The sequence below is a fragment of the Melghiribacillus thermohalophilus genome (assembly GCF_004342905.1).
GTDB classification, from domain to species: domain Bacteria; phylum Bacillota; class Bacilli; order Bacillales; family Alkalibacillaceae; genus Melghiribacillus; species Melghiribacillus thermohalophilus.
The window spans coordinates 27,437-85,107 of the sequence record NZ_SMAN01000001.1 but is presented as its reverse complement, the minus strand read 5'-3'; the positions used below and the strand labels follow the sequence as shown (position 1 = coordinate 85,107).

55 protein-coding genes (1 of these 55 cut by a window edge) are annotated in these 57,671 nt (G+C 42.6%); all 55 read left to right on the top strand.

From position 1 onward, the window contains the following. Nucleotides 1–176, top strand: partial view of a PolC-type DNA polymerase III gene (locus EDD68_RS00415; RefSeq protein WP_132370026.1) — the end only. Its footprint begins 4,120 nt before the window's first position; only the last 176 of its 4,296 coding nucleotides appear in the window; its start codon lies off the left edge, out of view; it ends in the stop codon at nucleotides 174–176. A gap of 397 nt (nucleotides 177–573) precedes the next feature. Further along, the gene (gene rimP, locus EDD68_RS00410) at nucleotides 574–1,047 is read left to right on the top strand and encodes a ribosome maturation factor RimP (protein ID WP_132370024.1); all 474 of its coding nucleotides are present in this window, start codon (nucleotides 574–576) and stop codon (nucleotides 1,045–1,047) included. Between the two features lie 16 nt (nucleotides 1,048–1,063). Beyond that, the gene (gene nusA, locus EDD68_RS00405; RefSeq protein ID WP_132370022.1) at nucleotides 1,064–2,164 is read left to right on the top strand and encodes a transcription termination factor NusA; all 1,101 of its coding nucleotides are present in this window, start codon (nucleotides 1,064–1,066) and stop codon (nucleotides 2,162–2,164) included. A gap of 19 nt (nucleotides 2,165–2,183) precedes the next feature. Beyond that, nucleotides 2,184–2,462, top strand: a complete 279-nt coding sequence (rnpM, locus tag EDD68_RS00400) for an RNase P modulator RnpM (RefSeq protein ID WP_132370020.1) — start codon at nucleotides 2,184–2,186, stop codon at nucleotides 2,460–2,462. After that, the gene (locus EDD68_RS00395; protein ID WP_132370018.1) at nucleotides 2,455–2,769 is read left to right on the top strand and encodes a YlxQ family RNA-binding protein; all 315 of its coding nucleotides are present in this window, start codon (nucleotides 2,455–2,457) and stop codon (nucleotides 2,767–2,769) included. Before rnpM ends, EDD68_RS00395 begins: the two co-directional genes overlap by 8 nt. Before the next feature lie 4 nt (nucleotides 2,770–2,773). Then, on the top strand, nucleotides 2,774–5,002 hold the full coding sequence (infB, locus tag EDD68_RS00390) for a translation initiation factor IF-2 (RefSeq protein WP_132370016.1): 2,229 nt from the start codon (nucleotides 2,774–2,776) through the stop codon (nucleotides 5,000–5,002). After that, nucleotides 4,999–5,100 (top strand): DUF503 family protein, encoded by a 102-nt coding sequence (locus EDD68_RS15685; RefSeq protein ID WP_424399137.1) that lies wholly within the window; start codon nucleotides 4,999–5,001, stop codon nucleotides 5,098–5,100. Before infB ends, EDD68_RS15685 begins: the two co-directional genes overlap by 4 nt. After that, nucleotides 5,078–5,278, top strand: coding sequence for a DUF503 domain-containing protein (locus EDD68_RS00385; protein WP_424399136.1), 201 nt, complete (start codon nucleotides 5,078–5,080; stop codon nucleotides 5,276–5,278). The genes EDD68_RS15685 and EDD68_RS00385 overlap by 23 nt, the downstream gene beginning before the upstream one ends. A 26-nt stretch (nucleotides 5,279–5,304) precedes the next feature. Then, complete coding sequence (rbfA, locus tag EDD68_RS00380) at nucleotides 5,305–5,658, top strand: 30S ribosome-binding factor RbfA (RefSeq protein WP_132370014.1); 354 nt, start codon at nucleotides 5,305–5,307, stop codon at nucleotides 5,656–5,658. Nucleotides 5,659–5,746: 88 nt separating this feature from the next. Beyond that, nucleotides 5,747–6,655, top strand: a complete 909-nt coding sequence (gene truB / locus EDD68_RS00375) for a tRNA pseudouridine(55) synthase TruB (RefSeq protein ID WP_132370012.1) — start codon at nucleotides 5,747–5,749, stop codon at nucleotides 6,653–6,655. A 24-nt stretch (nucleotides 6,656–6,679) separates the two neighbouring features. Next, a complete protein-coding gene (ribF, locus tag EDD68_RS00370; protein WP_132370010.1) occupies nucleotides 6,680–7,627 on the top strand; it encodes a riboflavin biosynthesis protein RibF in 948 nt (315 codons plus the stop codon). 121 nt (nucleotides 7,628–7,748) lie between these two features. Further along, nucleotides 7,749–8,018 carry a 30S ribosomal protein S15 gene (gene rpsO / locus EDD68_RS00365; RefSeq protein ID WP_132370008.1) on the top strand — a complete coding sequence of 90 codons (270 nt, stop codon included), beginning with the start codon at nucleotides 7,749–7,751 and terminating at the stop codon, nucleotides 8,016–8,018. A gap of 117 nt (nucleotides 8,019–8,135) precedes the next feature. Further along, nucleotides 8,136–10,277, top strand: coding sequence for a polyribonucleotide nucleotidyltransferase (gene pnp, locus EDD68_RS00360; RefSeq protein ID WP_132370006.1), 2,142 nt, complete (start codon nucleotides 8,136–8,138; stop codon nucleotides 10,275–10,277). Nucleotides 10,278–10,454: 177 nt separating this feature from the next. Next, nucleotides 10,455–11,408, top strand: coding sequence for a polysaccharide deacetylase family protein (locus tag EDD68_RS00355; RefSeq protein ID WP_132370004.1), 954 nt, complete (start codon nucleotides 10,455–10,457; stop codon nucleotides 11,406–11,408). Between the two features lie 30 nt (nucleotides 11,409–11,438). Further along, nucleotides 11,439–12,656 (top strand): M16 family metallopeptidase, encoded by a 1,218-nt coding sequence (locus EDD68_RS00350; protein WP_132370002.1) that lies wholly within the window; start codon nucleotides 11,439–11,441, stop codon nucleotides 12,654–12,656. A 62-nt stretch (nucleotides 12,657–12,718) separates the two neighbouring features. Beyond that, on the top strand, nucleotides 12,719–12,964 hold the full coding sequence (locus tag EDD68_RS00345; protein ID WP_132370000.1) for a YlmC/YmxH family sporulation protein: 246 nt from the start codon (nucleotides 12,719–12,721) through the stop codon (nucleotides 12,962–12,964). Nucleotides 12,965–13,264: 300 nt separating this feature from the next. Beyond that, entirely contained in the window at nucleotides 13,265–14,158 is an 894-nt protein-coding gene (gene dpaA, locus EDD68_RS00340; protein WP_132369998.1) for a dipicolinic acid synthetase subunit A, read from the top strand. A gap of 1 nt (nucleotide 14,159) precedes the next feature. Beyond that, entirely contained in the window at nucleotides 14,160–14,747 is a 588-nt protein-coding gene (locus tag EDD68_RS00335; RefSeq protein ID WP_132369996.1) for a dipicolinate synthase subunit B, read from the top strand. Nucleotides 14,748–14,856: 109 nt separating this feature from the next. Further along, on the top strand, nucleotides 14,857–15,918 hold the full coding sequence (gene asd / locus EDD68_RS00330; protein WP_132369994.1) for an aspartate-semialdehyde dehydrogenase: 1,062 nt from the start codon (nucleotides 14,857–14,859) through the stop codon (nucleotides 15,916–15,918). A gap of 9 nt (nucleotides 15,919–15,927) precedes the next feature. Beyond that, complete coding sequence (gene dapG, locus EDD68_RS00325; RefSeq protein WP_132369992.1) at nucleotides 15,928–17,151, top strand: aspartate kinase; 1,224 nt, start codon at nucleotides 15,928–15,930, stop codon at nucleotides 17,149–17,151. A 21-nt stretch (nucleotides 17,152–17,172) separates the two neighbouring features. After that, nucleotides 17,173–18,042, top strand: a complete 870-nt coding sequence (dapA, locus tag EDD68_RS00320) for a 4-hydroxy-tetrahydrodipicolinate synthase (RefSeq protein ID WP_132369990.1) — start codon at nucleotides 17,173–17,175, stop codon at nucleotides 18,040–18,042. Nucleotides 18,043–18,302: 260 nt separating this feature from the next. Continuing rightward, nucleotides 18,303–19,043, top strand: a complete 741-nt coding sequence (locus EDD68_RS00315; protein ID WP_132369988.1) for a ClpP family protease — start codon at nucleotides 18,303–18,305, stop codon at nucleotides 19,041–19,043. After that, the gene (locus EDD68_RS00310) at nucleotides 19,040–19,282 is read left to right on the top strand and encodes a YlzJ-like family protein (RefSeq protein WP_132369986.1); all 243 of its coding nucleotides are present in this window, start codon (nucleotides 19,040–19,042) and stop codon (nucleotides 19,280–19,282) included. The genes EDD68_RS00315 and EDD68_RS00310 overlap by 4 nt, the downstream gene beginning before the upstream one ends. A gap of 277 nt (nucleotides 19,283–19,559) precedes the next feature. Further along, nucleotides 19,560–21,896, top strand: a complete 2,337-nt coding sequence (locus tag EDD68_RS00305; RefSeq protein WP_132369984.1) for an FtsK/SpoIIIE family DNA translocase — start codon at nucleotides 19,560–19,562, stop codon at nucleotides 21,894–21,896. A 177-nt stretch (nucleotides 21,897–22,073) separates the two neighbouring features. Continuing rightward, entirely contained in the window at nucleotides 22,074–22,796 is a 723-nt protein-coding gene (locus EDD68_RS00300) for a GntR family transcriptional regulator (protein ID WP_132369982.1), read from the top strand. A gap of 113 nt (nucleotides 22,797–22,909) precedes the next feature. Continuing rightward, nucleotides 22,910–24,022 (top strand): BMP family lipoprotein, encoded by a 1,113-nt coding sequence (locus tag EDD68_RS00295; RefSeq protein WP_132369980.1) that lies wholly within the window; start codon nucleotides 22,910–22,912, stop codon nucleotides 24,020–24,022. A gap of 378 nt (nucleotides 24,023–24,400) precedes the next feature. After that, the gene (locus EDD68_RS00290) at nucleotides 24,401–25,930 is read left to right on the top strand and encodes an ABC transporter ATP-binding protein (RefSeq protein ID WP_132369978.1); all 1,530 of its coding nucleotides are present in this window, start codon (nucleotides 24,401–24,403) and stop codon (nucleotides 25,928–25,930) included. Beyond that, the gene (locus EDD68_RS00285) at nucleotides 25,930–26,976 is read left to right on the top strand and encodes an ABC transporter permease (RefSeq protein ID WP_132369976.1); all 1,047 of its coding nucleotides are present in this window, start codon (nucleotides 25,930–25,932) and stop codon (nucleotides 26,974–26,976) included. Before EDD68_RS00290 ends, EDD68_RS00285 begins: the two co-directional genes overlap by 1 nt. Beyond that, nucleotides 26,973–27,935: an ABC transporter permease gene (locus tag EDD68_RS00280; RefSeq protein ID WP_132369974.1), complete on the top strand. Its 963-nt coding sequence runs from the start codon at nucleotides 26,973–26,975 to the stop codon at nucleotides 27,933–27,935. The genes EDD68_RS00285 and EDD68_RS00280 overlap by 4 nt, the downstream gene beginning before the upstream one ends. 363 nt (nucleotides 27,936–28,298) lie before the next feature. Then, complete coding sequence (gene yfmF, locus EDD68_RS00275; protein WP_132369973.1) at nucleotides 28,299–29,588, top strand: EF-P 5-aminopentanol modification-associated protein YfmF; 1,290 nt, start codon at nucleotides 28,299–28,301, stop codon at nucleotides 29,586–29,588. Continuing rightward, a complete protein-coding gene (gene yfmH / locus EDD68_RS00270; RefSeq protein WP_132369972.1) occupies nucleotides 29,581–30,873 on the top strand; it encodes an EF-P 5-aminopentanol modification-associated protein YfmH in 1,293 nt (430 codons plus the stop codon). The genes yfmF and yfmH overlap by 8 nt, the downstream gene beginning before the upstream one ends. A 9-nt stretch (nucleotides 30,874–30,882) precedes the next feature. Then, a complete protein-coding gene (gene ymfI, locus EDD68_RS00265) occupies nucleotides 30,883–31,605 on the top strand; it encodes an elongation factor P 5-aminopentanone reductase (protein WP_132369971.1) in 723 nt (240 codons plus the stop codon). A gap of 70 nt (nucleotides 31,606–31,675) precedes the next feature. Further along, nucleotides 31,676–31,933, top strand: coding sequence for a DUF3243 domain-containing protein (locus tag EDD68_RS00260; RefSeq protein ID WP_132369970.1), 258 nt, complete (start codon nucleotides 31,676–31,678; stop codon nucleotides 31,931–31,933). 185 nt (nucleotides 31,934–32,118) lie between these two features. Further along, complete coding sequence (locus EDD68_RS00255; RefSeq protein WP_132369969.1) at nucleotides 32,119–32,913, top strand: YmfK family protein; 795 nt, start codon at nucleotides 32,119–32,121, stop codon at nucleotides 32,911–32,913. A 37-nt stretch (nucleotides 32,914–32,950) separates the two neighbouring features. Beyond that, the gene (locus EDD68_RS00250; RefSeq protein ID WP_165902009.1) at nucleotides 32,951–33,865 is read left to right on the top strand and encodes a RodZ domain-containing protein; all 915 of its coding nucleotides are present in this window, start codon (nucleotides 32,951–32,953) and stop codon (nucleotides 33,863–33,865) included. A 77-nt stretch (nucleotides 33,866–33,942) separates the two neighbouring features. Continuing rightward, nucleotides 33,943–34,524 (top strand): CDP-diacylglycerol--glycerol-3-phosphate 3-phosphatidyltransferase, encoded by a 582-nt coding sequence (gene pgsA / locus EDD68_RS00245; protein WP_132369967.1) that lies wholly within the window; start codon nucleotides 33,943–33,945, stop codon nucleotides 34,522–34,524. Beyond that, nucleotides 34,521–35,768: a competence/damage-inducible protein A gene (locus EDD68_RS00240; protein WP_279388223.1), complete on the top strand. Its 1,248-nt coding sequence runs from the start codon at nucleotides 34,521–34,523 to the stop codon at nucleotides 35,766–35,768. The genes pgsA and EDD68_RS00240 overlap by 4 nt, the downstream gene beginning before the upstream one ends. A 165-nt stretch (nucleotides 35,769–35,933) precedes the next feature. Beyond that, on the top strand, nucleotides 35,934–36,971 hold the full coding sequence (gene recA / locus EDD68_RS00235) for a recombinase RecA (protein WP_132369966.1): 1,038 nt from the start codon (nucleotides 35,934–35,936) through the stop codon (nucleotides 36,969–36,971). 356 nt (nucleotides 36,972–37,327) lie between these two features. Continuing rightward, nucleotides 37,328–38,893, top strand: coding sequence for a ribonuclease Y (rny, locus tag EDD68_RS00230; RefSeq protein WP_132369965.1), 1,566 nt, complete (start codon nucleotides 37,328–37,330; stop codon nucleotides 38,891–38,893). Nucleotides 38,894–39,026: 133 nt separating this feature from the next. Beyond that, on the top strand, nucleotides 39,027–39,824 hold the full coding sequence (locus EDD68_RS00225) for a TIGR00282 family metallophosphoesterase (RefSeq protein WP_132369964.1): 798 nt from the start codon (nucleotides 39,027–39,029) through the stop codon (nucleotides 39,822–39,824). Nucleotides 39,825–39,932: 108 nt separating this feature from the next. Then, the gene (spoVS, locus tag EDD68_RS00220; protein ID WP_044157499.1) at nucleotides 39,933–40,193 is read left to right on the top strand and encodes a stage V sporulation protein SpoVS; all 261 of its coding nucleotides are present in this window, start codon (nucleotides 39,933–39,935) and stop codon (nucleotides 40,191–40,193) included. A 520-nt stretch (nucleotides 40,194–40,713) separates the two neighbouring features. Further along, complete coding sequence (locus EDD68_RS00215; RefSeq protein ID WP_132369962.1) at nucleotides 40,714–42,459, top strand: 2-oxoacid:acceptor oxidoreductase subunit alpha; 1,746 nt, start codon at nucleotides 40,714–40,716, stop codon at nucleotides 42,457–42,459. Continuing rightward, nucleotides 42,460–43,329, top strand: a complete 870-nt coding sequence (locus EDD68_RS00210; RefSeq protein WP_132369960.1) for a 2-oxoacid:ferredoxin oxidoreductase subunit beta — start codon at nucleotides 42,460–42,462, stop codon at nucleotides 43,327–43,329. A 95-nt stretch (nucleotides 43,330–43,424) separates the two neighbouring features. Continuing rightward, entirely contained in the window at nucleotides 43,425–43,856 is a 432-nt protein-coding gene (locus EDD68_RS00205; RefSeq protein WP_132369958.1) for a thiol-disulfide oxidoreductase DCC family protein, read from the top strand. A gap of 88 nt (nucleotides 43,857–43,944) precedes the next feature. Further along, a complete protein-coding gene (gene miaB, locus EDD68_RS00200) occupies nucleotides 43,945–45,522 on the top strand; it encodes a tRNA (N6-isopentenyl adenosine(37)-C2)-methylthiotransferase MiaB (RefSeq protein ID WP_132369956.1) in 1,578 nt (525 codons plus the stop codon). 1 nt (nucleotide 45,523) lies between these two features. Next, nucleotides 45,524–45,949, top strand: coding sequence for a YlbF/YmcA family competence regulator (locus tag EDD68_RS00195; RefSeq protein ID WP_132369954.1), 426 nt, complete (start codon nucleotides 45,524–45,526; stop codon nucleotides 45,947–45,949). Between the two features lie 446 nt (nucleotides 45,950–46,395). Further along, nucleotides 46,396–46,950: an outer spore coat protein CotE gene (cotE, locus tag EDD68_RS00190; protein ID WP_132369952.1), complete on the top strand. Its 555-nt coding sequence runs from the start codon at nucleotides 46,396–46,398 to the stop codon at nucleotides 46,948–46,950. A gap of 156 nt (nucleotides 46,951–47,106) precedes the next feature. Further along, nucleotides 47,107–49,680, top strand: coding sequence for a DNA mismatch repair protein MutS (gene mutS / locus EDD68_RS00185; protein WP_132369950.1), 2,574 nt, complete (start codon nucleotides 47,107–47,109; stop codon nucleotides 49,678–49,680). Between the two features lie 14 nt (nucleotides 49,681–49,694). Beyond that, nucleotides 49,695–51,569, top strand: coding sequence for a DNA mismatch repair endonuclease MutL (mutL, locus tag EDD68_RS00180; protein WP_132369948.1), 1,875 nt, complete (start codon nucleotides 49,695–49,697; stop codon nucleotides 51,567–51,569). 187 nt (nucleotides 51,570–51,756) lie between these two features. After that, the gene (gene miaA, locus EDD68_RS00175; RefSeq protein WP_132369946.1) at nucleotides 51,757–52,698 is read left to right on the top strand and encodes a tRNA (adenosine(37)-N6)-dimethylallyltransferase MiaA; all 942 of its coding nucleotides are present in this window, start codon (nucleotides 51,757–51,759) and stop codon (nucleotides 52,696–52,698) included. A 32-nt stretch (nucleotides 52,699–52,730) separates the two neighbouring features. Further along, the gene (gene hfq / locus EDD68_RS00170; RefSeq protein ID WP_132369944.1) at nucleotides 52,731–52,955 is read left to right on the top strand and encodes an RNA chaperone Hfq; all 225 of its coding nucleotides are present in this window, start codon (nucleotides 52,731–52,733) and stop codon (nucleotides 52,953–52,955) included. Nucleotides 52,956–53,040: 85 nt separating this feature from the next. After that, nucleotides 53,041–53,529 carry a hypothetical protein gene (locus EDD68_RS00165; RefSeq protein ID WP_132369942.1) on the top strand — a complete coding sequence of 163 codons (489 nt, stop codon included), beginning with the start codon at nucleotides 53,041–53,043 and terminating at the stop codon, nucleotides 53,527–53,529. A gap of 232 nt (nucleotides 53,530–53,761) precedes the next feature. Then, on the top strand, nucleotides 53,762–54,703 hold the full coding sequence (locus tag EDD68_RS00160; RefSeq protein ID WP_424399135.1) for an AAA family ATPase: 942 nt from the start codon (nucleotides 53,762–53,764) through the stop codon (nucleotides 54,701–54,703). A gap of 45 nt (nucleotides 54,704–54,748) precedes the next feature. Further along, entirely contained in the window at nucleotides 54,749–55,987 is a 1,239-nt protein-coding gene (gene hflX, locus EDD68_RS00155; protein ID WP_132369938.1) for a GTPase HflX, read from the top strand. Between the two features lie 6 nt (nucleotides 55,988–55,993). Further along, nucleotides 55,994–57,271 carry a methionine gamma-lyase family protein gene (locus EDD68_RS00150; RefSeq protein WP_132369936.1) on the top strand — a complete coding sequence of 426 codons (1,278 nt, stop codon included), beginning with the start codon at nucleotides 55,994–55,996 and terminating at the stop codon, nucleotides 57,269–57,271. Nucleotides 57,272–57,671 lie beyond the last annotated feature (400 nt).

Here is a 57,671-nt window from a genome sequence, read left to right as displayed (position 1 = left end):
ACGGGCTTGGTACAAACGCCGCGTTAAATATCGTAAAAGCCCGAGAAGAGGGAGAATTCTTATCAAAAGAAGATCTTCGGGAAAGAAGCCGTATTTCCAAAACCGTTCTGGAGTATCTGGATCAGCATGGATGTCTGGAAGGATTGCCGGAAGCGAACCAGCTGTCATTGTTTTAAAACAATAGGTTATTTAAACTATAGGTATGATTCTGTTCTGATTGATCATGGAATGGGAAAAACCTTTATGAACAAGATGTTTTTGGTTCAGTGGGGTGAAATATCGGTATATAAGCCGACAATTTGGGTAAAGGAAAAAGTAATATGGCACTGATGACGCAGACATACGCGGATAACAGAAAACCACCACAGTACAATCCATTCAATTTTAAAAGTAAAGATTTGCAAATCATGGCTTGCTATGATATATTGAAAATGGCACACAGATGATACGTATTCTGAAAGAGTGGGGTTTCCCCACTCTTTCGTCGTAATGTACGCCTTATTTTGCCAGAATTCCCTGCTCAACAAGCAGGGAATTTTAACGTCATACATATGAAGCAAAGGAGGGGTTGTATTGGGTAAAAACGTCACAGCCATCACTAAAGAACTCGCTGAACCGATCCTGGAAAACATGAATGTTGAATTAGTGGACATTGAATTTGTGAAAGAAGGGAAGAACTGGTATCTCCGGCTGTTTGTTGATAAAGACGGGGGAATAACTATTGAAGAATGCGAAGAAATCAGTGAGGCTTTGAGTGTCAAACTGGACGAAGCAGATCCGATTTCTACACCGTATTTTTTAGAAGTGTCCTCACCTGGTGTAGAACGGCCGCTGAAGAAAAAAACCGATTTTGAAAAGTATGTCGGTCATCGGGTGTACGTGAAATTATACCGGCATATGAATGGAGAAAAAGAATTTGAAGGAAAACTTCTTTCCTTTGCCGATGAAATGGCAACCATCGAATTCAATGACCGTGGCCGCATGAAAACAGTTGATATCCCATACGACCAGATTGCAAAAGCACGTCTAGCTGTATCTTTTAATTAAAGAAGGAGGATTTAAGTTGAATAGCGATCTTTTCGAAGCGCTTCATTATCTTGAAAAGGAAAAAGGGATCGATAAAGAAATACTGATTGAAGCCCTTGAAGCAGCTTTAATATCAGCTTATAAAAAGAATTTTAAATCGAAAACAAATGTACGTGTGGATTTAAATGAAGAACAGGGAACAATGCATGTATATGCCCGTAAAACCGTTGTGGAAGAAGTAACCGATCCCCATCAGCAAATTTCTCTGGATGAAGCGAAAGACATTGATCCGAATTATGAACCCGGGGATGTTATTGAGATTGAAGTCACACCAAAAAATTTCGGTCGAATCGCTGCCCAGGCAGCAAAACAGGTGGTCACCCAGCGGGTTCGGGAAGCTGAACGGGGTGTGATCTATGGTGAATATATCGATAGAGTGGAAGATGTAATGAATGGCATTATCCAGAGACGTGACAATCGGTTTATTTATGTTAATCTGGGAAAAGCAGAGGGACGCCTCCCTTTGACTGAAACCATGCCAAATGAGAGCTATGAATTTCATGATCGCATTAAAGTTTTTCTGACCAGAGTAGAGAAAACAAGCAAAGGACCACAAATTTTTGTATCTCGCACCCACCCCGGGCTGTTGAAACGGTTATTCGAGATGGAGGTACCCGAAATTTATGAAGGTACAGTTGAAATTAAGTCTGTTGCCAGGGAGGCAGGAGACCGTTCGAAAATAGCCGTTTACGCCGATAATCCTGATGTTGATCCGGTCGGGTCATGTGTCGGCCAGCGGGGGCAGAGGGTTCAGGCCATTGTTAATGAATTAAATGGTGAGAAAATTGACATTGTGGAGTGGTCAGAGGATCCTGTTGAATATATTTCGAATGCCCTTAGTCCTTCCAAGGTCATCGATGTTCTAGTCAATGAAGAGGACAAAGCCACAACAGTCATTGTACCGGATTATCAGCTATCCCTTGCTATCGGCAAGCGGGGTCAGAACGCCCGTCTTGCGGCTAAATTAACGGGATGGAAAATCGACATTAAAAGTGAAACAGAAGCAAAAGAAGAAGGACTCCTCGAAGAACAAAATGAGGATGACGACACTTATTCAGATCTTGATGAGACGATTTGAATAAGGAGGCCAGGTTAAGATGGGGAAAAACAAAAAAATACCATTAAGGAAATGTATCGTTACTCAGGAAATGAAGCCTAAACAGGAGCTCATTCGAATTGTCCGCAATAAAGAAGGAGAAGTTTTTATTGATGAAACGGGAAAGAAAAATGGCAGAGGAGCCTATCTTTCCAGAGATAAGGATATCATCGAAAAAGCAAGAAAGAGCAATGTGTTAAAACACCATCTGAAAGCCGAGATTGACCCTGCCCTTTATGATGAATTAAAGAATCTGGCAGAGGGAGCCAAACATGAATAAAAATTATTTAAATATGCTCGGGCTCGCTTTTCGTGCCGGAAAATGCACGATAGGCGAAGAAGCAATTGTTAAAAACATTCAGCAAAATAAAATCAAGTTATTATTAATTGCCAATGACGCATCAGCCAATACCTTAAAAAAATTAACGGATAAATGCAAATTCTATCATGTTCCGTATGTTGTGGTTGATGATCGCGCAACTTTATCCCATGCGATCGGGAAAGTAGGCAGGGTCGCTGTAGGAATACATGATCAAGGTTTTGCGGATAAGATTGCTTCATTGCTCGATGAATCTTACCGGGGGTGAATGTATGAGTAAAATACGAGTATATGAATACGCCAAACAAAATAATTTAACCAGCAAAGAAGTTGTAGCCAAGTTGAAGGAATTAAATATAGACGTGTCCAACCATATGTCAACGATTAATGATGATGCCAAAAACAAACTGGATCAGGCCTTTGGCAAACAGACCAGGAAACAGGATGCCGGGAGAAAAAATCCAGACAACAGAAAGCATCAACAGGACCAAAAACAGGCCAAAGGGTCAGAGAAGAAAAAGACGGACAGCAATCAGGCAAAAACAAAAGGTCAAAAACAGGAAAGACCGAACAGACCGGACCAGTCACATCCAACTAAAAAGCATGATCACAAGAAAGGTCCGAACAATCAAAAGAAACAAAATCATCACCAGCAATCCCATAAGCCAAAAAATAAGAAAAAAGGCAAAAACCGGAAAAATAATAGCCAGAACCAGCAGCAAACCAAAACAGCCACTAAAGCAGAAACGCCAAAAAAAATTACCTACTCTGGCAATATTACTGTAGGTGAACTGGCAGAAAAACTGAATAAAGAACCTTCTGAAATCATTAAAAAGTTAATGTTCCTCGGTGTCATGGCAACGATCAATCAAGATTTAGATAAGGATGCCATTGAATTAATCTGTGAAGAATATGGTGTAGAAGTTGAGGAAGAAGTGGAGTATGATGAAACAGCAATTGAAAACTTTATCGAAGAGGATCGTCCCGAAGACTTAAAAGAACGTCCGGCAGTAGTGACCATTATGGGGCACGTTGACCATGGAAAAACAACTCTCCTCGATTCAATTCGGAATACGAAGGTAACAGAAGGAGAGGCAGGAGGTATTACCCAGCATATCGGTGCCTATCAGGTGGACGTAAATGACAAAAAAATAACGTTTCTGGATACTCCAGGGCATGCTGCCTTTACAAGTATGCGCTCCCGGGGTGCACAGATAACCGATATAGCTGTCCTGGTCGTTGCTGCAGATGATGGCGTCATGCCGCAGACAGTTGAAGCAATCAACCACGCAAAAGCGGCAGAAGTGCCAATCATCGTAGCTGTGAACAAAATGGATAAAGAAGGAGCAAACCCTGATCGGGTCATGCAGGAACTGATGGAACATGAGCTTGTCCCGGAAGACTGGGGAGGAGACACGATCTTCGTAAAACTTTCTGCCCTCAAAGGGGAAGGAATCGACGAACTTCTGGAAATGATTTTGCTTGTTGCTGAAATGGAAGAACTGAAAGCAAATCCAGATCGTCTTGCGACAGGAACGGTAATCGAAGCGAAACTGGAAAAAGGCCGCGGATCCGTTGCTACACTCCTGGTTCAAAACGGCACATTAAAAGTGGGCGACCCGATTGTGGTTGGCAATACCTTTGGCCGTGTGCGGGCGATGGTAAATGATCTCGGTAAGAGAGTGAAAGAAGCACCGCCTTCCATGCCGGTGGAAATTACCGGGCTGAATGACGTTCCTCAGGCAGGCGACCCTTTTGTCGTATTTGAAGATGAGAAGAAAGCCCGTCAAATCGGTGAAGCACGTCAACAAAAACAGCTCGAAGAACAGCGAAGTGATAAGGCAAAACTAAATCTGGATGATTTGTTCGAACAAATTAAACAGGGCGAAATGAAGGAAGTCAATATTATTATCAAAGCAGATGTACAGGGTTCAGTTGAGGCTCTATCCTCAGCACTTCAGAAAATTGAAGTTGAAGGGGTAAAAGTGAAAATTATTCACACCGGTGTAGGAGCCATAACGGAATCTGATATTATTCTCGCCGCAGCATCCAACGCAATTGTTATAGGCTTTAACGTACGTCCTGATGCAAACGCAAAGAAAGCAGCTGAAACCGAAAAAGTTGATATTCGTCTGCACCGGGTTATTTATAAAGCCATTGAAGAAATTGAAGCGGCAATGAAAGGGATGCTGGATCCGGATTATGAAGAAAAAGTCATCGGTCAGCTTGAAGTCCGTGAAACCTTCAAAGTTTCCAAGATTGGCACCATTGCCGGCTGTTATGTAACCGAAGGAAAAGTGACAAGGGATTCCGGAGTACGATTAGTTCGTGATGGTGTTGTGCAATATGAAGGCGAAATCGATTCTCTGAAACGTTTCAAAGACGACGTAAAAGAAGTTGCTCAGGGATATGAGTGCGGATTAACCATTAAAAACTTTAATGACATTAAAGAAGGAGACATCATCGAAGCCTTTGTCATGGAGGAAGTCGAACGTTCATGATCGGCTATGTGGAAATAGAATGTATGATATACCATACTCAGTCGCTAAAAGAGAAACGGTCCGTATTAAAAAAAAGTGAAAAACAAAATCCGCAGTGATTTGAATGTAGCCATAAGTGAAATGGACTACCATGATTTATGGCAGCGGACCTGTCTGGGTATTGTAACAGTATCACGGGATAAAATACATTCTGAGAAAGTTTTACAGAAGTCGATTCGGCTGCTGGAATCCTTTCCTGAACTCGAGGCAACAGCAACCCGTTTTGAGTGGTTGTAAATCCTCCTGTGAATGAGGTGAATAGAATGAGTGATTTACGAGCAAACCGAATTGCCGAACAAATGAAAAAAGAACTTGGAGATATTATAGGAAGAAAAATCAAAGATCCGCGCATTGGCTTCGTAACCGTTACAGATGTAGAACTTACAGGCGATCTTCAGCAGGCTAAAGTTTACATTTCGGTTTTAGGAAACGATGACGAAAAGAAAGAAACACTTATTGGACTGGGAAAGGCCAAAGGGTTTATACGTTCTGAAATAGGTAAACGGATTCGTCTGCGTAAAACACCAGAAATTACATTTGAATTTGACGAAGCCATTGAATACGGTAATCGAATTGAAAAAATCCTCAAAGATTTAAACGAAGGAACATATGACTAATAAGGATGAGGTGCCTGGCATGTACGGTGTGTCAGGCACTTATCCATGTCTGTGCATTTAGCTGCACGGGGAATTGGAGGGTTGAACAATGAATGGTGTATTGCCTTTATGGAAGCCGTCAGGAATGACATCTCATGACTGTGTCAACCGTCTTCGCACCATTTTAAATACAAAAAAAATCGGTCATACCGGTACACTGGATCCTCAGGCAGAAGGTGTATTGCCCCTTTGTATCGGTCAGGCGACAAAAATTTCTTCCCTGCTAACCAGCGAGAAGAAAACATATCAGGCCGAAGTGTCACTGGGAAAATCTACTGATACTGAGGATCAGGAAGGAAAAACGCTAGAACAAAAAAAAGTTCCAGATGATCTTTCGGTGAATCAGATCGACCAGGTGTTATCCCGTTTTACCGGTGAGATTACGCAGATCCCACCTATGTATTCTGCTGTAAAAGTCAAAGGGAAAAAGCTCTATGAATACGCCAGGGAAGGAAAAACCGTTGAACGGCCAGCCAGACTGGTGACCATCTATTCCATAAATCGGGTTACATCCCTGAAAAGGCTGGATTATTTTGATGTGCGCTTTTCTATTCAGGTTGAATGTTCAAAAGGAACCTATATTCGTACCCTGTGTGCAGACATTGGACAAGCACTTGGGCTTCCGGCACATATGTCCCGCCTGGTACGGATTCAGGCCGGCTCCTTTTCCAAAAATGATGCCATTTCATTTGAAACAATCGAACAGGCAAAAAAAGAGGGTCACGTTGAATCCCTGCTCGTTTCCATGGATCGAGCCCTTCAGTCACTCGATTATATGACAGTACCGCAATCGAAACAGAAGGCGTTTCTTCACGGACAGGTGCTGCCGATGGAGGGTGTTCACCCTGATACGGATCCTTTTCGGATAAAGTCTGAGGACAATCAACTGTTAGCCCTGTACCAAAAACATCCTTCAAAACCTGGAAAGATGAAACCCTATCGAGTATTTACAAACTAGTCCGAACAAAAGTAGGTGAGAGGTTTGGAAGTCATACAGTTATCCTACCCCCATGAGTTGAAAAGAGAAGAACAGCCACCGTCCAGCTGTGCAATCGGTTTTTTTGACGGCATTCACAGAGGACATCAGCGGGTGATTTTAAGTGGAAAAAAAATCGCTGAAGAAAAACAAATCACAAGTGCAGTGATGACGTTTCATCCTCATCCATCGGTTATTTTAAATAAAAAGAAAAAACAGATTCACTATATCACGCCCCTGGATCAAAAATTAGAGATACTGAAAGACCTGGGGATCGATCGTGTCTATGTTGTCACGTTTAATAAACAGCTAGCTATCTTGACGCCACAGCAATTTGTGGATCATTTTATCATTGGATTAAACATCAAACATCTTGTTTCAGGATTTGATTTTACATATGGCAAAATGGGACAGGGTTCAGCAGCGACCATTGAAGAACATGCCCGGGGCGCTTTCCGATACACCGTGATTGATAAGGTGACAGATAGAAATCAGAAAATCAGTTCGACCGATATACGTGAACAATTAAAACTGGGCCATATGCGGGTTGTTCACCAATTATTGGGCCGTCCTTTTCGGATTAAAGGAAGAGTTGTCCAGGGGGATCAACGGGGACGGACCATAGGATTTCCAACAGCAAATATCCGTTTCAGCCCGGATTACCTGATTCCCAAAATCGGGGTTTATGCCGTAAAAGTTTATGTCCGTGACCAGGTATATCAGGGGATGGCCAATATTGGGTATAAACCGACTTTCAACAACAACCAGAAGGAACCGACCCTCGAAGTGAATATGTTTGAATTTAATGGCAATATTTATCATGAAACCATCATTGTAGATTTTTATGAATATATTCGAAGTGAAAAAAAATTTGCCGGAATTGAGGAGTTAAAAAAACAGCTGACCGAAGACCAGAGAAAGATTAAGCAATTTTTCTTAACTTCATCCCGATAAACACTTGCATTTTTATATAAAAAGATGTACTCTTATATCCGTACAGAAACCATCGCTCGGCAAAGCGACTCACCACCGCTTGCTGGGGGATCGGGGATATAAAAATTAGGAGGTGAAAAGGATGGCCATTACTCAGGAACGTAAAAACGAAATTATTGAAGCGTTTAAAACTCATGACAGCGACACTGGTTCTCCGGAAGTTCAAGTAGCTATCCTTACTGAACAGATTAAGAATCTCAACGATCATTTACGCGTGCACAAAAAAGATCATCATTCACGCCGTGGTCTGTTAAAGATGGTAGGTAAACGCCGCAGACTGCTGAACTACCTGCGTAACAAGGATGTTTCGCGTTATCGTGAGTTGATTCAAAAGCTCGGTCTGCGCCGATAAGGCTTCAAAAAGCGGGAGAATTCCCGCTTTTTGTGTACATACATCATTCGTGAAAATGCCATGATAAATGTTGCAAAGCCTATAAACTAATTTCTGTTGAGAGGAGTTCAATTGTATATGGAAGAAGAAAAGAAAATATTCTCCACGGACGTGGCAGGCAGGGAAATGATCATCGAAATTGGTGAACTGGCTAAACAGGCCAACGGTTCCTGCATGGTCAGATATGGAGATACTTCAGTTCTGGCTACGGCCACGGCATCAAAAGAACCAAAGGATTTGAATTTTTTTCCGCTGACGGTGAATTATGAAGAGCGGTTGTATGCGGTAGGGAAAATCCCCGGTGGATTCATCAAGCGGGAAGGACGTCCTAGTGAGAAAGCGATTCTGGCAAGCCGCTTAATTGACCGACCCATTCGTCCGCTGTTTCCTGATGGATTCCGTAATGAAGTCCAGGTGATCAGTACGGTGATGAGTGTGGATCAGGACTGTTCTTCCGAAATAGCAGCGATGATTGGTTCATCCATTGCCCTCGGTATTTCCGATATTCCATTTAATGGCCCTATTGCTGGAGTGATTGTCGGTAGAGTAGATGGAGAGCTGATCATCAACCCGACAGTAGATCAGCAGGAAAAAAGCGACCTGCATCTTATCGTTGCCGGTACAAAAGATGCAGTCAACATGGTAGAAGCAGGTGCTGAAGAAGTTCCCGAAGAAGTCATGCTAGAAGCAATCATGCTTGGCCATGAGGAAATTAAGCGCCTTGTTGCTTTTCAGGAAGAGATTATGAAAGCAGTAGGAAAAGAAAAAATGGATGTTCCGTTGTTTGAAATGGACGAGCAACTGTTGGCTAAACTGGAAGAAGAGGCTAAAGAGGATTTGCTGAAAGCGATTCAGGTTCCTGATAAGCTCGCCCGGGATGAGGCGATCGCAACCGTAAAAAATGAAATTATTGAGCGGTATGAGGAACAGGAAGCTGATGAAGATACGCTCCTTCAGGTACAAACGATTCTTGATCAAATTGTCAAGGATGAGGTTCGCCGATTGATCACGAAGGAAAAAATCCGCCCGGACGGCAGAAAAATTGATGAAATTAGACCTTTGTCCTCAAGGGCAGGTGTACTTCCCCGTGCTCACGGTTCTGCATTATTTACCAGGGGACAGACTCAGGCGCTGAGTGTATGTACACTGGGAGCTCTTGGAGATGTGCAGATTTTGGATGGTTTAGATTTAGAGGAATCCAAGCGCTTTATGCATCATTATAATTTTCCGCATTTTAGTGTCGGAGAAACAGGTCCAATTCGCGGCCCAGGGCGGAGAGAAATCGGACATGGAGCATTAGGAGAACGGGCTCTTGAACCGGTTATTCCGTCTGAAAAAGACTTTCCATATACCATTCGTCTCGTATCAGAAGTGCTTGAATCAAATGGTTCCACATCTCAGGCCAGTATTTGTGCAAGCACGATGGCCATGATGGATGCTGGTGTACCGATTAAGGCACCAGTCGCCGGAATTGCGATGGGACTTGTGAAATCCGGTGAAGACTATACAGTTTTAACGGATATTCAGGGGATGGAAGATTTTCTTGGCGATATGGACTTTAAAGTCGCTGGCACAAGAGACGGGGTTACTGCACTGCAAATGGATATAAAAATTGAGGGGCTGTCCAAAGACATTCTGAAAGAGGCCCTGGAGCAGGCAAAACGAGGCCGCATGGAAATTCTGGATCACATGATGCAGACGATTTCAGAACCCCGTGAAGAATTATCACCATACGCACCGAAGATTCTAACCATGGAAATCAATCCGGATAAAATTCGTGACGTGATCGGTCCGAGCGGAAAACAGATAAATAAAATCATCGAAGAGACCGGCGTAAAAATTGATATTGAGCAGGATGGCGTCATTTATATATCATCCGTCAACAGTGAAATGAACAAAAAGGCCAGAACAATCATTGAAGATATTGTCAGGGAAGTTGAAGTGGGACAAGTTTATTTAGGAAAGGTCAAACGTATTGAAAAGTTCGGGGCCTTTGTTGAACTGTTCAGTGGCAAAGAAGGTCTTGTTCATATCTCTGAACTGGATGAGCGTCATATTCGCCGGGTATCAGATGTCGTATCTGTCGGAGATGAAATTCTCGTGAAAGTCAAAGACATTGATCAATATGGGCGAATTAATCTCTCCAGAAAAGAAGCGGTAAAGGAACAGAATGGATCTGATGCATCAGATAAAAAGCCCCGCTTTAAAAATCACCAGTAGGGGTAAAAGGTAAAGAAGCTGGCATGCCAGTTTCTTTTTACTTTTTCTGCATACATAGATGAATTCCAAATTAACCATAAAATAACTCCATGACTTCATACGAGACATCTTGCCCGAAATTCGAGGTTCTATGTGGTACAACCCCCTCATAGGCTGTAGTCGAGGGGGAATTTGTATATGGCAAAAAAATATGTATTACAGACGTTTATTTTTCTAATCCTTGTGGGAATCTCGTATACTACGATGAGCAATCCCTATACCGATCATTACGTGTCCGTCATGAAGAATCTATCCGTCACAGCGGTTGATAAAAACGATCCCCTGTACCAGGAAATTACAGATCGAGCAAGTGATTATGAAAAAAAACCGCAAAATGCTAGAATGGATCATGTATGGAAAAAGATCCCCGGGCTTGAGGGGAGAAAAGTAGATATTGAAAAATCCTATGCGAGAATGAAAAAAAAGGGTAATTTTGATGAGAACTTAATTGTTTTTGAACATATCAAACCCCGGGTATCCCTGGAAGATCTCCCTCCAGGTCCTATTTACCGCGGAAATCCTGAAAAAAGGATGGTTTCATTTTTGATCAATGTATCCTGGGGAAACGAGTATATTCCCTCTATGCTGGAAACGTTAAAGGATCATCATGTCAAGGCAACGTTTTTCCTTGAAGGAAAATGGGCCAGGGACCATGTGGATCTGGTAAAAATGATTGCTGAAGAAGGTCATGAGATCGGTAATCATGCCTATAATCATCCGGATATGAAAAATCTGAACCGTACACAGATTCAACAGCAAATCAGCAGGACAAATGAAATTATAGAAGCCATTACCGGGGAAAAACCAAAGTTTTTTGCTCCACCATCAGGCGCTTTTAACGAAACTGTGGTGCAGGTAGCCCATGAGTTAAATATGGAAACGATATTATGGACTGTTGATACTATAGACTGGAGAAATCCGGAAAAGTCCGTCTTGATCAACAGGGTTTTGAGTAAAGTGTCACCTGGATCCATGATCCTCATGCACCCGACAGAAGTGACCAGTGAATCTCTCGATCAATTAGTTTTGAAAATCAAAGAAAAAGAATATAAAATTGGAACTGTTACAAAATTGTTAAGTGAAAAACGATAAAAGATGAACAGGATATTAGGAGGATGTACTTTGATCAAGAAATATACTTGCCAGAATGGACTGCGTATCGTCCTGGAACACATTCCAACAGTACGGTCAGTCTCCATTGGAATCTGGGTATTAGCGGGATCTAGAAATGAAACAAAAGCAAATAATGGAATTTCCCATTTTATCGAACATATGTTTTTTAAAGGAACCGAAAATAGGTCAGCCCGGGATATTGCTGAGGCTTTCGATGCAGTCGGAGGCCAGGTAAATGCTTTCACATCAAAAGAATATACTTGCTATTACGCAAAAGTGCTGGATAGTCATGCATCCTATGCCCTTGAATTGCTTGCAGATATGTTTTTCCATTCCACATTTGACAGGGAAGAGATGGAACGGGAAAAGAAAGTGGTCATAGAAGAAATACGGATGTACGAAGACACGCCGGATGATATTGTACATGATTTATTATCACAGGCAAGTTATGGTGATCATCCGCTCGGATATCCCGTTTTAGGTTCAGAAGATACTCTCGAGTCCTTTACTCCAGATGATTTGAGGGAGTATGTTCAAAATAATTACACACCGGAAAGTGTTGTGATTTCGATTGCGGGCAATGTGGATGAAACATTTTTTAAAGAAGTGGAAACCTATTTTGGGAAGTTTGAAAGAAGGGCCAGACAGCGTTCTGCTGTTCAACCGGATTTTCTCAGCCAGCATATTAATCGAACGAAAGATACCGAACAGGCGCACCTGTGCCTGGGATATAGCGGACTTCCTGTAGGTCATGATGATATATATAGTCTGGTTGTCCTAAATAATGTGCTTGGCGGAAGCATGAGCTCAAGATTATTTCAGGAAGTGCGGGAAAACCGGGGACTTGCCTATTCAGTATTTTCTTACCACAGTTCATTTCAGGACCATGGACTGTTAACCATTTATGGCGGTACCGGAAAAGACCAGCTCCCACTTTTGATGGAAACCATCGAGGATACGATTGAAAGCATCAGAAAAAATGGGTTGACCGATAAGGAACTGAGAAACAGCAAAGAACAATTAAAGGGAAATTTAATGCTCGGCTTAGAAAGTACAAATAGTCGAATGACCCGGAATGGCAAAAATGAGTTATTGCTAAACCGTCACCGCACCCTTGATGAAATCATTGCATTAATTGATCGGGTGGATCATAAAGCGGTCGAACAATTAATCGACAAGGTGTTCACCATCCCTTATTCAAGTGCCTTAATCTCTCCAGATAATTAATGGCTTTCAGCATGGATAAATACTGACCTTCCTGCATAAGGTGTGATGAGGAGGGATACGACATGCGCTTTCGGGACTTAAGCGGCAAAGAACTCATTGATATTTCTGAGGGAGAACGGCTGGGCGTTCTCGGACAGACTGATTTAGAAATCGATCCCAGAACAGGGAAAATCAAGTCGATCATTATTCCCGATTATAAATGGTTTGGAGTCAAAAAAGGGGAACAGACGGAAAGAATTAACTGGAACGATATCGAAACCATTGGTGATGATATGATCATTGTCAATCCTGCTAAAAATAAGATATGAACCAATGTTTTTGGTTTTATTAGTCTCTGCTGCATTTTGTGGCAGAGGCTTTTTTGATGTAAAGGAATAAACACGTTTACGTCTGTTGCAAAATCCTCCAGGTGGGGATGTTTATTTGTTCAGGCCCGGCCACCAGTCCCACTGATTTGCTTCGGTATTCCTGCGGCTGGGGCTAAACAGGCGGCTAAAAGCTTTTTATTGCAAAAGGTGTATGAAGGATGCCTGGTATACTATCACACATGATGACGATGCTCATAAAATAAAGAGAAGGTAATGGCCTAAGGAGAAAGAGGTGATTAAATGTTAACGGGTTTAAAAGTAGCCGTTATCGGAGGAGATGCCAGACAGGTAGAATTAATCAAAAAGTTGTGTGAATGGGATGCAACTTTATATTTAGTTAGTCTCGAACACCTGGAAGGGGAGTTTCCAGGGGCTCAAAAAGTGAAGCTGGAAGAGGTTCCTGCAGAAGAATTAGATGCGATTATCCTTCCTGTACCGGGAACGGATGAGGAAGGATACATGGAAACCCATTTTGCCGATGAATCGCCAAGACTGACAAAGGAATGGCTGAAACAGGTGAAATCCAGCTGTAAGATTTTCACTGGTATATCGAAAGATTATTTAACGAGCTTATGCAATGAACTTCAACTGCCATTAATTCCCCTTTTTGACCGAAACGATGTGGCCATTTATAATTCCATTCCTACCGTTGAAGGAACGATTATGATGGCGATTCAAAATACCGATTTCACCATCCATAATTCCAATGTCATCATCGTCGGTTTTGGCAGGACAGGAAAAAGTTTAGCCCGGTCTTTTCATGCCCTTGGGGCAAATGTGAGAGCTTCGGCTAGAAAACAGGAAGATCTGGCACGAATTTTTGAAATGGGTATTGAACCGATTCATACAGATAGCTTGAGTGATAAAGTCAAGGATTGTGACATTTTAATTAATACAGTTCCAGCTCCAGTAATTAACGTAAAAGTTCTGCAAAATTTACCCCAGACAGCTCTGATTATTGATCTGGCATCCAAACCCGGGGGCACGGATTTCAGGTATGCCAAAAAGCGGGGGATCAATGCCATACTTGCCCCGGGTCTTCCAGGAATTGTGGCTCCGGATACAGCTGGTAAAATTCTCGCTTCGGTTATTTCTCAACTATTACTTGAAAAAAGAGGAGAAGGGAGTTCATAAAATGGAATTAGAAGGAAAGCGAATCGGTTTTGGGGTTACCGGTTCCCACTGTACGTATGAAGAAGTGTTTCCCCAGATGGAGAAACTGGTGGCTGAAGGGGCGGAAGTTATTCCTATTGTATCCTATACCGTTCAAAAAACGGATACCAAATTTGGAGAGGCTGCCGAACATTTAAAAACCATCGAAAACATTACCGGCAAACCATTGATTTCGACAATTCCGGACGCGGAACCTCTGGGTCCCAGGGACCCGCTGGACTGCATGGTCATCGCCCCATTAACGGGCAATTCTTTGAGCAAATTCGCCAATGCCCTGACCGATTCACCGGTATTGATGGCGGCGAAGGCCACGCTGAGAAACCGCAATCCGGTCGTTCTTGGCATTTCTACGAATGACGCCTTAGGGTTAAATGGTGTCAATTTAATGCGGTTAATGGCTGCCAAACATATATATTTTATCCCGTATGGTCAGGATCATCCGGAAAAGAAGCCGACTTCCATGGTGGCAGATATGAATCTGCTAGTTGATACGGTCAAATACGCTCTTGATGGAAAACAGATACAGCCCGTTATTATTCAGAGGACGTAAGTCTATTTTTGATCAAATATGATTTTTTTACACGAAGAATATGCTAAAATAGACAAATAGAAATGATAGTGAAACCAGCAATCTTAAGGTCTAGAAGGGAGCTTCATATATGGGTGGTCAAAACGGTTATGTTGTAGCAGTTGTAGGAGCAACAGGAGCAGTAGGACAAAAAATGATTCAGACACTGGAACAACGAAATTTTCCTGCTCATACGCTCATTCCCCTTGCTTCAAAACGGTCAGCTGGAAAAACAGTCAGCTATAAAGGGGAAGAAGTAACGATTCAGGAAGCGAAACCAGAGGCGTTTGAAGGTGTAGATATCGCATTATTTTCTGCGGGGGGTGCTGTTTCCAGACAGCTGGCCCGGGAAGCGGTTAAGCGCGGTGCAGTTGTGATTGATAATACGAGTGCCTTCCGCATGGACCCGGATGTACCCCTGGTCGTGCCTGAAGTGAATGAAGAGGATCTGGCGGATCACAATGGCATGATTGCCAATCCCAACTGTTCCACCATTCAGATGGTAGCAGCCCTGGAACCGATCCGAAAAACGTTTGGACTGAAAAGGGTCATTGTATCTACTTACCAGGCTGTTTCCGGCGCAGGCACACAGGCCGTGGAAGAATTAAAACAGCAAACGAGAGCGTTTCTTGATGGGAAAGAACTGAATCCGGAAATTTTGCCGGTTAAAAGTGATCAAAAACATTATCCAATTGCGTTTAATGCTCTTCCTCAGATCGATGTATTTCAGGAGAATGGGTATACCTTCGAGGAAATGAAGATGATTAATGAGACGAAAAAAATTATGCATATGCCTGACCTGAAAGTGGCTGCAACTTGTGTGAGGCTGCCATTTTTCACATCCCATGCTGAAAGTGTATACATCGAAGTAGAAGACGATACAGCTACAGTCGAAAAGCTGAAAAATCTGCTGGCTGCAGCAGAAGGCATTGTATTAGAAGATGACCCGGATACCCAGACTTATCCGACTCCGTTGAGTGCAGAAGGAAAACGGGATGTCTTTGTAGGACGCATCAGGCAGGATTTAGATGAAAAGAAAGGGTTCCATTTTTGGGTAGTTTCGGATAACTTGCTGAAAGGGGCTGCATGGAACTCTGTACAGATTGCTGAAAGACTCGTGAAAAACAACTGGTTAACCAGATCAGTCGTTTGAGGTGTCAACATGAAAATATTAGTGCAGAAATTTGGCGGAACATCCGTCCGCTATAAAGAAACTCGCAAGAAAGCCATCAATCACGTAAAAAAAGCCCTTTCCCGGGGATACAAAGTCGTTGCTGTGGTATCAGCAATGGGACGGAAAGGGGATCCGTATGCAACGGATACTCTTTTGCAATTAATTGATTACCCGAATAGTCATGTTTCTCCAGGGGAGTTAGATATGCTGTTATCCTGCGGGGAAACGATTTCTTCTGTCGTTTTTTCCAATGAACTAAATGAACAGGGAGTTTCTTCGATTGCTTTTTCAGGTGCGAAAGCAGGGTTTATGACAAACCGTGAATTTACCCGTGCCCGCATTGAAAAAGTCAGGACGGAGAACATACATGAAGCTTTGAAAGAGCACGATGTTGTGGTGGTCGCCGGGTTCCAGGGACAAACGGAAGATGGAGAAGTCACAACGATTGGCCGCGGCGGTTCGGATACAACAGCTGCCGCACTGGGGGCAGCTTTGAAGGCGGAATATGTCGATATTTTTACAGACGTAAACGGGATTATGACAGCCGATCCCCGGATTGTGGAAAAAGCCAGGCCCCTTTCTGTGGTAACCTATAATGAAATCTGCAATCTGGCCTATCAGGGAGCAAAGGTGATCCATCCGAGGGCAGTAGAAATAGCCATGCAGGCCAAAGTTCCGATTCGCGTGCGTTCGACGTATTTAGAAGATGAGGAAGGAACCCTGGTCACCGCATCCAGAGAATCGGAAAATGGAAAAGATATCACGGACCGACTAGTAACAGGGATTGCCCATTTAACGGGAATTGCCCAGATCAAAGTAAAACCAGAGGATCAAATGGAAAACTGGCCGACGGCTATTTTTAAAGCAATGGCAGATGCCAGCATTTCGGTTGATTTTATTAATATATCTCCAGATACCGTCACGTTTACCGTACCAGAGACTGCTGTATTGGAAGTCAGCAGTATTTTGACATCTCTCGGCTGCAACGTGGAGGTTAGAAAAAATTGTGCCAAAATTTCTACGGTTGGAGCTGGAATGACAGGTGTTCCCGGCGTAACAGCCAAAATCGTTCAATCTCTGACTTCAAAGGGAATTGAAATCTTACAATCAGCAGACAGTCATACGACCATCTGGGTTTTAATTAACGAGGATGACGTGCCAGAGGCTGTTAATGCCCTTCATGAAATTTTTCAGCTTGATCAGGGAGATTAACGGAAGAAAGGAGAAGGTTTCGTGAATTTTGGTAAAGTGCTAACCGCAATGGTTACCCCCTTTAATGATGAAAATGAACTTGATTTAAACAGAACCGAAAAGCTTGTGGAACATCTGCTGGAAAACGGATCCGATGGTCTTGTCGTTGCAGGTACCACGGGTGAATCACCTACATTATCCTATGATGAGAAGAAACAGCTGTTTTCAAAAGTGGTGGATGTTGTCAATGGCCGTGTTCCAGTTATTGCTGGTACCGGAAGCAACCATACAAATGGGTCCATCAGTATAACAAAAATGGCAGAAGAAACCGGTGTTGACGGCATCATGCTTGTTTCCCCCTATTATAATAAGCCTGATCAACGGGGGCTTTATGCTCACTTTAAAACGGTTGCTGAGTCAACGAAACTGCCGGTCATGCTGTATAACATTCCCGGTCGTTCTGCCGTAAACATGGATGTGGAAACGATTGTGAAACTGTCCGAAGTACCAAACATCGTTGCCGTGAAAGAAGCAAGCGGAGATCTCGATGCTATGGCGGAAATCATTGAATCTACTCCGGAAGATTTTGATTTATACAGCGGGGATGACGGACTGACCCTTCCTGTGATGGCCATTGGTGGCACAGGGATTGTATCTGTAGCCTCCCATGTGATCGGAAATGAAATGCAGGAAATGCTAAAGCTTTTTGAAAGCGGCAAAATTCAGGAAGCAGCAAAGCTTCATCGCAAATTATTGCCGGTTATGAAAGGCATGTTTATGGCCCCATCTCCATCCCCGGTTAAAGCTGCCTTAAATCTGAAAGGAATTGAGACCGGAGGAGTACGCCTTCCGCTCCTTCCATTAAAGGATGAACAAAAAAATCAGATCAAATCCCTGCTTGAACGGGTATAGCAGGTATATGGCTCCGGCAAGCAAAAGCTTGCCGGAGTTTTTCTCTTTATTGGGTTTGGGTCTGCAAAAACATTTTTATCAATCATCTTGTCTTCATACCATTTTGATGAATTCAATACATTTTTCATTCCTCTGCAATTCTTCTTGAAGGATGACTATTCAACTTTTCATGTCTTCCCCTTTTCTTTTTTAGATGGATGTGCATGTGCAAAACGGCCCCTGCACATACTATGCCTAATGATTGGAAAGGGGCGAATTCCATGACAGACTACCAACAAAACGAAACACAGCCAAATAAAGATCATCAGCAGCAACAGCAAAGTTCCATCGTGCAAAAAATTCAGGAACTCGGCCAGACCAACGTGGCCCAGTCTCCCGACTCAAATATTCATGTATTACCGGTGATCGGTCAGATTGAAGGACATATTCAACTCCCTCCGAAAAACAAAACAACAAAATATGAACATTTAATTCCGCAGATCATTGCCGTCGAACAAAATCCTAAAGTAGAGGGACTCATCGTTCTCTTAAATACGGTTGGGGGAGACGTTGAGGCCGGATTAGCCATTGCTGAAATGATCTCTTCGTTATCGAAGCCGACCGTTTCCATCGTGCTGGGAGGAGGACATTCGATTGGCGTGCCGATTGCAGTTGCTACGGATTACTCATTCATCGCAGAAACCGCAACGATGACCATTCATCCTATTCGTTTAACAGGTCTTGTCATCGGTGTGCCTCAAACGTTTGAATATCTGGATAAAATGCAGGAGAGGGTCATCAGTTTTGTGACGAGACATTCAATAATAAAACCGGAAAAGTTTAAAGAATTAATGTTTGCAACGGGCAACCTGACCAGGGATATCGGAACTAATGTGGTAGGGGAAGACGCGGTAAAGTACGGACTGATTAATGAAATCGGCGGGGTATACCAGGCGATGAAAAAATTAAACGAAATGATTGAAAAACAAAAAGATGAACGGGAAAAGCAGGTGATCCAATGATTCTCTATACACCCCTGTCTGAACACGATATTTTTCCGGTAGATGAAACGGAATATGATCAATGGAAATGGGTGGCGATCGAAGGTAAAATGGTAAAAGTGCAAAGACAAGATGACGGTTCCTATGAAATTGTCCAATTTATCTCCACAAACCCGCAGGATTACTTAAACACCTCTTATATGCCCGGTCGGCGAATATATTTAAATGAAAATGAAGGATCTTCCAAAAGATTCGTCTGACCGCAGGCTGTCGTTTTCCCTCCAGCAGCCTTCGGGGCTATACAGGTCGCTTCCGCCTTTCTTTTTTGTCCAGCTGCAGCGCCCAGCCCCTCGAGCTGCTTCGGTCCTGCTGTGGCGGCGACAGCCTCCTCGCTGGCCCTCCAGCAGCCTTCGGGGCTATACAGGTCGCTTCCGCCTTTCTTTTTACCTATTCCCTTTATTTTCTATTCTATGTTATAATAATACTGGAATGAAAGCAGCCTTTAGGGCTGCTTGTCTTGTTTTGAGGTGACGAAATATGGCAAAAAAAAGAAAACGAAAAAGGAAAAAGCAATCGTTGAAACAGGATGTGAAATTTGAATTATTCGGACTGTTATTTATTTTTCTTGCAATATTATCAAGTGGTGCCAGTGAAATTGCGGGAGGGTTTGTGCCTCGCTGGCTGGAATTGTTGTTTCGTCTGATGTTTGGTATATGGTATATTGTCCCGAGTCTCTTTTTATTTGGCCTGGGGATTTATGTCATGATCAAACGAACCTGGCCGCCATTTTTCCATGTTAAATTTATCGGATTCTACATTATCTTTGCATCAGTCATCCTGTTTACGCACGTCCAGGTATACTCATCGCTGCTGACGGAGCAAATGGAACCTTCCATTTTGAAATCCACCTGGAATCATTTTTCTGAATACGTCAGGGGAAATGTTGATGCAGGTTATCTGGGCGGCGGAATGTCAGGTGCTTCCCTGTTTGCCTTCAGCTATTACTTGTTTTCCCCGACTGGTTCAAACATTATCGCTGTTTTTGGTGTTCTGGTAGGGTTCCTGTTTGTAACCCAGATTTCACTGGGAAAATATTTGCAGAAGTTGTTCCTGAAAATCAAAACAGACGGTCTCCAGACTGTTGAAAATGTCAAACAGAAAATGAGGGATAAACGGGAAATGAAGCGGGAACAGCAGAAGCAAAAAGGGGTAGAAGAACATGAAAAGCAGGAACCATCGCCGGAACAGAGACAGGCTGTTCAAGATGAATGGGAGGACGAACCGATCATCCAGGATTTTACTGAACATGTCTTTCACCGGACAATAGATATTGGAGATGAAGAAGAAGCCGAGAAAAATAACAATCCGAAGACTGATTCGGACCATAAGAGAGAAGAAGCGGAGGAAAGCGGTGAAGAACAGGGACTGCCCCTGACGGAAGTGGAAAATGAGGATTACCAGCTTCCTTCCCTTGATTTGCTGGCAGAACCGGTTCATAACGCACAGCAGCAGGAACGCTCAAAAATTCAGCAAACGGTCAGAAAACTGGAACGCACCTTTGAAAGTTTTGGTGTAAAAGCAAGAGTTGCCAAAGTCCATGTAGGGCCTTCGGTTACAAAATATGAAGTACATCCGGATGTAGGGGTGAAGGTGAGTAAAATTGTAAGCTTACATGATGATCTTGCCCTTGCCCTCGCTGCAAAAGACATACGAATTGAAGCACCAATACCGGGAAAATCCGCCATTGGCATTGAAGTTCCCAATCAGGAAGTCGCCATGGTGTCTCTCAGGGAAGTGCTGGAATCTGGAAATTCCCGATCATCTTCCAGGTTGATGTTTGCCCTGGGGCGGGATATCTCCGGAGAAGCCGTCTTTGGGGAATTAAACAAGATGCCCCATTTGCTGGTTGCCGGTGCGACCGGAAGCGGAAAAAGTGTTTGCATCAATGGAATTATTACTAGCATACTGATGCGGGCCAAACCCCATGAAGTGAAAATGATGATGATTGACCCGAAAAAGGTTGAGCTGAATGTATACAATGGGATTCCTCATCTGTTGTCCCCGGTCGTGACCGATCCTAAAAAGGCAGCCAGGGCTCTAAAAAAGGTAGTCGCTGAAATGGAACGGAGATATGACCTGTTTTCGGAAACCGGAACGAGAAATATTGAAGGTTATAATGAATATATTCGCAGGGTGAATCAGCATGAGGATGAGTCTCAGCCCCAGCTACCTTATATTGTCGTACTCATTGATGAGCTTGCGGATCTCATGATGGTTGCTTCCAGTGATGTAGAAGATGCCATCACCCGTCTGGCCCAGATGGCACGCGCGGCCGGCATTCATTTAATCATTGCCACCCAGAGGCCATCGGTTGATGTCATTACCGGTGTGATCAAGGCCAATATCCCGTCCCGAATTGCTTTCAGTGTATCTTCATCCACGGATTCCCGCACGATTCTCGATATGAATGGCGCCGAAAAATTATTGGGACGCGGGGATATGCTTTTCCTTCCTGTTGGTGCATCAAAACCAACCCGGGTACAGGGAGCTTTTGTATCAGATGAAGAAGTAGAGAAGGTGGTTGATTTCTGCATCGAACAGCAAAAAGCGCAGTACCAGGAGGAAATGATCCCGGAAGAGGAATCAGAAGTAACCAGCGATGTGGAAGATGACTTGTTTGAGGATGCTGTCCAGCTTGTGGCAGAAATGCAAAGTGCCAGTGTATCTATGCTTCAGCGTCGATTTCGAATTGGCTATACGCGGGCAGCCAGATTAATTGATGCCATGGAAGAACGAGGTATTGTTGGACCGTATGAAGGAAGCAAACCCCGCAAAGTTCTTATTTCCAATCATGAAGAAGAAAAATCGTCGTAGTCAACTGAACAGCTGTCTCTAAAAAAGACAGCTGTTTTTAATATTTTTATGTCTAAATACGGATTACTATTTATTTATCCTTTAAAAAGTGTTATATTATTGTCGAATGTTTTGATTGTCAGATGTCAGATGACTAATGATTAAGATTATGTTTGGTTTTCGAGGTGACGTTTACAAATGATTCGTTCCGACACTCGCCATTTATATTTGCAGGTCATTGACCGTATTAAAGAAGATATTGAAAAAGGGATTTATAAAGAAAGGGAAAAGCTCCCTTCTGAATTTGAACTGTCAAAGATGCTGGGAGTGTCCCGGGCAACACTTCGGGAAGCCCTAAGACTGTTAGAAGAGGAAAATGTCGTGACGAGAAGACACGGGGTCGGAACGTTTGTCAATCCAAAACCTGTGTTTTCCAGTGGAATAGAACAGCTGAAAAGTGTAACAAATATGATTGTAGCAGCCGGTATGGAACCGGGGACACAATATTTGTCAGCTGAAAAAGTTTTCGCCACCAAAGAAGATAAAGAAAAGTTTCACCGGGACGATCTCTCACATGTGGCGAAAATCGAAAGGGTCCGCACTGCAGATGGGCAACCTGTCGTCTACTGTATAGACAAGATGCCAGAAGAATACATCCCTCTGGATAAAGTCAGGGAGACAGACTCCTTATTCCGATTAATCGAAGAATATACGCATATTCATATTCAGTACGCTGTAACCCATATTGAGCCCATTGGTTTTCATGAAAAAGTTTCATCAATCTTAAATTGTGAACCCGATCAGGCATTATTGTTGTTGAAGCAGATGCATTATGATGATGAAGATCGGCCCGTTCTATACTCCAGTAATTATTTTCGTGCAGATCAGTTCAGCTTCCATGTTTTAAGGAGACGAGTGTAAGGGTTTACAACTTTTAAGGGGGTGGTCAGTCAAGAAACAGATTCTTGTCCAAACTGTTTTGACGCAGCTTGATTTTCATGTTCGATGAAAAAAATATTTAGGGGGTAATGGTCATGAAAAAACGTTTACTGATGCTGCTCGCCATGCTGTTTTCAGCGGCAATGGTTCTGGCAGCCTGTGGCACTGGCGACGATGAAGGCCAGGATACAGAAGGAACTGACGATACTGATCAAAACGAAGCAGTTGATTTTACCGTCGCAATGGTAACCGATGTGGGTGGAGTGGATGACAAGTCATTCAACCAGTCGGCATGGGAAGGACTATCAGACTTTGGTAAAGAAAATGGCCTTGAAGAAATGAAAGACTATACTTACGCACAGTCTGAAACGGATCAGGACTATAAAACCAATTTAAATCGCCTCGTTCGTCAGGGGTACGATTTAATTTACGGAATTGGATACTTGCTGCAGCCTGCTGTTGATGAAGTGGCTCAGCAAAACCCGGATACAAATTTTGCCATTGTTGACTCAGTTGCAGAACAGCCGAATGTGGCGAGCATTACCTTTAAAGAACATCAGGGTTCATTCCTTGTAGGTGTTGCTGCTGCCATGAAGACAAAAACAAATAAAGTTGGTTTCATTGGCGGAACCGACAGTGATTTGATCAACAAATTTGAAGTAGGTTTCCGTGCCGGTGTGAAATCGGTAAATCCTGATGCTGAAGTAGTGGTTCAATATGCCGGCGGATTTAATATGGCCGACAAAGGTAAAGTGATTGCATCAAGCATGTACAACCAGGGTGTAGATGTAATTTATCATGCCTCTGGTGCTACAGGAAACGGAGCCTTTACAGAAGCTAAAGATCGCAAAAAGAACAATCCTGATGAGGATATCTGGGTGATTGGTGTTGACCGTGACCAGTATGAAGAAGGTGCAGTTACGGTAGATGGCCAGGAATACAACGTTACCCTGACATCAATGGTTAAGCGTGTAGATGTTGCTGTAAAAGACCTGTCCACAAGAGCACTGGAAGGTGACTTCCCGGGCGGAGAAATTCTGGAATATGGTCTTGAAGATAACGGTATTAGTGTTGCAACAACAAATGAAGAAGCCCTTACAGAAGACATTCTTCATGAAATCAGTAAGTGGGAAGAACAAATTGTCAACGGCGATATTGAGGTTCCAAAAAATCATGATGAACTGGAAGAATATTTGAATTCACTGTAAGAACAATAAAAAGGCTAGACTTGTTCTAGCCTTTTTATTGGGTGAAGAAAGTGTCATATTAGGGACTACAGCCCGGGGCTGGCGACCGGTCCTTAAGCTGCTTTGGTCCTGCTGAGGCGCAGAGCTGCCTCCATCACAGGCCTTCCAGCAGTATTCGGGGCTAGCTGGGCGACTCAACCTTTCGTTGTTGTCCGGCTCCGGCGGCTGTCCCATTCTCTTCAGCTCAAACAGTCTCCCGGCAGGCCCGCCTGAGCGACCGGGTAATCGGGCGTTTTAGTTTATTGACAATATTCGGAAAAAATCACCAAATGAAAAGCATGATCCCTTCCGGCCCTTTTCATTTGATGATTTTTTCAAGCTTATAAGGAGTGAAAATCATTGGAATATGTCATCGAAATGCTGAATATACGAAAAGAATTTCCCGGGATTGTGGCAAACGATAATATTACATTACAGGTCAAAGAAGGAGAGATTCACGCCCTTCTCGGTGAAAATGGCGCGGGAAAATCTACGCTGATGAACGTCCTGTTTGGTTTGTATCAGCCGGAAAAAGGAGAGATTCGGGTTCGGGGTAAAAAAGTAAAAATTACTGATCCGAATGTGGCTAATGACTTAGGCATCGGTATGGTTCACCAGCATTTTATGCTTGTGGACACCCTAACAGTGACGGAAAACATTATTCTTGGCAGTGAACCTAAAAAATACAGGTTATCCATTGACATGAAAAAGGCCGAAGAAGATGTCAGAAAAATTTCTGAACAATATGGGCTGAAAGTGGATCCTGCCGCAAAAATATCTGATATTTCCGTCGGAATGCAGCAGCGGGTGGAAATTTTAAAAACGTTGTATCGCGGAGCAGATATTTTAATATTTGATGAGCCCACAGCGGTCCTTACCCCACAGGAAATACAGGAATTGATTGAAATCATGCACAACCTTGTTCGGGAAGGCAAATCTATTATTCTGATTACCCATAAATTAAAAGAAATTATGGAAGTAGCTGACCGTTGTACAGTGATACGAAGAGGGAGAGGTATAAAGACGTTAAATATTGCGGAGACAAACCCAAATGAACTTGCTTCTTTAATGGTCGGAAGAGAAGTTAGCTTTAAAACTGAGAAGGAGCCGGCGAAACCTCAGGATACGATTTTGTCTATTAAGGACTTAGTTGTTAAAGATGCGAGGAAAGTTGATATGGTACGGGGGCTCAACCTTGACGTGAAAGCAGGGGAGATCGTCGGCATTGCAGGAGTTGACGGAAATGGGCAGACAGAATTGATCGAAGCGATAGCCGGGTTAAGACCGGTTGAGTCTGGGACAATTTTATTGAATGGAAAAGATATTACCGATTTGCCGCCAAGAAAAGTGACAGAGGCCGGTGTAGGCCATATTCCTCAGGATAGACAAAAATTTGGTCTGGTACTGGATTATCCTATTGGAGAAAACATGGTTTTGCAGACATACTATAAACAGCCGTTTTCGAAAAGAGGAGTTTTGAATTTTAAAAACATCTATGATAAGGCCAAATCTCTGATCAAGGAATATGACGTTCGCACGCCGAGTGAGTTTACCAGAGCTCGCTCCTTATCAGGGGGGAACCAGCAAAAGGCCATTATTGGCCGGGAAGTGGACAGGTCCCCGGATTTGTTGATTGCTGCTCAACCTACAAGGGGATTGGATGTTGGCGCCATTGAATTTATTCACACTAAGCTAATTGAAGAAAGGGATAAAGGAAGGGCTGTATTGCTTTTATCCTTTGAACTGGATGAAATTATGAATGTCAGTGACCGTATCGCTGTTATGTACGAAGGCCAAATCGTAGCCATCGTCAAACCAGAGGACACCACCGAAGAAGAATTGGGTCTACTGATGGCAGGCAGCAAGAAACAGAAAGTAGGTGAAAGTTAATGTCATCCAATAAATTCATCAATCTATTGGTTCCGATCATCTCCCTATTGCTTGGACTGATTGCCGGTGCCATTATTATGGTTGGGTTTGGATACAATGCAGTCGAAGGTTTTAAAGCCCTGTGGAATGGAGCCTTTGGAGATATATATTTTATTGGTGAAACTGTACGTCAGATTACTCCTTATATTTTTTCTGGCCTGGCAGTAGCTTTTGCGTTCCGAACTGGCCTTTTTAACATTGGAGTTGAGGGGCAGGTTATCGTCGGATGGCTGGCTGCCGTCTGGGTTGGTGTAGCCTTTGATTTGCCTATGATCGTTCATTTGCCGCTGGCGATTGCGGCAGCAGCCATTGCAGGAGCGATCTGGGGATTTATTCCCGGCCTGCTAAAGGCTAAACTTCGGGTACACGAAGTTATCGTAACCATTATGTTAAATTATACGGCTTTATATATTGCGAATCATCTTGTTCGAAATGTGATCACGGACAAAGGGGACCGTACAGAATCAATTTCATCTTCTGCTTCCCTGAAATCCCAGTGGCTGATGGAGTTTACCCAGTATTCTACCATGCACATGGGGATTATTCTTGCCCTGATCGCTGCGGTTTTCATGTGGTTTTATCTGGAAAAGACCACAAAAGGATTTGAGCTTCGCGCAGTAGGTTTTAACCAGCATGCCTCAAAATATGCAGGGATGAATGTTGAGAAAAATATTATTTTAGCAATGGTTATTTCAGGTGCATTTGGCGGGCTGGCAGGTGCCATGGAAGGCCTGGGTACCTTTGGATACATGTCAGTACAGTCCGGTTTTACAAACATTGGTTTTGACGGTATTGCTGTTGCATTACTGGGAGGAAACACTGCTCTTGGTGTAGTGCTGGCAGCAGGTCTATTTGGTTCTTTAAAGGTCGGGGCGTTAAATATGCCTGTGGCAGGAGTACCGACGGAATTAGTCGATATTATCGTAGCACTCATCATTTTCTTCGTAGCATCCGGCTATATCATCCGCTGGTTCCTTTCTCGTATGAAAAGGAGGGAAAACAAATGAACTTACTAGAAATGTTGCAAACCATGATACCTCCTGCATTGTTTTTTGCAGCACCGCTTATATTTACAGCTTTAGGCGGTGTACTGAGTGAACGTTCAGGTGTCATTAACATTGGACTGGAAGGTTTAATGATTATGGGGGCGTTTGTCGGTGTTGTTTTTAATTTAGCTTTTGTCGATGTATTTGGGGATATCTGGACACCGTGGGTTTCTATTCTTGTTGCAGCTTTTGTTTCTGCGCTGTTCGCCCTCTTGCATGCAGTTGCCAGCATTACATTCCGGGCCGATCAGGTGGTCAGTGGGGTAGCCATAAACTTCCTGGCTCTAGGGATTGGATTATTTTTAGTTAAACAATGGTATGGAAAAGGTCAGACCGATATGGTAGATGCTCCTTTCTATACGGCAGATATCCCGGTTTTAAGTAGCATTCCTGTTATTGGTCCAATTTTCTTTTCAAACACCTACTATACTACCTGGTTAGCCATTGTTCTTGCCATTGTCATTTATCTGATCATTTTTAAAACACCATTTGGACTGCGGCTCCGTTCAGTTGGGGAACATCCGATGGCTGCTGATACACTTGGAATCAATGTTGTGAAGATGAGATATATCGCCGTTATGTTATCCGGTTTTATGGGAGGGCTTGGCGGTTCGATATATGCACTGACCATTGCAATGGATTTCTCCCATTCTACGATCAGCGGCCAGGGATTTATGGCACTTGCTGCAATGATTTTTGGTAAATGGCACCCGCTTGGAGCCATGGGGGCAGCACTGTTTTTCGGTTTTGCCCAGAGTCTGAGTGTAATCAGTGCCACCATTCCGTTCTTGCAGGATGTTCCTCAGGTGTATCTGTTAATTGCGCCTTATGTGCTGACCATTCTGGCACTGGCCGGCTTTATCGGACGTGCGGATGCACCGAAAGCACTGGGATCCCCTTACATTAAAGGATCCAGATAACAATTAAAAATGACCATGAAATCAAAAGACCAGATCATTACGTTCTGGTCTTTTTTTATGACAGTATAGGAGACATGCATGCTTGACTGAAACGTTCAATGAAAGGAAAGACGATAGAGCTATGAACAACTGCTTTAGAGGGAAAATACCTACACCCATTGAATATCCATGAATAATGAAGCATGATGTTAAAAGGTCTGGCAGACAGTCCATGTGGTTTTAAACGGATACATGGATCATTCGCGTTTACCGAATGATGGTTCTATAAAAGCATCATTGATAGATAAAAAGCATAAATATTTTAGGATAAATGATACAGTTCATGATATGCTAAGTTTAGTTACGGTTAAAGGAGGATCATGTATGAGCGGAATCATTGAAGAGAAAATCAGTTATCCGGAATATGACCTGCATATCATCCCCACAAAAAAATTTAAAACGACGATCATAACCATCAAGTTTCTGTCATCTTTATCAAGGGAAACCGCCACAAAAAAAGCCTTGCTTCCTTTTTTGCTCCAAAAAGGGACACGAAACAATCCCACTGAGCGGTCCCTAAGAATTCGGCTTGATGAATTGTACGATGCTCAGTTGTCCATTGACAATGCCAAAAAAGGAGAAAATCATATTACAACCTTTCGCATGGAAGTGATCAATGAACGATTTTTACATCAGGATGAACGGATGCTCGATCAAGTTTTTGCCTTATTCCATGAAATCCTGCTGCAACCCAAAGCAAGCGAAGGGTCATTTGACTCTAAGCTGGTTCAGAAAGAAAAACGAACTCTGGAACAAAAAATCAAATCCGTCGTAGATCAGAAAATGAGCTACGCCAACATGCGATTGATTGATGAAATGTGCAGGGAAGAACCGTATCACGTACACGTTCATGGCTATCTGGAAGATCTTGAATCAATCAATGGATCCAGTGTATATGAACAATACAGGGAAATGATTGAACGGGATCGGATGGATATATATGTCCTTGGAGATGTGGATCCTGAACAAATCGAAAAACTGGTCCAAAAATATTTTCAATTTAGAAGAACTAGCGATCATCAGCCTGCCAGCGCCCGGATGATCAGAAACGAATCGGTCAAGGAAGTGATCGAGCACCAGGATGTACAGCAGGGAAAGCTGCATATGGGCTTTCGCACGTTTACGACATACAAAGATCCCGATTATTTCGCTCTGCAGATTTTTAACGGCCTTTTTGGTGGGTTCCCCCATTCAAAACTGTTTGTCAATGTCCGAGAAAAGCATCAGCTTGCCTACTACGCTTCATCCCGCTTTGAAAGTCATAAGGGGTTGCTTTTAGTTTTCAGCGGTATTGCCCCAGAACAATATGAAAAAGCGAAAGTTATTATCCTCAAGCAGCTTGAGGAAATGAAAGACGGTCAATTTAGGGATATCGATGTGGAAGAAACCAAGAAACTGGTTCTTCATCAATTCAAAGAAGCTATGGACCATCCATATGGGATTGTGGAACTGTTATACCATCAAGTCTTAGCTCACATCCAACAACAGCCGGATGATCTTCTCAGCCAAATACAAACGGTAACGCGAAAAGATGTCGTGGACATTGCAGATAAGATTCAGCTGGACACGATCTATTTTCTGACTAATCACAGTGAGGAGGATCAAAATGAATGAATATGTCCTCGAGCAACTTCAGGAGACGTTGTATGATCAAGTATTAGACAATGGGCTGAAAGTGGTGCTTCATCCCAGGCCGGAAATGGAAAAAACCTATGCGATTTTTGCAACCAGATATGGTTCCATCGATCAAACCTTTACGCCGATTGGACAAAAGGATTTTGTTACGGTGCCGGACGGGATTGCCCATTTTTTAGAACATAAATTATTTGAAAAAAAAGACAGGGATGTATTTATGGATTTTACCAGACAGGGGGCTTCTGCCAATGCCTTTACATCCTTTTCAAGGACAGCTTATTTGTTTTCAAGCACACAGAACGTCAAAGAGAACGTGGAGACGTTACTTGATTTCGTGCAGGAACCCTATTTTTCAGAGGAGACGGTGGAAAAGGAAAAAGGGATTATTGCACAGGAGATCAACATGTATGATGACGAACCAGGCTGGCGCCTGTTTTTCGGAACAATCCAGTCATTATTTTCGAAACATCCGGTACGGATTGATATTGCCGGAACGGTAGATTCGATCCAAAATATCACGAAGGACGATTTATATACCTGTTATCATACCTTCTATCATCCGGCAAATATGATTTTGTTTGTCACAGGTCCCTTTAACCCGGAGGAAATGTTCAAGATCATTGAACACAACCAGCGCCAAAAAACCTTCTCACCTTTTGAAGGAATCAGGCGTTATTTTCCGGTTGAGCCAGATGAAGCATTGAGGGACGTCAATCAGATTCATATGCCTGTATCCCGGCCGAAGTGCATGGTAGGTTTAAAAGAAGCTCCTTCGCGCCTTACAAAGAATCATTTAATGACGGCCCGCTTTGTAAACGCAATGATTTTTGACTATTTTTTCTCAAAAAGCGGAGAGTTTTATGAAAACTTATATGAAGAGGGATTAATTGAGGATGACTTTGACTATGAAATGCATATGGAAGATGGTTTCGGTTTTTCGGTGATCGGGGGAAGCACATCGGATCCGGAAAAACTGCATCAAACAGTAACGAAAATGCTATTGAAACTGACTGACAGGGGGATTTCTGACGAAGAATTCAGCCGGATGAAGAAAAAACAAATTGGCAGTGTGCTGAGATCCTTGAATTCACTTGAATCAACGGCCAATCAATATATTTATTACCACCATAATGATTTGAATTATTTTGACGTACTGCCTGAACTGCAAAACCTGAACCTGGACACGTTCAGAAGCTATGTGGAATCCTGGATCAGTGAGGATCGTATAAACGCATGCTATATTTTGCCCAAAAAGCAGGAGTGAGAATAGTCAATGAAAGTAAAAACATGTCTGGTAACAGGAGCAACCGGAGCAATTGGAGGAGCAATCGCAAAATCTCTTGCGAACAACGGCTATCAGCTAATATTGCATGGAAATAAAAATATGGATGGATTACATGATCTAATTGGGAAATTGCCGGAACATTCGGTTCTCGCTACCATACAGGCGGATCTGTCAACGGAGAAAGGAATCGAATCTTTCCTAAAGCAGCTTCACTTCTCGATTGATGCCTTTGTACACTCAAGTGGAAGACCGCTTTATGGACTCTTTCAGGAAATAGAAAAACGGGAGATGGATGAAATGTTAACCCTTCATGTGAAAGCACCCTGGCTCATCTCTCAACATGTCATCAAAGACATGGTCAAAAACCAATCGGGTAAAATCATTCTTGTCTCTTCAATCTGGGGGGATGTAGGTGCAAGTTTTGAAGTCATTTACTCCTCTGTTAAAGGTGCTCAGAACAGTTTTGTGAAGGCTCTGGCCAGGGAAACAGCCAGAAGTGGCATTCAGGTAAATGCTGTCAGCCCGGGATATATAGATACAGCCATGAATGATCACCTTTCCAGTGAAGAAAGGGAAATATTAATCAATGAAATACCTGCCGGCAAACCAGGCAAACCCGAAGAAGTAGCGAATCTTGTCAGTTTTCTTTTAAGTAACCAGGCAAGTTATATTAATGGTCAGGTCATTGGTATCAATGGAGCATGGTATTAAAAAAGTTGTATAAACCTCTTTAAGTCGTTCCAAACTAACGATGAACAGAACTAAAGGAGGGAAAGCAGACATGTCAGTACTTGACAATTTTGAAACCTGGAAAGACTTTCTGGGAGACCGGTTGAATCAGGCAGAAAACCAGGGGTTATCACGGGAAGAGTTATCCGATTTAGCATTTGAAATCGGAGATTATCTGGCGAAACAGGTTGATGCAGAGAATCCTGAGGAAGCGGTACTGAGAGATTTGTGGGAAGTAGCCAATAATGATGAGCGGCATGCCATTGCCAATATGATGATCAAATTGGTCGAGAATGAAAACACTCATTAACTTAAAAACAAGAGGGAGTTTTCCCTCTTGTTTTTATACGTTATGACTGATTTCCCCCTTTGCAACGCCCGGTCTGTTGAAATATGTGAAATATTCCTTTTCTAATGTCAAAAAATCATTTATTATAGAAGTAGTATACATTTATAAGTAATTTTTACAAAACTCTTTCTTAAAGGAGCTACATCATGAAAGAGAAAAAAGACTGGTATCTGGAATATGAAATCCAGTATAACCGCCCCGGGTTGTTAGGAGATATTTCGTCACTGCTCGGCATGCTCTCCATCAACATCGTCACGATTAACGGTGTGGAAGATTCCAGACGGGGGTTACTGTTATTATATGAAAAGGATGAACAGATTGCCCGCTTAAAATCGATACTGGAAACAATGGATACCATAAAACTGACGAAATTCAGACGTCCTAAATTACGGGATAAACTGGCTGTCCGCCACGGACGCTATATACATAGTGATGTAGATGATAAAAAAACGTTCCGGTTTGTTCGAGATGAATTGGGATTGTTAGTGGACTTTATGGCCGAGTTATTTATGAAAAACGGGCACCGGCTCATCGGGATCAGGGGAATGCCCCGTGTGGGAAAAACCGAATCTGTAGTCGCCGCAAGTGTTTGCGCCAATAAAAAATGGCTGTTTGTTTCAAGCACATTGCTGAAACAGACCATTCGGAATCAGCTGATTGAAGATGAATACAGCTCTGAGAATATTTTTATTATCGATGGAATCGTATCCACCAGAAGAGCGAGTGAAAAACACTGGCAACTGGTCAGGGAAATTATGAGGCTGCCAGCAACTAAAGTGGTGGAACACCCGGATATATTTGTCAGACATACGGAATATTCCCTCGATGATTTTGACTATTTCATAGAATTACGCAATGATAATGATGAAGAAATTACGTATGAAGATGTTGACAGAACCACATTTTCACAGGATGATGGTTTTTCAATGTTTGATTTTTAAAAATGGATGGTGTTAATGGATGGAACTTGGAAAAAGATTGAAAGAAGCAAGGGAAGAAAAAAATTTAACATTACAAGACATCCAGGATATGACTAAAATCCAGCGCCGTTATCTGGAAGCGATTGAAAAAGGCAATTACAGGGCGATACCTGGAAATTTTTATGTCAGGGCATTTGTTCGCGAATATGCCCTCGCTGTAGGATTGAATCCAGACCAGCTGCTTGAAGAATATAAGAGTGAGTTGCCATCCACCATGGAAGAAGAAGAACAGGCTCAATTATCACGGGTGAATAAACACCGCCGAACCAGCCAGACTTCAGGCAGACCAACAGCGCTATTGTCTTTCCTGCCAAGGTTGATGGTCATCCTTTTAATTATTGCGATTGTGGTTACCGTGTGGTTTTTTTATCAATCCAAAACCGAGCCTGATACGACCGGTCAGACTGAGGATGATTCAAACCAGGTCGAGATCAATCGTCAGGATGATCCTGAACAAGATGTCCCTGATGAAGAAGGGGATCAAGAAGAACAGCCGAATTCGGAAGATGACGGAGAAACAGAACAGGAAGAGGATGAACAGGAGGATTCTCCGGAAACCCCTCAGCCCGAACTGGCCCTGATAGAAAAAAATGAATCTGCCAATATACCGACCGCTACTTATGAAGTGAAAAATACAAATGAATTAAAATTGAATTTTAACATCACGGGTGAATGCTGGCTCGGGATTGAAAATGATCAGGGGAAATCTTTTATCAGCCAAAATATAAAATCAGATGATTCTCCGCTCGATTTTGATTTAACAGGGGAAAAGGAAATCAGGCTAAATATCGGTTATGCACCCGCTTTATCGTTTACGGTTAATGATGTACCTTTTGAATATCCGGTTGATCCTGAACAGGCAGGTCATGAACATCAGATTATTACCATTGTGGTCAATGAAACAGCTGAATAATGGATGAATCAATGGCTGATCTGTCTTTAGATCTGCCATTTTATATGTATTGACATGTAAAAAATGGAGGAATCAATATGAATATACCTAATCGGATTACCATTAGTCGGATTTTATTAATACCAGTGTTTATCGTCCTGCTAGCTTTTGATTTTGAATGGGGAACTCTATCCATCGGTGAGGAAAACCTGCCCCTCCATCATCTTGCAGCCGCCATTCTTTTCATCATCGCTTCTACAACGGACTGGATCGATGGTTACTATGCAAGAAAATACAACCTCGTGACAAATCTGGGGAAATTTTTAGATCCCCTGGCGGATAAATTGCTCGTATCAGCAGGGTTCATTTTGCTTGTGGAGCTGAACATGGCGCCAGCCTGGGTAGTCATCCTGATCATCAGCAGGGAATTTGCCGTAACGGGGCTTCGTCTAGTTGCAGCTGGAGAGGGAACCGTGCTCGCAGCCAGTCAACTGGGAAAAATAAAAACATGGACACAAATCATCGCCATATCCGCATTATTATTACACAATTTTCCTTTTTCGTATACAGGAATCCCTTTTGATACCTTTATGCTTTATGTTTCAGCCTTATTTACTATAATCTCTGGTCTGGATTACTTCGTGAAAAACTGGCATGTGATGAGGGATGCAAAATCATGAGACATCTGCGGGCAGAGATCATAGCTGTCGGAACGGAATTATTGCTCGGGCAAATATTGAACACCAATGCCCGCTGGATATCCAGGAAACTTGCGGACCTGGGCATTGATGTTTATTATCATCACACGGTAGGGGATAACCTGAAACGGCTTAAGCATGTGATGAATCTGGCTAAAGAACGGTCGAACCTGATTGTTGTAACAGGTGGCCTTGGACCTACCGATGATGACCTGACAAAAGAGGCAGCTTCAGCAGTTATTCCCAGCGAATTATATGAACACGAGCCAAGTTTGAGACACATCCGGGATTTTTTTAAGAACAATCACATTCCCATGACTGAAAACAACCGAAAACAGGCTCTGGTATTCAAGGATGCTGTAGTCTTTCCAAATCAAGAAGGCATGGCTCCAGGGATGTTTGTGGAGTCTGAGCAGGCAGCCTGGATTTTTCTTCCCGGGGTTCCGGGGGAAATGAAGCATTTAATGACCGACCATGTCATCCCGTTTCTACAAAAGCATTATCATGTAAAGGATTATATTGTTTCCAGAATCCTACGGTTTATTGGCATAGGGGAAGCAACGCTGGAAAACGAACTGACCGATCTTATCAAGAATCAGACAAACCCTACTATTGCACCTCTGGCCAATGAGGGGGAGGTCACACTGCGTCTTACGGCGAAAGCCCATTCAAAAAAAGAATGTGACACCCTTATATCCAGAGTGGAAAAGAAGGTTATGGAAAGAGTAGGGGCGTATTTGTATGGAACCGATGATGACACCATTGAAGAAACGGTATTTCAGCTTTTGAAAAGTCAGGGACTGACGATCGCCTCTGCCGAAAGTTTAACAGGCGGCAGATTTATCGAATCCCTTGTTTCTTTGCCTGGTGCCTCATCGGTTGTGGCCGGATCCGTTGTTTCTTATGGTACCGAAATAAAAAAAGAAGTGCTGCTCGTTTCAGACAAGATTATTGACGAGTTTGGAACCGTCAGTGCTGAATGTGCCGGAGAGATGGCTAAACAAATTCAACAGATCATGAAAACAGATATCGGGATCAGTTTTACCGGGAATGCCGGCCCGAACCCTTCAGAAGGGAAACCGGTCGGGACCGTTTTTATAGGCATAAAAATAGGTGATCAGCCGGTTCAGGTGAAAGAATTGCATTTATTCGGCAGCCGGAGTCAGATCCGTGCGAGAACAGTAAAAAAGGGCTATGAAATGTTATTTAAAAAATTGAAAAAATAATTTTCAGACTCCGTACAGCTGCCCAAATCGTATTTTTATCACTTATTTTGTCATTTTCCAGCTGAACATGGCGTACAAAATAACAGAACGTTTATTCGCTTTTTTGTTGGCAAATCATGAAAAACACGTTATGATAGTGATAGATTGATAAAAGGAGGAAGAATGTTGAGCGAACGAAAACAGGCCTTAGACATGGCCCTCAGACAAATAGAAAAGCAATTTGGAAAAGGATCTGTGATGAAACTTGGGGAAAAAACAGATCAGCAAGTTTCCACTGTGTCTTCGGGATCCATTGCCCTGGACGTTGCACTTGGTGTAGGCGGATATCCCCGGGGGCGTATTGTAGAGATTTACGGTCCAGAATCTTCCGGTAAAACGACAGTTGCCCTGCATGCCATTGCTGAAGCTCAGCGGGCAGGTGGACAGGCTGCCTTTATTGATGCGGAGCATGCGCTGGATCCTGTCTATGCACGCAATTTAGGTGTCAATATCGAGGAACTTCTATTATCCCAGCCGGACACTGGTGAGCAGGCGCTGGAAATTGCTGAGGCACTTGTTCGCAGCGGTGCCATCGATATTATTGTCATTGACTCTGTTGCAGCATTAGTTCCAAAGGCAGAAATCGAAGGAGAGATGGGGGATTCCCATGTAGGCTTGCAGGCCCGTCTGATGTCCCAGGCTTTGCGGAAACTGTCAGGCGCCATCAATAAATCCAAAACCATCGCGATTTTTATTAACCAGATCCGCGAAAAAGTAGGGGTGATGTTTGGAAATCCTGAAACCACACCTGGAGGGAGAGCTCTGAAATTCTATTCCTCCGTCAGACTGGAAGTGCGCCGGGCAGAAACGTTAAAACAGGGCAATGAAATGGTTGGAAACCGGACGAAAATTAAAGTGGTAAAAAATAAAGTAGCACCTCCTTTCAAAAATGCGGAAGTGGACATTATGTATGGGGAAGGAATCTCCAGAGAAGGCGAAATCCTGGACATGGGCTCTGCACTGGACATCGTTCAGAAGAGCGGTTCCTGGTACTCCTACAATGGTGAAAAACTGGGTCAGGGCAGGGAAAACGCCAAGCAGTTCCTTCAGGAAAATGAAGAAATGAGTCAGCAAATTTATCAGGAGATCCGTAAGCATTACAACATCGGTACGGAAGAACAGACAGAAGATATGGAAGAACAGCAGGAAACCCTTGATGCATAAAAGAGCCAGGTAATTATGGCAGAATGTATTCGCCCCTTGCCGGATGGCAGGGGGTTTACTTATTGTAAAGCAGCTCTTAGCGCATAGTTCAGGGATGATGAATGGAGCTCGCCTGTTATGTGATTTGCTCACGATCCTGTCTGAATTAAAATGATACGATAACAGTCATAAAGGGAATGAAAGATACAGGCTTTTCTTGCTAAATTTGACGTTTTCTTGACAATAAAAATTGTCACGCTTAAAATTAATATGTATAATTTTCATTTTCACAAACATCTTTTTTTTATTTTTTGAAATGAAAATGTAATGCCGACTTAAATGAACCAGTAAAAGTTATAGCAAGAGGAGGTGAGACAATGGATCAAATCGTCACCCTAATCATCTCCATTTTGCTTGCCCTTGTTGTCGGTATTGTTGTTGGTTATTTAATCCGCAAGTCAATTGCCGAAGCGAAAATTTCCAGTGCTGAAGAATTAGCGAAACAGATCGTTGATGAAGGCCGGAAAAACGCTGAAGCAGCAAAGCGTGAAGCCCTTTTGGAAGCGAAAGATGAAAACCATCGCCTGAGACAGCAAACGGAAAGTGAACTACGTGAGAGGCGTATGGAAATCCAAAAGCAAGAAAATCGTCTGATGCAGAGAGAGGAAAACTTAGACAGAAAAAGCGACACACTGGATAAGCGCGAGCTCATGTTAGAAAAAAAAGAAGATGCACTTGCTGAAAAACAACAACAAGTTCAAGAAATGCAAAGCAAAGTGGAAGAATTATTCAAGCAGCAAGAGGCTGAGCTTGAACGCATTTCCGGATATACACCTGACCAGGCTAAACAGATCATACTGGAACGTACGGAGAAAGAGCTTGCCCATGAAACGGCCTTGATGATAAAAGAAGCAGAAAACCGTGCGAAGGAAGAGGCGGATAAAAAGGCAAAAACGATTCTATCTACAGCAATCCAGCGTTGTGCTGCTGATCATGTGGCAGAGACAACGGTATCTGTAGTTGATTTGCCGAATGATGAAATGAAAGGTCGGATTATCGGTCGTGAAGGCCGAAATATCCGGACTCTTGAAACGCTGACCGGTATTGATTTGATCATCGATGATACACCGGAGGCTGTCATTTTATCCGGATTCGACCCAATTCGAAGAGAAACAGCAAGACTGGCCCTTGAAAAACTTGTTCAGGATGGACGGATTCACCCGGCGAGGATTGAAGAGATGGTGGAAAAAGCCCGCCGAGAGGTAGATGAACATATCCGCGAGGTTGGTGAACAGGCCACCTTCGATATCGGTGTACACGGGTTACATCCTGATTTAATTAAAATTTTAGGCCGTCTAAAATTCCGGACAAGCTATGGTCAAAATGTTTTAAAACATTCGATGGAAGTTGCGTCATTAGCTGGCTTGCTCGCTGCAGAAGTAGGGGAAGATGAAGTGCTGGCTCGACGGGCAGGACTCCTTCACGACATCGGTAAAGCGGTGGATCATGAAGTGGAAGGAAGTCACGTTGAGATTGGTGTGGAACTGGCGAAAAAATACAAAGAACACCCTGTTGTGATTAATTCAATCGCTTCACACCATGGCGATGAAGAACCAACATCAATTATTTCGGTTCTTGTTGCGGCAGCAGATGCCTTATCCGCTGCCAGACCAGGAGCCCGCAGTGAAACCCTTGAAAATTATATTAAGCGGCTGGAAAAACTCGAAGAAATTTCCGATTCCTATGAAGGCGTCGAAAAGTCATTTGCTATCCAGGCCGGCCGGGAAATTCGCATTATGGTTAAACCAGACGAAATTGATGATGCTAAGGCGGTAGGATTGGCACGGGATATCCGGAAACGAATCGAAGAAGAACTGGATTATCCGGGTCATATCAAAGTTACCGTTATTCGGGAAACAAGAGCAGTTGAATACGCAAAATAAGCGGCCAATTTTGGCCGCTTATTTTATTGCAATCATTGGTTATTATATAATATACATGCTAACTTCTTTTTGACAGATGATTTTTTATGTGTGAAACTGAAAGAAGATGGGACGTTAGAGAAAGGAAATGGACATGAAGATATTATTCATCGGAGACATTGTTGGAAAGCCAGGAAGAGAAATGATAAAAGAAAACATCGAAATATTAAAAACGAAATTTCAGCCTGATGTAACGATTGTCAATGGCGAGAATGCTGCCCACGGTAAAGGAATCACCCAAAAGATTTATAAAAATTTGCTGGAATGGGGTGTCGATGTCATTACTCTGGGCAATCATACCTGGGATAAAAAGGAAGTTTTTGAGTTTATTGATGAAGCTGATCATATGGTTCGTCCGGCAAATTTTCCTCCTGATACACCGGGAAAAGGCATGCTTTTTCATGAAGTCAAGGGAAGAAAGCTTGCGGTTATTAACCTTCAGGGGCGGACATTTCTTCCCCCTCTGGATGATCCGTTCCGCAAAGCTGAAACATTAATTGAAGAAGCTCAAAAGAAAACTCCATATATTTTTATTGATTTTCATGCCGAAGCTACCAGTGAAAAGCAGGCAATGGGCTGGTTTGTGGATGGACGGGTGAGCGCCATGGTCGGTACCCATACCCATGTTCAGACTTCCGATGAACGTATATTGCCGAAAGGAACGGCTTATATAACAGATGTGGGAATGACCGGGCCTTATGATAGTGTTTTAGGGGTAGAGACAGGTGCAGTCATACGAAAATTTTTGACGGGTATGCCAGTTCGTTTTGAAATACCGGAACAGGGAAGAACGATATTATCAGCAGTATTTATTCATATTAATGAAACATCGGGGCTTGCCGATCACATTCAGCGGATTTTGATCAATGATGATCACCCATTTTTCCAATAAATATTTGAATTTTTCAAAAAATTAGTTCATAATAAAGAGGAATTATATAATAAATAATGAATATAGTAAATATGGAACAATTTTTAGAAGAATAAGGAGGAACTAGTAATGGAAATATTAAAAGTGTCAGCAAAATCAAATCCTAACTCTGTAGCAGGAGCCCTTGCGAACGTATTGAGAGAGCGGGGTTCAGCTGAAATTCAGGCGATCGGAGCTGGTGCGCTAAACCAGGCGGTAAAAGCCGTAGCGATTGCAAGAGGTTTCGTAGCTCCAAGTGGTGTTGACTTAATTTGCATTCCTGCCTTTACCGACATCATGATTGATAACGAAGAGCGTACAGCAATCAAATTGATTGTTGAACCTAGATGATAAAAAACATATGGAACCTGTTTGCTTTCATGGCAAACAGGTTCTATTTTTGCCATATCAGAAAAAAGCCCGTTTTAGGGACTGTGAGCATGCTGAAGATGAACAGGATGGTTGGGCCACTATCATCGTCTGTAATGCTCATATGTTTTAGCGTGCCTTCGTTATATTCATAAACAGGGCTGTAGGGATGAGGTCTTTAAAAAAGATTATCATATCGCCAGTGGGGGTAAGGGGGTTATTCATTGGTTATTCAGCAATGTTCTGCAGGACGATATCATGATCGAATATACACCTTACATGTTAAAAACCTGCATGCAGGTATAATCACAAGTCCAATCAATACATAAAATAGTTTTGTTTGAACATTTTATTCCAGCAGTCTTGTCAGTCAGTAGATTACTTGAATTTTGCCAGAGGGAGGACTATGATAAGAGTACGTAAATTGTATTTTTTTGTACTATTGGATCGACTATGATTCTATGATGAGGTAGTATTGTAAATTTATTAAGGGGTGTCGTAAATGATTAATCAATTGTCCTGGAAAGTCGGCGGGCAGCAAGGTGAAGGAATTGAAAGCACCGGGGAAATTTTTGCAACCGCTTTAAACCGGCTTGGCTATTATCTTTATGGTTATCGTCATTTTTCTTCTCGAATTAAAGGAGGGCATACGAATAACAAGATTCGCGTATCTACTAATCAAGTCAGGACGATACAGGATGACTTAGATATTTTAGTAGCATTTGATCAGGAAACGATTGATGTGAACGTTCATGAACTCCACGACAAAGGGATTGTTCTTGCTGATGCAAAATTTAAGCCTTCTATTCCTGAAGGATCAAGTGTGCAGCTGATTGCTGTACCTTTTTCTGATATCGCAAGGGAACTTGGAACATCTTTAATGAAAAACATGGTCGCGGTAGGTGCATCCAGTGCGATACTCGGTTTAAACACAGATGCATTTCGGGAAGTGGTGGAACAGACGTTTGGCAAAAAAGGTGAAAAAATCGTAGAGATGAACATGAAGGCCATTGGAGAAGGAGCCAACTATGTCAGAGAACATCATCCTGATGCTTTGAATATGATGGAGCTGGCAGAGGCAGATGGAAAAAAACGTTTGTTTATGATTGGAAATGATGCGATTTCGATGGGATTCATCGCGGGAGGATGCCGTTTTATGTCGGCCTATCCGATTACACCTGCATCTGAAATTATGGAATATATGATCAAACATCTGCCTGATTATGGCGGAACGGTTATTCAGACAGAAGATGAGATGGCAGCCGCTACGATGGCAATTGGTTCCAATTACGCCGGGGTAAGGGCCATTACCGCTTCAGCCGGTCCGGGTCTATCGTTAATGATGGAATCGATTGGTCTTGCAGGAATGACAGAGACTCCCCTGGTCATTGTGGACACCCAGCGCGGAGGACCAAGTACAGGGCTTCCGACAAAACAGGAACAGTCCGATCTAATGGCCATGATCTACGGTACCCACGGAGAAATACCCAAAATTGTTATGGCCCCAAGTACGGTAGAAGAAGCGTTTTATGATGCCGTCGAGGCATTGAACTATGCTGAAGAATATCAATGTCCGGTTATTCTTTTATCCGATTTACAGCTTTCCCTGGGAAAACAGACGGTAGAACCCCTTGATTATGACCGCATTGAGATTCGCAGAGGGAAACTTCTTGGGGATGAAGATTTACCTGAACTGGAAAAGGGCGAATACTTCAAACGTTATGAAGTAACAGAAGACGGAATTTCCACAAGATTGCTTCCGGGTACGAAAAACGGCATCTTCCATGTCACCGGAGTGGAACATGACGAAACAGGCAAGCCGTCTGAAAATCCGGACAACCGTAAAAAACAGATGGATAAACGTTTAAAAAAGATTCATCATCTGCCTGAACGCTTCCCGACTCCGATCCATACAAATGAAAAACATGAAGAGCCTGATGTGTTGCTGGTTGGCTATCTGTCAACTAGAGGTGCGATTGAAGAAGCCATGGAGAGGCTAGAAACAGACGGATATAAAGTGAACCATGCCCATATCCGCTTAATTCATCCGTTCCCCGGTGACGAGTTAAGAAGGCTGGTCGAAAAAGCAAGACAGGTCGTCGTAGTGGAACACAATCACACAGGTCAACTTGCCAGCCTGATTAAAATGAACATCGGTTTCGGGGATAAAATGAAACATATCTTGAAATATGACGGTACGCCGTTTTTGCCAGGTGAAATTTATAAAGAATGCAAGGGGTTGTTATAAATGGCCACATTTAAAGATTTCCGCAATAAAGTCAAGCCGAACTGGTGTCCAGGATGTGGAGATTTTTCCGTCCAGGCATCCATTCAGCGTGCAGCTGCCAATCTGGGATTAGAGCCGGAAGATCTGGCCGTTATTTCAGGAATCGGCTGTTCCGGGCGAATTTCCGGTTACATTAACGCGTATGGTTTTCATGGCATTCATGGCCGGGCGCTGCCGCTTGCCCAGGGCGTCAAAATGGCTAACAATAACTTAACGGTGATTGCTGCAGGCGGTGACGGTGACGGATTTGCCATCGGAATGGGGCATACCATCCATGCGATTCGAAGAAATATTGATATTACGTATATCGTGATGGATAACCAGGTATATGGTTTAACAAAGGGGCAAACATCACCACGTAGTGAATTTGGTTTTCAGACCAAAAGTACACCTGAAGGTTCCATTGAATCGCCGGTTAACATAATGGAAATGGCTCTCTCAGCGGGTGCGACTTTTGTGGCTCAGGGCTTTTCCAGTGATCTTCAGGATTTAACAAGCTTAATTGAAGAAGGGGTTAAACATAAAGGATTTTCTTTAATTAATGTCTTCAGTCCCTGTGTTACCTATAATAAGGTCAATACCTATGACTGGTTTAAAGAAAATCTGATTAAACTTTCTGATATCGATGGCTATGACCCTCATGATCGAACCGTTGCAATGAAAACATTGATGGAACATAAGGGTCTGGTCACTGGCTTAATCTACCAGAATAAAGAACAAAAATCTTATCAAGAACTGGTACCAGGTTTTGATACAAATACACCGCTGAAAGATCACGATCTGAAAATCAGCAAAGAAAGCTTCGAACAATTAATGACTGAGTTTATGTAATCAGGCCCAAGCCTCCTGTATTCGGACAGGAGGCATATTTTATATTGGAACATTTTCCTGTTAAACGATACACTAGTATTTGGGAGGAAATTTACATGAAACATAACAATCAGCTTCTCGTTTTTTATGACAGCTGGTGCCCCCTTTGCATAAAGGCAAAGAATCAACTGGAAAAGGCTGATAGGAGGAACAGACTGTGTTTTTATAGTATCCGGGATGAATATAGGATCCAGGACTACAATCTAGATCCGAAAGAAGCAGAAAAGAGGATGACTTGCATAGATCTGCTTCGGAACAGGCGTTATTCCGGCATTTACTCCTTTCGGGAAATTTGCCGGCGCATCCCCCGGTATTATATTCTTGTACCCTTGTTACAATTAACCATATGGCTTGGCTTTGGGCAGACTCTGTATGATTGGATTGCAAAGAGAAGAACCATTATTCCACCAGGAGGCTGTAGTGATGATTATTGTCGTGTACATCCCTCAATTGAACATGAATATGAAGGAAAACAGAAAACACGATGAAAATGGTTAAATCCAAACTCATTATGGTTATAACGGATGTTAGATGTTATAATTAAAAGTTGTAAATCAACTGAAAGGAGCTTCGCAAATGAACGAAAAACAGCGAAAAGAACATACACAGCAAATTAAACAGGTGAATCCCGCGGACAAAAAATCCGTTCAGGATAACCTGGAGCGTTTAAAAAATAAAAAACCGGAAGATTTTATGAAATATTTCCAGACGACATTTCAGGCCCCTGATTTGAAAAAAGCGAAAAAGCGGGGGAAAGAGGAAGTAACGTATCACGAAGACTTTCATATCCCCGAAGATCTCACAGGAATTGGAAGGGGCAAAAAATTTCTCATCCGTACCTATGGCTGTCAGATGAATGAACATGATACGGAAGTGATGTCCGGAATTCTGATGGACATGGGATACGAGCCGACAACAGATACAAAAGACGCCGACATTATTTTACTCAATACATGTGCCATCCGTGAAAATGCAGAAAATAAAGTGTTTGGCGAAATTGGTCACTTAAAGCCTCTGAAACAGGAAAAACCTGATTTAATTCTTGGCGTCTGCGGCTGTATGTCCCAGGAAGAATCCGTAGTCAATAAAATTTTGAAGCAGTATCAGTATGTCGATCTCATCTTTGGCACCCATAACATCCACCGGCTTCCTCAACTCATCAAAGAAGCGATGTTCGGGAAAGAAATGGTGGTTGAGGTCTGGTCCAAAGAAGGGGACATTATTGAAAACCTTCCAAAGGCACGACAGGGCCATATCAAGGCATGGGTGAACATTATGTACGGATGTGACAAATTCTGCACTTACTGTATTGTGCCTTACACCCGCGGGAAAGAAAGAAGCCGCCGTCCGGAAGATATTATCCAGGAAGTACGCCAGCTGGCCGCTCAGGGCTATAAAGAAATCACGCTTCTTGGTCAAAATGTCAACGCCTACGGAAAAGACTTTGAGGATATGGACTATGGTCTTGGGGATTTAATGGATGAAATCCGTAAAATCGATATTCCAAGGGTCAGATTCACAACCTCTCACCCGCGGGATTTTGACGACCGTCTCATTGAAGTTCTGGCTAAGGGCGGCAACTTGATGCCATATATTCATCTGCCGGTACAATCCGGAAACAATCAAATTTTGAAATTAATGGCGCGTAAATATACCCGTGAAAGCTTCCTGGAACTCGTCAGAAAAATCAAAGAAGCGATTCCAGGCGTTGCCCTGACAACGGATATTATTGTGGGCTTCCCGAATGAGACGGAGGAACAGTTTGAAGATACCCTGTCTCTGGTTGAAGAAGTTGGTTTTGAAGGAGCATACACCTTTATTTACTCTCCAAGGGAAGGTACACCAGCAGCCCGCATGAAGGACAATGTTCCGATGGAAGTGAAGAAAGAACGTCTATATCGCTTAAATGAACTGGTCAATAAACAGTCCAGAGAAGCGATGAAAAAATATGAAGGAAACGTAGTAGAAGTGCTCGTGGAAGGGGAAAGCAAGAATAACCCGGATGTATTAGCAGGATATACACAGAAAAATAAACTTGTCAATTTTAAAGGACCAAAGTCAGCCATTGGTCAGCTTGTAAAAGTCAAAGTTACAAACGCCAAGACATGGACATTGGATGGAGAAATGGTCGAGGAAGCAGTGGAGGTGAACTAATATGGCTGAATATACAAGAAAACAGGTAGTAGAGGAAGCTGAAAAATTGGCGAAAATGCTAGCCAATATAGATGAAGTAGAAAGGTTTAAACAGCTTGAGGCTAAACTAAATGAAAATGAGAAAATACAGCTGTTAATCAAAAAAATAAAAGCACTGCAAAAACAGGCGGTAAACTTCCAGCATTACGGGAAAACAGAAGCATTAAAAAAGGTCGAGGCCGAGTTGGACCGGCTTGAACATGAACTGGATTCCATTCCGGTTGTACAGGAATTTAAAGATTCTCAGTTAGTCATTAATGACATTTTGCAAATGATCACCAACACCATTGCCCGGGAAGTTACAAATGAAATCATTCGTTCCACAGGCGGCGATTTGCTGAAAGGGGAAACGGGTTCCAGGAAGGCGAATTCTACCTGCGGTCACTAATTTGTTTGCAAGAATGCGTAATTAGGTGCAAGACCTAATTACGCATTTTTTATTGTTCAAAGGATCCCTTATCATGGTGAAACTTCGTAACAGTATATACGCTGGTTCGTCACGTGACGATGAGAGAAGTGCCTATAGGGCCTGGCTCAACATGAACTACCGGGTGACCCGGCTGCATATCCGAATAGCTATGTAGAACAAACACATCTGCATCCTGTTTTCATAGAGGAAGACCTTTTAAAATTTTGAGATGATCGATGATCCTGGCTCACTAATTCCCATTTGAAATATGAAGTTGATGACACATTTTATTGGGCAAATGCATAGACTTTATTAGACGGCTGTCTTGTGAAAAATATACCTGCAGTACACCTTTTCCTTCGATGCACTTCGGGCGAATGTCATGAATAAAGTATTTTGTAAGATACATGAAGGAGGTTACACCTATGTCATATTTTGACAAAGATTACCGGGAAATTATTACAAAAGCAGTATGTGGGAAGGGAAAGAAATTTACAGAAGCATCCCACACGGTCTCTCCTGCACATCGTCCTTCAAGCATTCTGGGTTGCTGGGTCATTAACCATCACTATGAAGCAAGGAAGAAAGGGGATTTTGTGGAGGTAAAAGGACACTATGATATTAATATGTGGTATTCGTATAACGATAACACAAAAACAGAAGTTGTAACGGAAAAAGTCTCCTATCTCGATAAAGTTCCGCTTGCTGTCAAGGATGAAAATTGTATCACCGATGACCTTGAAGTCATTGCCAGGGCGATTCAACAGCCCAATTGCCTTGAATGTAAAATTTCCGAAAACGGTCATAAAGTGATTGTAGAAGTGGAGCGGGAATTTTTAGTGGAGGTTATAGGAGAAACCAAAATTGTCGCAAAGATTGATCCCGATCATTCCTTTGATGACGAGGATTTTGAAATTGATGATCTGGAACAGGAATTGCTTGATATTGAGCCTGAGAGCAAAGAAAGCAGCGAACATTAAACTTTGTAAGGCAGGATCCTGGTATGCAGACGGTTCATATGAATGCTTAACAACCTGGCCAATTGCCAGGCTTTTTTCTTTTCAAGGTATCTTTTTATCTATGATATAATGATAGTCGTATATGTCAGATATTACGTATTTGATGGGGGATCAACTATGGCCGAATATACGCCGATGATTCAACAATATTTAAACATAAAATCACATTATAAAGATGCATTTTTGTTTTTCAGACTTGGTGATTTTTATGAAATGTTTTTCGATGATGCCATTCAAGCATCCAGAGAATTAGAAATTACCCTGACACAGAGGGATGGAGGAAAAGAAAAAATTCCGATGTGTGGGGTTCCCTATCATTCTGCCCAGAATTATATCAAAACATTGATTGATAGAGGTTACAAAGTGGCGATTTGTGAGCAGGTGGAAGACCCGAAACAGGCCAAAGGTGTCGTCAGGCGCGAGGTCGTACAACTGATCACTCCAGGTACAGTTATGGAAGATCAGATGCTCGATGAAAAGGAAAACAATTATCTCGTTTCCATTACCCCGTTTCCAGAAAATACATTTGTTATTGCTTATAATGATTTAACCACCGGCGAAAACAGTGTCTCCTTTGTAAGAGATGGCTGGGATGCAGCAGTCAGTGAATTATACAACCTTCCGGTCAAGGAAATTGTGGTTCCTTCTGATTTTTCGGAAACCTGGAAAGAGTCACTACTCCAGCTGATGAAGGTTACCGTATCCTTTGAGGATGAAACGGCTATTCCTGAAGAATATCAGCATTTACTGAACAATATAAACGAAGTCCGACTACAAGAAGGATTTGGCCGTTTGTTTCAATATATTTTGCGTACCCAGAAACGTTCATTGTCCCACATGCAGCCCGCTGTTTACATCGAGATCCAGAACTATATGAAACTGGATTTATATTCAAAACGAAACCTGGAAATTACGGAGACGATCCGCAAAAAAGGAAAAGAGGGTTCCCTATTATGGGTACTGGACCATACGGTAACCGCCATGGGCTCCCGGCTTTTAAAAAAATGGCTGGACAGGCCCCTGCTGGATCGGAAGGAAATCGAAAAAAGACATGCACAGGTAGAGGGAATGATGCAGCAATTTTTAGAACGGGAAGCATTGAGGGAGTCGCTCGATCGGGTTTATGACCTGGAACGGCTTTCCGGAAGAGTCTCCTACGGCAACGTCAATGCCAGGGACCTTATTCAATTGAAAAAATCACTGGGGCAAATACCGGCTATTAGGGAAACTCTCCGCTCCTTTAATCAGGATGACTTAAACAGGCTTGCTGATGAAATGAATCCCCTCACTGAAGTGAAAGACTTATTAGAAAAAAGTATTATGGACGATCCTCCATTATCAATCAAAGAAGGAGGAATCATTAAAGATGGGTTTAACGAAAAACTGGACGAATACCGGGATGCATCGAGAAACGGGAAAAAGTGGATTGCGGAATTTGAACAAAAGGAGCGGGAAAAAACCGGAATCAAATCATTAAAGGTCGGTTACAACAAAGTTTTTGGCTACTACATAGAGGTGACAAAAGCGAATTTACATCTTCTCCCCGAAGGAATGTACGAACGGAAACAAACGCTGACCAACGCCGAACGCTATATTTCACCGGAATTGAAGGAAAAAGAAACCTTGATACTCGAAGCAGAAGAAAAAAGTGTGGATTTAGAGTATGAGATCTTTATTCAGATCCGGGAACAAATTAAGCGGTATATTCCCAAACTGCAGAAGCTGGCGGAACAGATCAGCCAAATTGATGTACTGCAGAGCTTTGCAGCTGTCAGTGAACAAAATCAATATACGAAACCTTCATTTACCGGAGATGCCACCTTAAGAGTCAAGAATGGACGTCATCCAGTTGTGGAGCAAGTGATGAATGACGGGGCCTATGTCCCAAATGATGTTTACATGGATTCAGAAAACTTTATTCTGCTCATTACAGGTCCCAATATGGCTGGGAAAAGCACGTACATGCGCCAGGTAGCCCTGACGATACTGATGGCACAGATCGGCTGTTTCGTTCCTGCAAGTGAAGCAGACCTACCGATATTTGATCAGATTTTTACCCGTATTGGTGCAGCAGATGATCTGGTAGCTGGACAGAGTACCTTTATGGTAGAAATGCTGGAAGCCAATCATGCCATTTCCCACGCCACTGAAAACAGTTTGATTCTTCTTGATGAAATTGGCCGGGGTACGAGCACATATGATGGGATGGCTCTGGCTCAGGCGATTATTGAATATATTCATAAAAACATCGGAGCTAAAACATTATTTTCAACTCATTATCATGAACTGACATCCCTGGAAGAATCCCTGACAGGTTTAAAAAATATTCATGTCAAGGCGGAAGAACATAACGGAGAAGTGGTGTTTCTGCATAAAATTCGGGATGGGTCTGCCGATGAAAGCTACGGAATCCATGTTGCCAAACTGGCAGGACTTCCCATGGAACTGATTCAAAGGGCCAATCAGATCTTACATGATCTGGAACAGACAGATACATCATCAGCAAGTGAGGTTGCAGCAGCTGCCGAACAATTAAGTTTCTTTACGGAAGAAAAGGAACACGATCAAAAACCTTCTGTTTCAAATGCTGAAAAACAGATCATTTCCGAACTGAAGCAAATGGACTTGTTGGAAATGACCCCCCTTGATGCGTTAAATCAACTGTATAAACTTCAGAAAAAATTGAAATAAAAGGAGGGGAAACCGTGGGAAAAATACAGTTAATGCCGGAAAAACTGGCCAATAAAATTGCAGCAGGCGAAGTGGTTGAACGCCCCGCTTCCGTGGTGAAAGAACTGGTAGAAAATAGTATTGATGCAGGCAGCAGTTGGATTAAAGTGGAGCTGGAGGAGGCGGGTCTTTCTTTGATTAAGGTCATGGATGATGGAGAAGGAATGACGGAAGAGGACTGTGTTCAGGCCTTTCATCGTCATGCAACAAGCAAAATCCGAACCGAAGATGATCTGTTTCGGGTGAGGACTCTCGGTTTTCGGGGTGAGGCCCTTGCGAGTATTGCTTCTGTCAGCCGATTGACCATCCGTACGTCGCCGGGTAATCAGGCGGGCTGTATGTTGCAGCTGGATGGCGGACAAATTCAGCAGAAAGATAAAACCGACGCCAGAAAAGGGACCGAAATCACTGTAAAGGATCTGTTTTATAATACCCCTGCACGATTAAAATATATGAAAACCATCCATACCGAACTTGGACATGTTACGGACGTATTAAACCGGATGGCCCTATCCCACCCGGATGTCCGTTTTGAATGTCATCACAACGGAAAACGGCTGTTTTACACATCTGGCAGAGGGGATCTTCTTCAGGTGAGTGCCCAGATATACGGCATTCAGACGGCAAAGAAGATGGTCGCTGTAAAGTCAGAAACGCTTGATTTCACAATTGATGGATTTGTGGCAAAACCGGAAGTTACCCGGTCCAACCGAAATTATATTTCCACGATCATCAATGGACGATATATCAAAAGTCATCTATTGAATAAGGCAGTTATTGAAGGGTATTCCACCCTTTTGCCCATTGGAAAATATCCGCTGGCAGTTCTTCAGATTCAGATGGATCCGTATTTAGTTGACGTCAATGTTCATCCGGCAAAACTTGAAGTGAGATTCAGCAAAGAAAGGGAATTGTTTGAAGCGGTTAAAGAAGCCGTATATATTGCCTTGAAAAACGAACGTTTAATCCCTGAGGGAAAGAAAACAGTCAAACCGAGACATCCGTCCTATCAGCCTTCTTTTTCCTTTGATCAGTCATCATCGTCACAAGACACAAGGAACAAACGGGAAGAACCCACGTGGAATCAATGGGATCGCATAAAAGAATCAAATGCCAGAGAAGATGATATCCAGGGAGAAGATGGAAATGCAATCAAACATGTATCCAGAAAAACAGAATCCCACCAGGAACCAGTTGAAAAGCAAAGTGATTTAGAAGAAAGTCAAAAAAATACGGAACAGGGGAATGAAACCAGAGACGAAAACAGTAGAATTCCTGAAATGGAACCGATTGGGCAGCTGCATGGAACCTATATCCTTGCTCAAAACGAAGAAGGACTATATATTATTGATCAGCATGCAGCCCAGGAACGGATTAAATATGAATATTACCGGGAACAATTATCCCGTCCCACGGAGGACATTCAGGAATTGCTTGTACCGATTACCCTGGATTTTACAAGAAAAGAAGCTCTATTTTTGCAGGATCATCTGGAACAACTGAATCAAATCGGCCTGTTTATGGAACCCTTTGGGGAAAACAGCTTTATTGTACGGTCTCATCCAGCCTGGTTTCCCGAAGGAGAAGAGGAAGAAACCATTCGGGAATTGGTTGATCAGATTCTGGAAACCCAGAAGATTGATTTGAAGAAGCTTCGAAACGATGCTGCCGCACTAATGTCCTGTAAACGTTCTATTAAAGCAAACCATTATTTAAATAAAAATGAAATGGCCAGATTATTAAATGATTTACGGGCATGTGATGAACCATATACATGCCCCCACGGAAGACCCATTATCATCTTCTTTTCCGAATATGAACTTGAAAAAATGTTTAAGCGGGTCATGTAGCAGGAATAAATCGAAGCCGTCGCTGGCTTCTATTTTCTAAAAAGCCGGGTTTCTTCCAGGCTTTTTCTGTGTCCACCAGTGTCTTTCTGATCTAAAGCGTGTTTCTCATGGTTTTCTGATATATTCGGGTATGGTTTGGTTTAGCATCCTTTATCCTGTATAAACTTATATTGAGGTGTGATGCGTCATGAAAATACCAGTTGTAGCTGTGGTTGGCCCGACAGCTGTAGGAAAAACAAAACTGAGTGTGGAACTGGCAAAAAGGTTTTCCGGAGAAGTGATCAGTGGAGACTCTATGCAAATCTATAGGGGAATGGATATCGGGACTGCCAAAATCACCGAAAACGAAAAACAGGGAATTCCCCATTATATGATCGATATAAAAGACCCTGATGAATCTTTTTCGGTATATGAATTTCAACAGATGGTACAACGTCATATTCAACAGATTCATAAAAGGGGAAACCTCCCGATCATAGCCGGGGGTACAGGTTTTTACATTCATGCGGCATTATATGATTTCCAATTTACGGATCTCCGACGGAACGAACAATTTGAACAGGAGTTAAAAGAACAAATCGAGAAGCGCGGTATGGAACCATATTATGAGCGATTAAAAGAGATTGATCCGGAGCACGCTGAAAAAATACATCCAAATAATATACGGCGTGTCATCCGTGCCCTTGAAATCTATGAAACAACCGGAAAAACCATGACGGAAATTCAGCGGGAGCAAACAAGTGATTCACCTTACCATCCGATTCTTATTGGGCTGGAAATGGATCGGAACGAATTATATGAACGAATTAATCGCAGAGTGGATCAAATGATGGAACAGGGACTTCTGGATGAGGTGACTCGTCTTTATGAGAAGGGACTCAAAGATACTCAGGCCATGCAAGGAATCGGTTATAAAGAGTTCATTCCTTATTTCGAAGGTGACATATCCCTGGAGGAGGCAGTCGAAATGTTAAAACGAAATTCCAGGAGATATGCCAAGCGTCAATATACATATTTTAAAAATAAGCTTGATGTCCGCTGGTATTCGGTGTCTGAAAAGACGGCTGAGGAAAATTTTTCAATAATTTTTGATGAATTAGAAGGAATGCTTAAAAAAATCACGAAATAAGGAATATAGATAGAAAAGAGGAGGAAGAAAGAATGGCTCAAAGTGTCAATATTCAAGATCAATTTTTAAATCAGCTTCGTAAGGACCGTGTTCCTGTCACTGTCTTTTTGTTAAACGGATTTCAATTACGGGGAGTTATCAAATCGTTTGATAATTTTACGGTATTGCTTGAAACCGAAGGCAAACAGCAACTCATCTTTAAACATGCAATATCTACCTTTTCCCCGGCTCAGAACGTCAACATCAGCCAGGATTAGGGAAGTCCAACAAAACGGATGCATCCAGCATCCGTTTTTTGTTTATCCGAATTTCTCTGCGGTGATTCCTTATATTCTACAAATCGTGTATAAAAAAGTTTGCAGGGTTAGGGTAATGGTCACTGGTAATATCATTTTTCCATTATGGGCACTGCTGTTTTTACACCCTCTTTTCCTGCTGGTTATGCTGATGGGCAATCTGATTATTGATAGTGCTGTTGCACTGGTTTTTTCTAAGTTAACAAACATTCAAATGGAGAGAAATACATTTATCAGGTTGATCCTCTCTATATGGGTGGCGGGTTTTCTGGCTGATTTGGCAGCTTTTGCATGGTTGTTTCTAATGGCCATGGGATTTGACTTCGTTGATGTATATTGGATATACACGAGTATTTTCAGTATAATCACCTTTTTTTCTGCCATTATTTTAGCAGCTGTTACCATATATTTGATCGACAAAAAAATGGCATTGAAAGCCGGGTTTGTTGACCATCAGGCAAAATCATTTGCCTTCATTATGGCCGTTGTGACTGCACCTTATTTAATGCTCATTCCAACGCCTATTTTTTTATAAAGCTTTTATTGGTTGGTGCTATGTTCATTCGAGGTGCAATTGTTCGTGAATCGAGCTGGAAATGAAATGACCTCGGGTGCAGCAATGTCATTTCAAAGCTTAACCATTGAAAGACAACCGCTTATGTTCCGGAGTTCTTTTGATGCTGTTCACTCCGTTTTTTAAAGGAAAATACTAATGGGCATTTGTCACAATTACCCCTTTTTTTTCGTATATTAAAAGTAAGTAAGGGGTGAGTGAATTGGATGTTAATGCAAAACGTAAGGGTCAAATCAATATTGTATTGCAGGATCAAAATTCAGTCGAGACAACCAAAAAACCATCCGCTTCTGTGGGAACAGGTTTCAAAGATCGCTTCAAAATCATCGAAGAAACATTCTCTTCGTTTATTGGAATGGATGATATGAAAGATTTACTGAAAGAAATCTATGCGAATGTAATGATCAGCCAGAAAAGAGAGCAGGCCGGATTTAAGACTGAGCCCCAGATGCTTCATATGTTGTTTAAAGGAAATCCGGGCACAGGGAAAACAACAGTTGCCCGAAAAATATCCGAACTGTTTTATGAAATAAAACTGTTGAGCAAAGGTCATTTCATAGAAGCCGAGCGGGCTGATTTAGTCGGGGAATACATTGGTCATACTGCCCAAAAAACAAGGGATCTCGTCAAAAAGGCCCTCGGGGGAGTTTTATTTATTGATGAAGCATATTCACTTGCCCGGGGCGGGGAAAAAGATTTTGGGAAGGAAGCAATCGATACGCTCGTCAAGCATATGGAAGATCATTATCAGGACTTTGTTTTAATCCTGGCGGGTTATCCAGAAGAAATGGATCATTTTTTATACTTAAATCCTGGATTAAAATCCCGGTTTCCAATCATCTATCACTTTCCGGATTATACCATAGACGAACTCATCGAAATTGCAAAAATGATAACGAGACAGAAGGAATATCGACTTTCTAAGTGCGCCATACAAAAAATACGCATACATTTATATCAGATGAAAAGGGAACAAAAACTATCTACATCCAATGGAAGATATATCCGCAACATGATCGAACAGGCGATTCGGAGACAGGCATTTCGGCTGGTGGCAAAAAATTTATTTCGCCCCTCAGATCTGCTGTATTTAACGGAAGAAGATTTTCACTTTACGGAGGAAAACAGGTTATAATACAATCATAAGGCATGAGAAAACGAAGAACAGAAGGAGCGTATTATGGAGCAAAAGGAAAGGGTATTGCTGGCAGCGTGTTATTTGAACGGAGATGATGAAGAACGGTTTGAATCATCTCTAAAGGAATTGCAATCTTTAACCGAAACCGCAAAGGGGAAAGTGGTTGAAATTGTCACACAAAAACGGTTAGCTGTCCACCCTTCTACGTATATAGGCGGCGGAAAGCTTCAAGAAATCAAACAATTAGCCGATGACCGGGATATTGATCTTGTCATTTTTAATGATGAGCTGTCTCCAGCACAATTGCGTAACATTTCCCGAACCGTTGACGTTCGGGTCATTGACCGAACACAACTTATTTTAGATATTTTCGCTGCGCGTGCAAAGACGAAAGAAGGAAAACTGCAGGTGGAACTGGCTCAGCTTCAATATCTGCTTCCCCGTCTTTATGGCAAGGGGGTTGAGCTTTCCAGGCTCGGTGGCGGTATTGGAACAAGGGGTCCTGGAGAAACGAAATTAGAAACGGATCGCAGACATATTCACCGGCGAATGACCGAAATTAAACGGCAGCTTCGGACCGTTGTCAATAACCGGAAACAGTATCGACTGAGAAGACAAGAAAACCATGCCTTTCAAATAGCGATTGTTGGTTATACGAATGCCGGAAAATCGACCCTTTTTAATCAATTAACGGAACGATTTTCTCTGGAAGAGGACCAGCTATTCGCTACACTGGATCCAATGACAGGAAAGATTCGCCTGCCGGGAGGATTTCAGGCCATTATTTCAGATACAGTTGGTTTTATTCAAGATCTCCCAACGACATTGATTGCTGCTTTCCGTTCAACTCTGGAAGAGATCTCTGATGCCGATTTAATACTGCATGTAGTTGATGCTTCCGCCAAGGACTATCCTGAACATGAACATACCGTTTATGGGCTTTTGAAGGAGCTTGATGCTGATCACATTTCCACACTCACTGTATACAATAAAAAGGAATTCATCAGTAGGCCCTATACACCCGTATCCCACCCATTCATTAAGATAAGCGCACTGGACAAAGAGGATGTGGAGGAGCTCAAGCATACGATTGAAAAGATCCTGAAAAAACAATGGGTTTTTTACGAAAAGAACATACCGATAAAAAACGGGAAGTTGGTCCATCAGCTTAAAGAACATACCATAGTGGAGTCCAGGGATATTATCGAAGATCAGGAACTTTATCGAGTTTCAGGTTATGTGAACCCTGAACATCCAATATATCAGCAGTTGAAGGAGTAGAAAAATATGAACATGAACCAATTGGAACATCTGGCAGAACGGGCAGAAGAAAAAATCCGGGATCAGTTCAGACATATATCGAAAATAACTGAATATAACCAGAGAAAAGTGTTGAATGCTTTTCAAAAACACCATGTGAGTGACAGCCACTTTTCTGAATCGACCGGTTACGGTTATGACGATTTTGGCCGTGAAACACTGGAAAACGTCTATGCCGACGTATTTTCTGCTGAAGATGCCCTTGTTCGCCCCCAGGTTATTTCAGGTACCCATGCTATTACGATTGCTCTTTTCGCCTTATTGCGTCCAGGGGATGAATTGCTGTATATAACCGGAAAACCATATGACACTCTGGAAGGAGTCATAGTAGGAAGTGGTAGTGACACAGGATCTCTGAAGGATTTTGGCATCCAGTTTCAATATGTGCCATTAACTGGGGAGGGAAGAGTTGATTTTGACGGCATCAAGAAAAAAATCCATGACCGTACAAAAGTGATCGCGATCCAGCGCTCCCGGGGGTATGCAGACCGTCCTTCATTTTTTGTCCATGAGATTAAGGAAATGATTGATTTTGTAAAAGGGATCAAACCGGACAGCATATTCTTTGTGGATAATTGTTACGGTGAATTTGTTGAAGAAATGGAGCCTACCGATGTCGGCGCTGATCTTATGGCAGGTTCTTTAATTAAAAATCCCGGTGGCGGGATCGTTCGAACAGGAGGTTATCTGGCCGGCAAAAAGAAACTCATAGAGCTCTGTGCCAACCGTCTCACTTCACCGGGACTTGGTAAGGAAGCCGGGCCTAATTTAAATACATTAAGGGAAATGTTTCAGGGACTGTTTTTAGCTCCACATGTTGTGGGCGAAGCGTTAAAAGGCGCTTATTTCACATCAGCATGTTTAGAAGAAGTGGGGCTTAGAACCGAGCCTTCCAGCAATGATAGGCGAACAGATTTAATTCAATCGATTAAATTTCCGAATGCCGATTCCATGGTAGCTTTTTGTCAGGCTGTTCAGAAAGCCTCACCTGTGAATTCCCATGTGACACCATACCCAAGCCCTATGCCCGGATATAGTCATGAAGTCATTATGGCTGCGGGGACATTCATACAGGGAGCCAGTCTTGAGTTAACCGCAGATGGACCGATCAGACCGCCTTACATAGCCTTTTTTCAAGGCGGTTTAACCTATGAACATGTAAAAATTGCTGTAAAAGATGCGACCAGGCAGCTGGCTGAACGATCTCTATTAGATCCATTATCTCTTACCATGAATAAAGGCTGACACACTTTCCGTTTGTGCCAGCCTTTATAATTTGATCAAGTATGAAGTCTGATCGACGTAGTGGGCATGATGTGTAAGGTAAATAGATAAGGGCAACTACGCCTCTGCCTTCGCCTGTCGGCTTGTCAATCGGCGAGTTTTCTTTACCCTATCTTCCGATCTCATGCCAGCGCTGAAGTATAATCGACGTAGTGGGCATGATTTTTATGGGAGATAGATAAGGGCAACTACGCCTCTGCCTTCGCCTGTCGGCTTGTCAATCGGCGAGTTTTCTTTACCCTATCTTCCGATCTCATGCCAGCGATGAAGTATAATCGACGTAGTGGGCATGATTTTTATGGGAGATAGATAAGGGCAACTACGCCTCTGCCTTCGCCTGTCGGCTTGTCAATCGGCGAGT

Coding starts and splice junctions, on each gene's coding strand:
- rnpM (WP_132370020.1), top strand. CDS start 2,184: ATGGGGAAAAACAAAAAAATACCATTAAGGAAATGTATCGTTACTCAG.
- EDD68_RS00395 (WP_132370018.1), top strand. CDS start 2,455: ATGAATAAAAATTATTTAAATATGCTCGGGCTCGCTTTTCGTGCCGGA.
- infB (WP_132370016.1), top strand. CDS start 2,774: ATGAGTAAAATACGAGTATATGAATACGCCAAACAAAATAATTTAACC.
- EDD68_RS15685 (WP_424399137.1), top strand. CDS start 4,999: ATGATCGGCTATGTGGAAATAGAATGTATGATATACCATACTCAGTCG.
- rbfA (WP_132370014.1), top strand. CDS start 5,305: ATGAGTGATTTACGAGCAAACCGAATTGCCGAACAAATGAAAAAAGAA.
- truB (WP_132370012.1), top strand. CDS start 5,747: ATGAATGGTGTATTGCCTTTATGGAAGCCGTCAGGAATGACATCTCAT.
- rpsO (WP_132370008.1), top strand. CDS start 7,749: ATGGCCATTACTCAGGAACGTAAAAACGAAATTATTGAAGCGTTTAAA.
- pnp (WP_132370006.1), top strand. CDS start 8,136: ATGGAAGAAGAAAAGAAAATATTCTCCACGGACGTGGCAGGCAGGGAA.
- EDD68_RS00355 (WP_132370004.1), top strand. CDS start 10,455: ATGGCAAAAAAATATGTATTACAGACGTTTATTTTTCTAATCCTTGTG.
- EDD68_RS00345 (WP_132370000.1), top strand. CDS start 12,719: ATGCGCTTTCGGGACTTAAGCGGCAAAGAACTCATTGATATTTCTGAG.
- dpaA (WP_132369998.1), top strand. CDS start 13,265: ATGTTAACGGGTTTAAAAGTAGCCGTTATCGGAGGAGATGCCAGACAG.
- EDD68_RS00335 (WP_132369996.1), top strand. CDS start 14,160: ATGGAATTAGAAGGAAAGCGAATCGGTTTTGGGGTTACCGGTTCCCAC.
- asd (WP_132369994.1), top strand. CDS start 14,857: ATGGGTGGTCAAAACGGTTATGTTGTAGCAGTTGTAGGAGCAACAGGA.
- dapG (WP_132369992.1), top strand. CDS start 15,928: ATGAAAATATTAGTGCAGAAATTTGGCGGAACATCCGTCCGCTATAAA.
- EDD68_RS00315 (WP_132369988.1), top strand. CDS start 18,303: ATGACAGACTACCAACAAAACGAAACACAGCCAAATAAAGATCATCAG.
- EDD68_RS00310 (WP_132369986.1), top strand. CDS start 19,040: ATGATTCTCTATACACCCCTGTCTGAACACGATATTTTTCCGGTAGAT.
- EDD68_RS00305 (WP_132369984.1), top strand. CDS start 19,560: ATGGCAAAAAAAAGAAAACGAAAAAGGAAAAAGCAATCGTTGAAACAG.
- EDD68_RS00300 (WP_132369982.1), top strand. CDS start 22,074: ATGATTCGTTCCGACACTCGCCATTTATATTTGCAGGTCATTGACCGT.
- EDD68_RS00295 (WP_132369980.1), top strand. CDS start 22,910: ATGAAAAAACGTTTACTGATGCTGCTCGCCATGCTGTTTTCAGCGGCA.
- EDD68_RS00285 (WP_132369976.1), top strand. CDS start 25,930: ATGTCATCCAATAAATTCATCAATCTATTGGTTCCGATCATCTCCCTA.
- EDD68_RS00280 (WP_132369974.1), top strand. CDS start 26,973: ATGAACTTACTAGAAATGTTGCAAACCATGATACCTCCTGCATTGTTT.
- yfmF (WP_132369973.1), top strand. CDS start 28,299: ATGAGCGGAATCATTGAAGAGAAAATCAGTTATCCGGAATATGACCTG.
- yfmH (WP_132369972.1), top strand. CDS start 29,581: ATGAATGAATATGTCCTCGAGCAACTTCAGGAGACGTTGTATGATCAA.
- ymfI (WP_132369971.1), top strand. CDS start 30,883: ATGAAAGTAAAAACATGTCTGGTAACAGGAGCAACCGGAGCAATTGGA.
- EDD68_RS00260 (WP_132369970.1), top strand. CDS start 31,676: ATGTCAGTACTTGACAATTTTGAAACCTGGAAAGACTTTCTGGGAGAC.
- EDD68_RS00255 (WP_132369969.1), top strand. CDS start 32,119: ATGAAAGAGAAAAAAGACTGGTATCTGGAATATGAAATCCAGTATAAC.
- pgsA (WP_132369967.1), top strand. CDS start 33,943: ATGAATATACCTAATCGGATTACCATTAGTCGGATTTTATTAATACCA.
- EDD68_RS00240 (WP_279388223.1), top strand. CDS start 34,521: ATGAGACATCTGCGGGCAGAGATCATAGCTGTCGGAACGGAATTATTG.
- rny (WP_132369965.1), top strand. CDS start 37,328: ATGGATCAAATCGTCACCCTAATCATCTCCATTTTGCTTGCCCTTGTT.
- EDD68_RS00225 (WP_132369964.1), top strand. CDS start 39,027: ATGAAGATATTATTCATCGGAGACATTGTTGGAAAGCCAGGAAGAGAA.
- spoVS (WP_044157499.1), top strand. CDS start 39,933: ATGGAAATATTAAAAGTGTCAGCAAAATCAAATCCTAACTCTGTAGCA.
- EDD68_RS00215 (WP_132369962.1), top strand. CDS start 40,714: ATGATTAATCAATTGTCCTGGAAAGTCGGCGGGCAGCAAGGTGAAGGA.
- EDD68_RS00210 (WP_132369960.1), top strand. CDS start 42,460: ATGGCCACATTTAAAGATTTCCGCAATAAAGTCAAGCCGAACTGGTGT.
- EDD68_RS00205 (WP_132369958.1), top strand. CDS start 43,425: ATGAAACATAACAATCAGCTTCTCGTTTTTTATGACAGCTGGTGCCCC.
- miaB (WP_132369956.1), top strand. CDS start 43,945: ATGAACGAAAAACAGCGAAAAGAACATACACAGCAAATTAAACAGGTG.
- EDD68_RS00195 (WP_132369954.1), top strand. CDS start 45,524: ATGGCTGAATATACAAGAAAACAGGTAGTAGAGGAAGCTGAAAAATTG.
- cotE (WP_132369952.1), top strand. CDS start 46,396: ATGTCATATTTTGACAAAGATTACCGGGAAATTATTACAAAAGCAGTA.
- mutS (WP_132369950.1), top strand. CDS start 47,107: ATGGCCGAATATACGCCGATGATTCAACAATATTTAAACATAAAATCA.
- miaA (WP_132369946.1), top strand. CDS start 51,757: ATGAAAATACCAGTTGTAGCTGTGGTTGGCCCGACAGCTGTAGGAAAA.
- hfq (WP_132369944.1), top strand. CDS start 52,731: ATGGCTCAAAGTGTCAATATTCAAGATCAATTTTTAAATCAGCTTCGT.
- hflX (WP_132369938.1), top strand. CDS start 54,749: ATGGAGCAAAAGGAAAGGGTATTGCTGGCAGCGTGTTATTTGAACGGA.
- EDD68_RS00150 (WP_132369936.1), top strand. CDS start 55,994: ATGAACATGAACCAATTGGAACATCTGGCAGAACGGGCAGAAGAAAAA.